This window comes from Paenibacillus ginsengarvi, assembly GCF_003626695.1.
In the GTDB taxonomy this organism is placed as follows: Bacteria; Bacillota; Bacilli; order Paenibacillales; family NBRC-103111; genus Paenibacillus_AB; species Paenibacillus_AB ginsengarvi.
Window position 1 is genome coordinate 170,106 of record NZ_RBAH01000007.1, and the last position, 57,671, is coordinate 227,776.

The following is a 57,671-nucleotide window of genomic DNA, read 5'->3' on the forward strand; positions in this document are numbered from 1 at the left end:
CGGAGATCCGGAAACGATCGTGAACGAGCAATTGATCCGCCACGTCTTCGACATGGAATGCCGGATCGTGCCGGACCCGATATTCGGTACGCCGATGTGCGTGCCTCTCGGTAAAGGACGCAGCGCCGCAGCGCGCTCGAAGGTCGTCGTATCTGCCTAAGCTCGGCCACAGCGCCTGTAGACGACGCAACGCCAAAACGCTCCGATCCCTGACGGGAACCGGAGCGTTTTCTTTATTATGAAAAATAAAGTTCTTTGCCTTGCTCGGCGGACTCGTAAATGCCGCACAGCATCTTCATCATCTCGACGCCGTCGTCGACGGAGCTGATCGGCGTTTTGCCGCTGAGGCAGCAGTCGACGAAATGGTCGATCTGGTTCTGGAACGCTTCCTTGACGTTGAGGCCGAGCGAATTGACCTGCGGCGTCACGTTCAGGATCGTATCGTATTTCTCGGTAATGATCGCCAGCTCCGGCTCGATTTCGCAGCCGCCCTTCGTTCCGTACAGCTTCGCCGATATTTCGTTCTTCTGCGCATGGAGCGTGAAGCTGACATCCACCATGAGCGAGGCGCCGTTTTCAAAGCGGATGACGGCGTTCGCCAAATCTTCTACCGTGTTTTTCGAAGCGTCGTAATCGGCCGCCTTGTAGAAGTTCAGATGCTTCACGTTAGCCCGGTTGCCCAGACGGTTGTACGCGTTGCCGCTGATCGACTTCACCTTCGGGCGGCCCATCAAATACCAGCACACATCGATCATATGAACGCCGAGATCGATCAGCGGGCCACCGCCGGAGCGGGACTTGTCCGCAAACCAGCCGCCCGGGTTGCCAAGCCTGCGCAAGCAGGACGCTTTCGCGTAATAAATTTCGCCCAAGTCGCCGCTGTCGATAAACTGCTTCAAAAGCTGCGTATTGGATGCGTACCGGCGAACAAAGCCGACCTGGACGAGCTTGCCCGTCCGGCGAACAGCCTCCTGTACCCGCAGCGCTTCTTCAACAGTTGTGCTGAGCGGCTTCTCCACGAGAACGTGCTTGCCCGCATTCAGCGCCTGAACGGCGAGATCGGCGTGCGTGTTGTTCCAGGTGCATATGCTTACCGCTTCCAGTCCGGGATCGGCCAGCAATTCGGCGATGCTCGTGTACACCTTGGCAAAGCCATATTTCTCGGCCAAATTTTTGGCCCGCTGCTCGTTCAAATCGCATACCGCATACATCTCGACATTCGGGTTGTTTTGATAGGAGCCCATATGCAGCTCGGATATCGATCCGGCCCCGATGACCCCTACTTTCAGCTTGCTCATCTCTCGCATTCCTCCGATTATGGCGGTTTCTGAATCCATGGGAGCCTGTAAACTCCCTATATAGAATACCCGGAGTTTGGCCGCAGAGACAAGCTTATTCGGACAGAAAATTCGCAGCTTCGGACGTTTTTATACAGCTCTCTTACAAATAACCGAGGATGATGCCCGCCGTCTCCTCGATCGCCTTGTCCGTCACGTCGATGACCGGACAGCCGATCCGTTTCATAATATCGTGAGCATATTCCAGCTCCTCGGAAATGCGCTGCAGCGTCGCGTATTTCGCCCCGTACGGAAGCCCGACGGCACGCAGCCGTTCCGTGCGAATTTTGAGCAGCTGGTCGGCCTCCATCGTCAGCCCGACGACCCGATTGCCGGGAAGCTGAAGCAGCTGCTGCGGAGCTTTTACCTCCGGGACGAGCGGAAAGTTGCCGACCTTGTAACCTTTATGCGCCAAAAAAATGCTGAGAGGCGTCTTCGATGTCCGCGAAACCCCGATCAGCACGATATTCGCCTGCAGCAGCAGGTTCGAGTCGCGGCCGTCGTCGCACTTGACCGCATATTCGATCGCTTCGACCCGCCGGAAGTAAGCGTCGTCCATTTCGTGCAGCAAGCCGGGCTTGCGCTTCGGCGAATCGTTAAACGTGTCGATGAACGCCTGCATCATCGGCCCCATAATGTCCACGGCGCGAACGGCGAGACGGACCGCTTCCTCCTTCATCATCTCCCGCAGCTCCGGCTGGACCAGTGTAAACGCGACAAATCCGCCGCTTTTCGCCGCTTCTTCCACGACCGCTCTGACTTCGTCCTCGCTTTTCATATGACTGATCCGTTTGATCTTCACCTGATGCGCGTCGAACTGGCGAATCGTCGCCTTCACGACCGCCTCCGCCGTCTCGCCGACGGCGTCCGAGCAAATGTATATGAACTGCTGTCGTTCCTCGCTCATTTCCGCTCCCCCTGGTTATACGTCTACGACTCCGCTACCTCCGACAAGCAGCTTCGTCATCGTGGTCTTCGTAATGCGTCCGACAACTTCCCACCTCTCGGGATCGTCCGGATGGCGAACGACCACGGGCAAACCGTCCACCTGATGATGAATCATTTTCCGCCCGGCATCCAGCACCGTATCGTCGGGAGATGCGGTCACTACATTCGGATGGCGCGTCATGACGAGGCTTACCGGCATCGCCGAAGCCGCAGGATTGCCTAGTGTGACCTTCAGCAAATCTTTGCGAGAGATAACGCCTACAAGCGCTCCCGATTCGTCCGTGACGATAAGGCTTCCGACGTTTTCCATAAACAAGGTGACGACCGCATCGTTCACTGTCGCCGATTCGCGAATATTAACCGGCAGCGATAATACGTCCTTCACCTTCATGGACGTAATGACCGCGGCGGTCCGTTCCTGTTCGGCGGAAACTTGTCCCGGAAAATAACCGACCTTCGGCTTCGCGTCCAAATGCCCGAGCATGACAAGCAGCGCCAGGTCGGATCGAATCGTGGGACGGCTGAGCTGAAACATTTCCGCAATTTGTTCGCCGGTAATCGGCGCGTGCAGCTTGACGAGCCGGACGATTTCCAACTGACGTGGCGATAACTGCATGACATCCCCCTTCTCTCGAACGGAAGCCGAAAGCATCGTTTGCTTTCGGCTCGTTCGACATCGATATTATAATGTTAGCGCGAATTCGGCGCAATTGCCACTACAAAACAGCGTTTTTTGCCTTCGGGGTCCCCGCAAAGTAACTTACGCGTTCCGACCCGCAAGCTCGGGCTCCCGCTGCGCCGTCTCTGCTCCGGGGGCGGCGCCAAGCGCGATTCTCGCCTGTGCCGCCGCGATCCGGGCGAGAGGAATGCGGTACGGCGAGCAGCTCACATAGTCGAGACCGGCCGCATGGCAGAAAAAGATCGACTGCGGATCGCCGCCATGCTCGCCGCAAACGCCGGTTTTCAGATCGCTGCGGGTCGCTTTCCCCTGGCGCAGCGCCCATTCGATCAACTGTCCGACCCCTTCGCGGTCCAGCGTCTGGAACGGATTGTGCGGCAGCAGCTTGTGATCGACATAATGGCTCAAAAACTTGCCTTCGGCATCGTCGCGGCTGCAGCCGTACGTCATCTGCGTCAAATCGTTCGTGCCGAAGGAGAAAAAGTCGGCGCATTCGGCGATTTGTCCGGCTGTCAGCGCGGCGCGCGGCACTTCGATCATCGTGCCGACCTTATAGGAGCAGCGGCTCGCCTGATCGCCCAGCACCCGCTCCGCCATGCGCTCGATCCGCTCCCGCAAAAAGCGCAGCTCGTTCACATGCCCGACAAGCGGAATCATGACTTCCGGAACGACGGCGACACCCTCGTTCAAGCATATAAGCGCCGCGCGGAACACCGCCTCCGCCTGCATATCGTAAATTTCCGGGAACAACACCCCGAGCCGGCAGCCGCGCTGGCCGAGCATCGGATTGGCCTCGTGAAGGGAGCGCACTTTGCGCAGCATCGTTTCCAGATCCTGAAGCTGGGCTTTGCGCTCTTTCGAAGCGTCTGCGCCGCTCGCGATGCCGGCCGACAGATCGGCTACCCGCTGGCGAAGCTCCTCGGCATTCGGCAAAAACTCGTGCAGCGGCGGGTCGAGCAGCCGGATCGTCACCGGCAGCCCGTCCATCGCCCGGAACAACCCTTCGAAATCGCCCTGCTGCATCGGCAGCAGCTTCATTAGCGCCAGCTCCCGCTCCGCCGTCGTCTCCGCCAGGATCATCTCGCGGACCGCCGGAAGCCGGTCCGGCGCAAGAAACATATGCTCCGTACGGCACAGTCCGATGCCTTCCGCGCCGAACTCCCGCGCTTTGGCGGCATCGAGCGGATTGTCGGCATTGGCGGCAACGCGCAGCGTCCGGATGGAATCCGCCCAATCGAGCAGCTTCCGCAGCTCGTCAGACATATCTCCCGCACGCAGCGGAACTTCGCCGCGGATGACGCGCCCCGTCGAGCCGTCGATCGACACGGCGTCCCCTTCGCGGATAACCGCCCCGCCGGCGCGGAACTCGCGAGCTTCCACATCGATACGCGCTTCCTCGCAGCCGCATACGCAAGGCTTGCCCATTCCGCGGGCGACGACCGCCGCATGGCTCGTCATGCCGCCGCGGCTTGTAAGAACACCTTCGGCGGCGAGTACGCCGTGAATGTCCTCCGGCGTCGTTTCCGAACGGATCAGAATGACGCGGCGTCCGGCTCGCGCCCATTCTTCGGCCTTGTCGGCGTCGAACACCGCTTCGCCCGTCGCCGCTCCCGGCGATGCCGGAAGCCCCGTTGCCACGACGTCGAGAACGGCATCGGCCGGTATCGCCGGATGCAGCAGTTGATCCAGATGGCCGATCTCAATGCGCGCTATCGCCTCTTCTCGGGTCAGCAGCCCTTCCTCCACCAGATCGGCGTTAATTTTCATCGCCGCCTGGGCGGAACGTTTGCCGGCTCGGGTCTGAAGCAAGTACAGCTTGCCATGCTCGACTGTAAACTCAATGTCTTGCATATCGCGGTAGTGACGCTCAAGCAGCTCGGCCGTTTGCTTCAGGCTGGCGTAAACGCCCGGCATCTCCCGCTCGAGCGTAGCGATCGGCAGCGGAGTACGGACGCCGGCTACGACATCCTCGCCCTGGGCGTTCGTCAAATATTCGCCGAACAACGCCTTCTCGCCGGTTGACGGATTACGCGTAAATACGACTCCGGTGCCGCAATCGTCGCCCTTGTTGCCGAACACCATCGCCTGGATGTTAACCGCCGTTCCCTGCTCGTCGGGGATGCGGTTTACTTTGCGGTATACTTTCGCCCGATGATTGTTCCACGAGCGGAATACGGCCTCGACGGCCAGCTTCAATTGCTCGCTTACGGACTGAGGGAACGGCTTGCCGCTTGTTTTAACGATCAATTCCTTATACAGCTCGACCAGCCGTTCCCAGCCTTCCCCGCTCACATCGCGGTCTTGCTCCGCGCCTTCTGCCGACTTCAGCTCGTGAAGCAGCTTTTCGAAGCGAATCGGCTCGATGCCGAACACAACGTTGCCGAACATCTGAATCAGCCTGCGGTAGCAGTCGTAAGCGAACCGGCTGTTCCCCGACAAGGCCGCCACGCCGCGCACCGTTTCGTCGTTCAGCCCGACGTTTAATATCGTATCCATCATACCCGGCATGGAGGTGACCGAACCGGAGCGGACGGAAACAAGCAGCGGTTTCGAGGCATCGCCGAACGTTTTCTGCTGCACAGCCTCCAGCTGGCGGAGCGCCGCGTCCACTTCTTCCATCAGTCCGTCCGGCAGCTTGGCGCCGCACGCATAATAGGCGCGGCACGCTTCCGTCGTAATCGTGAAGCCCGGGGGAACCGGGAGCCCGGCATTGATCATTTCGGCCAAATTCGCGCCTTTGCCGCCAAGCTCCGCTTTCATCCCCGCGTTTCCTTGCTCGAACGATTTCACCCAGCCGGCGCCGGCGTTCGTTTCGCGTTCCCCCGTTTGATCCTTGCTTCGATCCGTTCCGCTTTGCTTGCCGTCATTCATTCTCCGTCTCTCCTTGTCGGGTTCCTCTCCGGCATGAATCGTTCGTGCAGCAGCCGTACAGGACGGTCACCTTCTCCGTTTCGACTTCATCAATGTGACGGCCGCAGTGCCCACATACGATAAGACCCAACTTCACGCTTTGATCGATCGATTTCATGCCGGATCGCCTCCATATTTGAATAGGATGTACTGAATCAGTAACACCTTACAAAAACCTTATATAATACATACCATATAAATAATTATGACGCAATATATATTTGCACATTTTCCATCCGCCAGTTACACCAAACTATACGCTCCCTAAGCGAAAATCAGAACTTTCGAGCAAAAAAATACCGGTCGGCTGCTGCCTCCGGCGATGCTCCGTTTTCGTTTATGACGTCATAATGCTTAGCAGCTTCCAGCCGCTTACCTGCACGAACCCTCCGGGACAATAGCACATACAATTAGGATAAGACCACTATATAGGGAGAGATGCTGTTATGGAAACTCAGCGCTCGCGGAACGCTCCGCCGAATGAGGAGCGCGGCTTCGATTGGGGGCAATTCGAAAAGCTGTTCGACGATCTTTTTCCGAACGCGATACCGGGGATGAAGGGCGATTCGATATCGCGCATCGGGCAGTTCGTTCGCGGCATCATGGACCGTTCGGTTGCTCCGAATCAGTCGGCTCCCTCCTCATCGAGAGCGGATAGAGAGGCCCGTTCCGGATTATTCCAGGCGGATGTGAGCGAAACGCTCAAATTCGTGAAGATTCGGGTGCCGATCCCCGAATACGTCGACCCGCGCAAGCTGCAATTGTTCGTAAACGGTATGACCTTCAAAATCGAAGGGCCGCTCGGTAACATGCAGACGTTCCCGCTGCCCGCCGCGGTCGGGCTCAAATCGATGCAAGCCGAATACCGGGATCAGGCGTTGTACATCAAATTGCACAAAAAAAACGGTCCGGGTTATAAGGAACTGTTCGTCCGTTATCCCTGACCGCATCATGTTCGGTTCCGGCGAGGCGCCTATCCGCCCCATCTATCCCGCTAAATTTCCCAGTTGTGCCATTCCCGCTTGCGCTTCTCGTTGTACGTCAGCCACTCCAGCGTTCTGTCGTAAAGCTCCCGCTTGCTCCCGCCGGTCGTGTACGTATGATCCGCCTGAAAGATCAGCTCCATGTCGCATTGCCCGTAAGAGCGCATCCAGAACAGCTTCTGGTACAGCGAGCAATAGTCGGTTGGGATAACGCTATCCGACGTTCCGTGGGCGAGAAAAACGTCTCCGGTAAATTTGCGGATTTGCGCAAACGGCTGGTGCTCCGACAGCGATTCGAAGAAGGATGGACGCAGGGAATACCCCATATAATCGGCAGAACCGTATTGAACCGCATGATCGTACGTCGATTGCCCGACGATGCGCAATATATCGTTGAACGGGTGGGCAACCGCCGACCACAGCAGCAGCGTTTTCACTCGCCGGTCCTGAGCGGCGGTCAGCAGCGCCACCGCACCGCCCAGACTATGCCCGAGCAGCGATACCCGGTTTGGATCGACATAGTCGATTTCCAGCGCATAATCGAGCACAACCCGGGTCTGCTCGATCATCGCATTCAGTCCGCCTTCGCCGTAATCGCCCGTGCTTTCGCCGCATCCGGCATAATCGAAGCGGAGCACCATGTAGCCGGCGGCGGCGAATTGGCGGGCGGCGTTGACGAACAAGCGGTCCACGCCGATCCGGCTGCCGATGAAGCCGTGGCAGATTACGATGAGCGGACAATGTCCCCCCTGGTTCCCCTTGACATCCTTCCCCTCCCCCGTTTGGATCGGGTAGTGCAACGATGCCTTCAGCTCGGTCGAACCGTACATAATCGTAATCGCTCGCTCCATCGTTCATGTCCTCCTTCGCAGCCGCCTCATATGACGGCCTCTCCGCATTCAATTTATTATAATTCCTATGTGTTTACTATGATTTTATACTTTATCATCTCCCTCACACCCTGTCAATGCTCATTCGCGGACGATTTCGCCAATCCTGGCGCGTATCGTCTCTTCAATGCTCTCCTCGAACGTGCTCGGCATATGGAAATAATAGGTCGACAGTACGGGCTCGTAGCCGCCGTATCCGATCTGCTTCTTGGTCGGCACGTACCCGATCATCCCGTTCGAATACGGTACCGGCAGTATTTGGCCGCCCGATCGCTCTTTGAGGAACAGACCGTATTCAACAACAACTTCCGCATTCATGACGAGTAGAGACAGCCCCTCCGCAATGTCCAGCCGGTTCATTTCCAGTACAAGCTGCTGCGGCCTTTCCTCCAGCATGGCCAGCATCGCGACCGCCCATTCGTCGTACGGCGATTCTCCCTTAGCCGCCATCTGCTCCAGCTGCTCTCTGCCGGGCAAACGTTTCAGCGGCAGCGGCTGCTCGCATGCTGTCCCCTTCAAGACGGCAGGCTCAAGCCGCCGCATCTCGGCATCAAGCACGCCGCTTACGGTATCCGCCAGCCGGCTGCCGAAGTAGTCGATGATCGCATATTCGTCCGTTAGTTCCGCGGGTGCGCTGGATTTGAAAATATTGATGTCGCCGCAAGCTCCTTGCAGGAACAGGCACACCGTCTGCCCGCCCAACCTCGTCTCCAGCTTATCCATAGCCGCGCCTGTAAATTCGGACGATACGCGGTTCACATTCGTCGTCACCGGATGGCAAGTGTAATGAACGATAACCGCCTTGGTCGTCCCCCTTTCGGTTCGCGCCCGGATAACGGTGACCTCCGGATCGGCCGGCCCGTCAGGGTTATATCCTCCCGCTACCTTCCCGTTCTTGTACAGACGGCGCTGGATGCCGATGTCGGACGAAGCGACTCCCTTCTCCAGCGCAACCGGCTCCGCACTACGCTCCGCTTGCCCGATCGCCTCGTACAGCCTGTTCTCCAAAAAGTCCACATATCCGGCGTCCGCCTGCCCGAGCAGCCGATGAAAGACGAAGCTCGTTTGCGGCCCGGAATGACTGTGCGTGCCATTCAGCACGATGGCGGCCGGCTCCAGGCCCCACCGTTCATGCAGCTTTTGGCGAATAATCGGGACGCGGTCCGATCCCCACCACAGCAGATCGGCGGAGACGATAACGGCATTGCTTACGGTTCCGTCCTCCTTGCGCTCCCGCAAATATAGCGCCCTGAGGTACAGGCGGCTGTGAACGTCCTCGAAGGGCTTGTTTTGTCTGACGGCGAAGCCGGCTAACGGCACCGCTTGTTCCGGTGTAATATCCACTTTGGCCGATCCGATTTCCAGGCTCATGGAGATTCCTCCTTTGGCTTTATGCTCCATCGTATATGCATACGGGTTTATCATACCGCCTCGGAGGGGGCGGGCATGTGTCAAAATCGAGCCTAACTCCGGACATTTTCGCGGATCAGTCGGCGCTGAACGTAACCTTCCGCCCCAGCGCATTCGTAATTTGCTGCGCATACGTATCGAAGATCGCCCTTCCCTTGTGTTTGCCGAGCAGTTCGTCCAAATACGCCGGCCAATTCGCGGAATCTTTGTCCTCGAACAGCGTTTTCGCCTGAAGGGCGCGCATCTCTTTGCGGTACGTTCCGATATCGACTCCCGGCGGCGGCGCCACATTCGTGCCGAGCTCATACAGCTTGAGCGTTTGGAACAGCCGCAGTATGGATCGGTCGTGTTCCGTTTCGCGCGGGTCGAAAATCGTCAGGCCGATCGCCGCCGGGTCCTTCACCTTGTAGCCGAAGACGCTTCCCCATATTTCCGTAAAATTGCCGTTTGCGCCTATTTCCTTCTGAATCGCGTCGGGAATAAGCGTAATTTTGCTGCCGTAGCGCTTGTAATGCACGTTTTCTTTGCCGATATGGGTCAGCAGCCAGCCTTCCGGACTTGCGAGATAATCCAGTATTTCCACCGTGCGGCGGGCCTTTGCCTCAGTCGTCTTGGCGCCGAGCATGAACGGAATGCCCGGAATCGGCGCGTACGTTACCGGAATATTGCCTGCAATATGAAACGCCTCGAAGGTGGCGTTTTCGTTGCCCGTCATTTCGCGCGTCTTTTTTTGCACGCTGTTCGGGGAATGATCGAAGGCGATATCGCGCACATTGCTGAAAAAAATGCCGGCCTTCCCCTGCTGCACCCGGCTCATATTTTCGCCGGCCTTGTTCTTGAACCAGTCCGGGTCGATAATCTTCATCTCCATCATCGCGCGAATATCGTCCAGCACGAGAGCCGTCCGCGTATTCGTTCCGCTATCGATCAATCGGCCCCCCTCGTCGATATAAAAACCGGGGGTCAAGCCGTACTTGAACCACTGCGGCATATCGTTCGGAATCGCCATGCCCGAGCCGGTGGACGTATAACCGTACGTGTCGTTTTTGCCGTTGCCATCCGGGTCCTCGAAGGTGAAAGCTTTCATGACGGCGATCATTTCGTCATAATTCGTTGGCACCTTGAGCTGCAAGGACGGATTTTTATTGTTCAGCGCATCGATCCAGTCTTTGCGCACGTAATAAGCCCCATAGTAATTTTTGGAAAAAGGCACCGGCGCTCTGCGGAACGTTTGCCCCGCCTGGTATCGCTTCACTTCGTCCGGCGTCACCCATTTGAAGTAATTCGGCATCGCCAGCGGGGTGACGTACGGCGTCAAATCCGCCGCCGCCCCTTCCCTGATATAACCGTACGATTTGGCGCCGTCCGCCTGGAACATGTCGGGCGGATTATCTCCGGCCAGCAGAGCGTTCAGCTTACTCGTATACATATCGCCCATCGGCAAATATTCCAGCCGCAGATCGACTTTGAACTTATCCTCGATCGTTTTCTTTATAAAATCTTTGCCTGCCCCGGGCAAGCTCGGCCCGCTCTCCGGAATCGCGATCATCCAAAACAGGCTCAGCTTGTCGTCCTTTTGTTCCGGCACGGGTTTCGTTCCTTCCGGGACGGCTGCCGGCGGCGCGGGCGGGGCTGCGGTTTGCCCGCAAGAGGCGAGCAAAAGCGCGGAAGCGGCTACGATCGTTATTACAAGCTGCGGCAGCTTGGTCACAGCGTCCCTCCTCTTAAACGTATGCTATGGCCAGAAGTACCATGATGCATGTTTCGACAACCGTTCGGGTTCTCCTGCCTGCCCGTGCTCTATCGCTTAGTTTTGGCCTTATTTGCTCCCCTTCAAACGCCCGGAGCACAGCAAAAGAGCGTGCATCGCCGCACGCTCTTCCCTATTGCCTATCGGCCGATCAGTTTTCCGCTTTGAACTTCACAGTTTGCTTCAGAGCCGTTCCTACCTGCTCGGCATAACCTTCGAACAAACCTTTGCCTTGATATTTCGACATCAGCTCTTCGCGGTATTTCGGCCAGTTCGAAGCATCCTTCTCTTCGAACAAAATTTTGTTCTGGTACGAGTACAGCTGCTTGCGGAACGCGGACAGGTCCATGCCCGGAATCGGCGCCAGATTCGTGCCGAGCAGCGTATATTTATAAGCTTTTACCGTGTTGGCGATTTGACGGTCGCGATCCGTTTCGTTCGGGTTGACGTACTCGAGACCGAGCTTGGACGGCATGATCGCCGGGCTGCTGAACACCGAGCCCCAAATGTCGAGGAAGCTGCCGTTATCTGTAATGTCTTTCTTGAACGCCGCCGGGTCAACGACGATTTTATTGCCGTCCTTCTTGTAATGAACGCCGGCTTGACCGTAGTGCGTAAGCAGGAAGCCTTCCTCGCCGGCAAGCCAGTCGAGAATTTCGATCGAACGCTGCGCCTTCGCGTCCGACGCTTTCGAGCTGATCATCCATGCGTTGCCGGGAAGAGCCTCGTAGCTGATCGGATTGTTCGGCGCGATATTAAACGGAACGAACTCGGCCGGCTGGCCGGTTACGTCTCTTGTTTTCTTCTGAACGCTGTTCGGCGTATTTTCGAATACAGCGTCGCGAGCCGTGCTGAAGAAGATGCCCGCCCGGCCTTGCTGTACTTTCTCCAGATTTTGGCCCGGCTTGTTGAGGAACCAGTCCGGATCGACGACCTTCAGGTTGATCAGCGATTTCAGATCGGTCAGCACGCTGCTCAGACGAATGTCGCTGGCCGTATCGATAAATTGGCCGTTGTCGATTATAAAGCCGGGAGCCATATTGTTTTTGATCCATTCCGGGAAATCGCGCGGAATCGCGTTGCCGTTTGCAGCCGCCGTAATTCCGTACGTATCGTTTTTGCCGTTGCCGTCCGGATCGTTAAATGTGAACGCTTTAACTACAGCGAGATATTCGTCATAATTGGTCGGGACTTTCAGCTTGAGGCTCGGATCTTTTTTGTTCAAGGCATCGATCCAGTCTTTGCGCACATAATGCGTGAAAAATTGCTCGCGGTTGAACGGGATCGGAGCGCGCATAAAAACGTTCTGGATTTGGTAACGCTGCATTTCGGTGTCGTTAATCCAATATTTGAAGTAATTCGGCATTTTGGCCGCGGTAACCCACTTCGTCATATCGGCGGGAATTTTATCGAGAATGAACTTGTTCGAGGCGGTGCCGTCGATCTGGAACATATCCGGAATATCGCCGCCGGCAACCCGGGTATTCAGCTTGGAAACGTAGTCGGTTCCCGGAGCCATATATTCCAGCTTGAGCGAAACGTTAAATTTGTCCTCGATCGTTTTCAGCACGAAGTCTTTGGACTTGTCGGATGGAAGCTGGGCGGTTGTATTGCTGGCCATGACGAGCCAGTTAAGCGCTAGCTTTTCCTTGCCATTGTCGGTTTTGCCGTTACCTGCATCTGCAGCAGGTTTATCATCTTTTGTACCGCAAGCGGACAATACTAAGGTGGATGCGATCGAAAGCGCTGCCAATTGCTTTAGTCTTTTCACGAGTGTGACCTCCCTGAGCTGAAAGCTAGATGGAATCTTAGTGGAGCGGTATATGCAAGCGATTGCAAGTAAGAGACTTCGAAGTTTGATGGCGTTTGCATAACAAACAGCCGATACTCATGTTCACCTCCAATTTGGAGTAAATAGCAAAGTTTAACTGTATAATACATGTATATAAACCTGTATACAACAGTTATACCACGAGTCGTTTAATTAATCTACCCTTTATTTTGAATTTCGATTAAAAAACAGGTTACATACAACTATTCGTTGTACTTTTCCGGTTTTGCCGTTCCCTTGGGCATAAATCCACCTTCCTCAAGGGGCAGGATTGCGCCTTACCCCTTGTTTTCCCGGCCCTACATTTCGCTTGACCCATACCTTCATACTACCGGAATCGGTCCGTCTCGAATAGACCTTATAAATTCCAACTGGACGTCCGCTTACGCAAGAACAGATCGAGCAGCATGATCTGCCTCCTCGAAGGCGCGTTCCACCATCAGGGCCGTATCGATTACCCGGCAGGCATAGCCCCATTCGTTGTCGTACCAGGCGAGCAGCTTCAACTGATTGTCAGCCGCGGCAATCGACAACCCGTCAATAACGGCCGATTTATCCGAGCCGATATAATCGGACGATACGAGGGGTTCCTCGCTCCATTCCACATACGAAGCGAACAGCTCGCTGGCGGCCGCGCGTTTCAGAACTTCGGCTGCCGACTGTTTGCAAACCGGGCTTTTCACCTCTATCGTCATATCCGCGATGGACACATCCGGCACCGGAACGCGCAGGGACACGCCTTCCACGACCGGAGCCAGATGAGGAAGCACACCGGACAAAGCTTTGCCGATTCCGGTTGTCGTAGGAATGATCGACTGCCCGCACGCACGCGCCCGGCGCAAGTCTTTATGCGGATTGTCAAGGTGGTTCTGATCGTTCGTATAAGCGTGAACGGTCGTCACCCACGCTCTGCGAATGCCGAAAATATCGTCCACCATGCGCAGCACCGGAGCCACGCAGTTGGTCGTGCACGACGCCGCCGACAGCAGCCTATGGCGCAGCGGATCGTATTTCCTGTCGTTCGCGCCCATCACGACGGTTAAGTCGAGATCTTTGCCAGGCGCCGTGACGATTACCCATTCGGCCCCTCCGACCTTATGTTTCTCCGCTCCGGCGCGATCGGTAAATTTGCCCGTTGCGTCCAGAACGAGGCGTACGTCGCACGATTTCCAGTCTATCGCTTCCGGATTGCGTTCAGAGATTACTTTGACCCGCTTGCCGTTAATGATAAGATCCCCGCCGTCTATGGAAATATCCGCATTCCACCGTCCATGCACCGAATCGTATTTCAGAAGATGCGCGATCGATTCCGCCGAATGCGATGTATTAATCGCCCGTATATCCATCCGACCTTCGCCGAACCCCCGACGAATCAACAAGCGCCCGATTCTCCCCAGCCCATTAATGCCAACCCCGATTGTCATATGCATATTCCTCCCCATTTCGATTCACATTCCGGAATGTTTATTTTTATAATACACACTATATCACATATTAGTATGTTTTAAATAGGGATTAATGAATTTAAAATGTGTCATATTTAGATCAAACGAAATCTTCTACTCATGCTGCTTCATGTCAACGGAAGCTTCTGCCTCCAATCGGATTTGACCAAGTTGACAATCCGCCACGATCATTGTAAGGTGAGAGGGAACCGAATCGAACGAATCACTAGGGGAGCCCGTGTATCGGGCTGAGATGAAGGAGCGACCTTCGAACTCTTCGAACCTGATCTGGAGTGAGTGCCAGCGTAGGGAAGTGGCGATATGCACAGCGATCTTGACGTTAACCTAGGTCGAGCATCGAAGCGAAACCGCCCTTGCCGGCGGTTTTTTTGTATGTTCATACGCAGGAATGGAGGCACCGGGGGCGTTATGCAAACGGACGAAACGAAAAGCCGGTATTCCCGGCAAATGCTGTTCAAGCCGATCGGACCGGACGGTCAGACGAGACTCGGCGAACGTGCCGTACTGATTGTCGGCATGGGCGCCCTTGGCACCGTGCTGGCGAATCATATGGTTCGCGCCGGCGTCGGCATAGTCCGGTTCGTCGATCGGGACTACGTGGAAGCGAGCAATTTGCAAAGGCAGATGCTGTACGACGAGGATGACGCCGCAGCTTCGCTTCCCAAGGCAGTAGCGGCCCGCCAGCGGCTGTCCCGCATCAACTCCGGCGTCAGGCTGGAAGCGGTAGTAGCCGACGCGACCGTGGACAATATCGGCGAGCTGCTGGAGGGCATCGACCTCGTGCTCGACGGCACCGACAATTTTCAAACACGTTATTTGCTAAACGATGCTTGCTTCCGCTCCGGTATCCCGTTCGTGTACGGCGGCTCCGTCGCCTCGCGCGGGATGAGCGCTATCTTCGTGCCGGGCGAGACCGCCTGCCTTCGCTGTCTGATTCAGCCATCCGACGGCGCCGGCGAAACATGCGACACCATAGGGGTCATCGCCCCTGTTGTCGATATCGTCGCATCATACCAGGCAGCCGAGGCGCTCAAATATTTGGTCGGCGCGTCAGCCGCGAATCGCTGCAGCCTGGTTACGTTAGATATTTGGCACAATCATTATTATGAGATGAAGCTTCCTTCCCCCAGCTCCGAATGCCCGGTGTGCAGCGGCGGCCGTTACCCCGCCCTGGAGCGCGAGGAAGCCGCGGACAGCGCCACTTCGCTATGCGGCCGGGAGACGGTGCAGATCAAAGCGCGAAGCATGTTCGATCTGGACGAGTGGCGCGGCAGGCTGGAGAAAGTGGCTGTCGTCCGGGCCAATCCGTTTCTGCTGAAGGCCGAGCTTCCCGAAGGCGAACGGCTCGTTCTGTTCCCCGACGGACGGGCGCTTGTGCAAGGGACGGAAGACCCGATTCGGGCGAAGACGCTGTACGCCCGTTATATCGGCATGTAGACGACGAACAGGAGGACCGTACTTATGAAAGAGTTTAAGCTGTACGCCATTACCGGCGAACAATTCCATCCCGGACGGACGATGCTGGAAGTTATGGAGGAAGCGATCCGGGGCGGCTGCGACATCATTCAGCTGCGCGACAAAAAAAGCCCGAAACGCGATGTGTTGGCGAAGGCGAAGGCGCTGCGCGAGCTGACAAGCCGTTATGGCGTTACGTTTATCGTCAACGACCATATCGATATTGCCCTCGCCGTTGATGCCGATGGCATCCATCTCGGCCAAGACGATCTGCCGCTGGCCGAAGCGCGCAAAATCGTAGGGAGCAAAATCATCGGCATCTCTACGCACGCCATCGAAGAGGCGCGGCAGGCGGAGCGCGACGGCGCGGATTACATCGGCGTCGGCCCCATATTTGCAACGAAAAGCAAGGAAGACGTCGTCGATCCGGTGACGACAGATTATGTAAAGCAAGTCGCCGCGGAAATCCGCATTCCGTTCGTCGCCATCGGCGGCATCAAGCTGCATAACGTCAATCAAGTGCTGGATGCCGGAGCATCGCGCATATGTGCGATCAGCGAGATCGTCGGCAGCGACGACGTCGCAGGCACTTGCAAGGAGTTTCTCGCCAGAATCGATGCCGCCGCAGGCAGCGGCAGCACCGTTTGACGCGTTACCGATCTTTTTTACCCGGAGGCAACCTAACATGAATCTTATCGTAAACGGACAACCGGCCTCGTTCTCGTTCGAGTCGGGTACGGTACTCGACCTGCTGCACGCCTACAGCCTGGAGCAGAAGATGGTCGTTGTCGAAATCGACGGCTCGATTGTGCCGAAGCCGGACTGGGCGGCCACACAGTTGGAGAACGGTCAACGCATCGAGCTCGTTCATTTTGTCGGAGGTGGCTGAAGCGAATGACGACTGTAACGAACGATCAGCTTATGATCGGCGGAATTACCCTGACCTCCCGCTTTTTCCTCGGAACCGGCCGATATCCGAATCCGTTTGTGCAAAATGCGGCGATCGAAGCGTCGGGCGCTCAGGTGCTCACGTTCGCCATACGCCGCGTCAATCTGGATTCGCCGGAAGACGACGCGATTTTGCAGCATTTTGAAGGAAAATCGTTTACTTACTTGCCGAATACGTCCGGCGCCAGCACGGCCGACGAAGCGGTGCGAATCGCCCGGCTGGCGCGCGCCTCCGGCATCGGCAACTGGATCAAGGTCGAGATCAGCGCGAATGAGAAAACGCTGCTGCCCGACCCGATCGAAACGCTGAAAGCGACGGAACGGCTCGCTTCCGAAGGTTTTGTTGTGCTGCCATATACGTCGGACGACCCGATTTTGTGCAAAAGGCTCGAGGAAGCCGGCGCGGCTGCGGTTATGCCGGGCGGCGCCCCGATCGGCACCGGCCTCGGCATCCTCAATCCGTATAATATCGGGCTTATCGCGGAAGAAGCCGGGGTGCCGGTTATCGTCGACGCAGGCCTCGGCTCCGCTCAGGAAGTCGTGCAGGCGATGGAGCTTGGCGTGGACGGCATCCTGATGAATACGCCGGTGGCCAAGGCGAAAGATCCGGTCAAAATGGCGCTCGCCATGAAGCTTGCGATCGAGGCCGGACGCCTCTCTTACACGGCCGGACGCATTCCGAAGAAGCGGTACGCTTCCGCGAGCAGCGGACTGGAGCAGCTAGTCTCCAAGCCGGGCTTCTAATCGCCCTTTCGCTATCCTAACGAACAGAAAGCTGGTTGTTTCATGACAAAGCATATACTGGTGCTCGGCGGCGGCGTTATCGGCCTCTCTTGCGCTTTCGAACTGAAGCGCCGGGGCTTCGCCGTGACGCTGCTGGAGCCGAGAACATGCGGCGGGCAAGCCTCGGGAGCGGCAGCCGGCATGCTCGCCCCGTTTTCCGAAAACGTCGAGCAGCCCGATCCCTTTTTCAAGCTATGCTTGCGAAGCTTGCAGTTGTACCCGGAGTGGCAGCGAGCGGTCAAGGAAGTGTCCGGGTTCGACTTCGAGTACGCGGAAACGGGCAGTTTGTATACGATCTACCATGGAGCAGACATTCAGGCGATGGAGTCGCGCAAGCTGTGGCAAAATGAACATGGCGCCCGCTGCGAGCTGTTAAGCGCGCACGAGCTGCGCGAGCTGGAGCCGCGCATAACATCGGATGCGATAGGGGCGCTGCACTATCCGGGGGAATCGCATGTTTATGCCCCCGACTATGTCAAGGCGCTAGAAGCGGCCTGCAAACGCATCGGCGTCGTCATTCGCGACGGTCTGGAGCAGATCGACATCGTGCGTTGGAACGGCGGTGCGGAAGTTCGCTCGGCCGCGGGAGAGCGTTTCTGCGGCGACACACTGCTGGTCGCAAACGGCGCCTGGGCCGGGCTGCTCGAAGCGGAATTCGGCATGTCCATCCCCGTCTATCCGATTCGCGGACAAATATGCGCCTATGAAACGCCCGATAAGCCGGTTCGCCATATGGTGTTTTGCAGCCAAGGGTATGTGGTCGGCAAACGCAACGGCACTCTCGTCTGCGGCGCTTCCGAGGACGTGGCCGGGTTTCAAACTGCGGTGACGCGGCGCGGCATTGCCAGACTGGAAAGCTGGAACGGCAAGCTGTTCCCGTTCCTCGGGTCCATGCGGCCGTTCCATGAATGGGCCGGGCTTCGTCCCGCGTCGCAGGACGGCTTCCCTCTGCTCGGCAAGCCGAGCCGCTCGGACAGCCTGCTGATTGCAGCCGGCCATTATCGTAACGGCATTTTGCTCAGCCCGGTCACTGCACACGTCATTGCGGATATCGCGGAAGGGCGCAACCCGGGCGGATCGGCAGTCGCCGCGTTCGATCCCGAACGATTCAGTTAGATCAGGACAGCGGCTTAGAAGGTGGCATATACTTGTTCAGGAGGCGCCCGCATGACTGTATACAAAGCACTTACGATCGCCGGCTCGGATTCGGGCGGCGGCGCAGGCATTCAGGCCGACCTGAAAACGTTTCAGGAGCTCGGCGTATTCGGAACGAGCGCGATCACGGCGCTCACCTCGCAAAATACGCTCGGCGTGCAAGCGGTATTTCCGATTCCGCCGCAAACCGTCGGCAGCCAGATCGATTCGGTTCTATCCGATATCGGCGCGGACGCGATCAAAACCGGGATGCTGTTCTCGGCGGAAATTATAACGCTCGTAGCGGGAAAGCTCAGACAATACGGCCCGCTTCCCCTCGTGGTCGATCCCGTCATGATCGCGAAGGGCGGCGCGGCGCTTCTGCAAGCGGAAGCCGTAGAGGCGCTGCGACGGGAGCTTTTGCCGCTCGCGACCGTATTGACGCCTAACGTGCCGGAAGCAAGTGCGATCCTCGGCGAACCCGAGATACGCAGCGTCGAGGAAGCGGTGGAGGCAGCGAAGCGGCTTTTTGCCTATGGCCCCCGGTATATTTTTCTGAAGGGCGGTCATATGGACGGCGACGAGGCGGTCGACGTGCTCTATGACGGAACGGAAGTGCGGCTTTACCGCTCGCCGCGTTTTCGCACGAAGCATACGCACGGCACGGGCTGCACAACGGCTTCGGCGATCGCCGCCGGACTCGCAAAGCGGCTGCCGGTCCCCGAGGCCGTCGCGGAAGCGAAGCGGTTCATAACGGCCGCGATCGGCTCCGGCCTGGAGATCGGGGGCGGCATCGGCCCGACGAATCATGCCGCTTGGCGGGCGGAGCGCAGCTAGAACGCTGGCGTTTGGACCGGCAGCAGTACGGTGTGAGTGCAGTAGCTGGCGCATAGACCGTTACCCGCTCACGATACCGTTACAACAAAAACGCCTCAAACATCCGGCTACGGATATTGCGGCGTTTTTTGCGTTTCTTACTCGTACCATTCCACAACAATAACGTTTTGCTCTTCGTCGAACCATACGTAACCGCCAAGCTCCTCGGCGATAAACCGGCACGGAACATAGACCAGACCGTTATGCTTGCGGACGGTGCCGTCCATTTCGTACGACTCCCCGTCGATAATTGCATTCGAGCTGCCGATCGTAAGCTCGATCACAGAATCCCAGTATGTCGTTATCGTTGCCGTATCTCCATTGTAGGCGGCGTCGGCATCCATCTTGAGAGCGAGCATGTCAAGCGCGGCGTAAGCCGTGCCGTTCTCGATATAGGCCGTTTTTCCAAGCGCCGTACCCGCTTCGCCGACCGGAATCAAAATCGATTTCGTCTCGTAGGTGAATGGCGGCACCGATTGGCGCTTGATTTCATCTGCCAGCAGTTCCCCGAGCAGGGAGCTCGGCTCTATGGTTTTCATCCATTCGAGGAACGTGCCGTTTTTGCCGAGAATAAACGGTTTCGCTCCGGCTTCGACGACGTCGGCTTTGACCGGCTTGTTCAGTTCCCAGTATTCCGATGCTATCCGCAGCACGATCGCCGAAATACCGGATGTGTCTTCGGACTGCGGACCGACCGACAGCTCGATATCCGACTTGCGCAGAGCGAGATCGCGATCGAAGAACAGCTTCGCCTTCGCATACGTTTTGTCGCCCAGAATGTCCTTGATCGGATTGTTTTCCCCTCTGCCCATACTGTCGACGCCGATATAGGCTATGTACAACACCTGCTTCACGAGCGTATGCAGCATATCGACCGCCAATTCCTTGTCGGCGGCGACGTCCATGAGACTATCCCTGATGCCGCCGAACATCCCGAACGCCTCTACCGGCCCGAGTGCCTCTACCGATCCGAACGGGTCCGCACTTCCGGACATCGGCAACTCCAGAGCCCCTTGCTTGAGATAAGGCTCGACGACCGGCCACACTACATCGTACAGCTGCGAGACGAGTTGTCTCAGCATCTGATCGTCCTTCGTCAAGTTGCGGATAAACGTCTTGAGCAGCGGCAGAAGCTCGCTTCCGCCTATCGTCGTCTCCAGCTTATATCCGTTCACCTGCTCGTTATGTATCGTCTCCGTTCCCGAAGAAACGCCGATCGACTTCGGATTCGGCAGATTGTTCACGATCAGGGACGCGTACGTTTTATCGATTCCTTTTTCTTTATATTTCGCCATAATGCTCTGCAAAGCTTCGGAGAACATCAGGTCTCCGTCGGACATCGGCATTACGCCGCTGAGCCCGAACGGGAACACCATCGTTTCGGGAGCCCCGTCGATCTTCAGAACCATCCGATCGGGAGCGGCAAACAATTGGAACGGAATCGCGCCTTTCGCAAGCGTCAGCTGTCCGGCAATCGACATCCGCTCGCGGCTTTCCATCTTAAGCTGCTTCAGTTCCACCTTCATCCCGTTTAGCAGTTCGACCATCGCTTTCGTTTTGTCGTCCGGCTGCTTCTTCGGATCGAGCTTAAGCTCAAGCGATATGGTGGAGTTTCCCTGCATGGAGGTCGTATCGAACCCGGACAGCAGCGCTTTGTTCAAGTCCAGTCCTCCGAGCGAAGAACAGCCTACAACCGCAACCAATAACACCAGCACGAACCATTTGCCAAGCATCCCTATTTTGTTTTTGCGAATCACGTTCATCCCCTAACCGAATAAATTGGTGCCACATAGACGCACCTTCACATACATTCGCTGAACGGCTGGTTTTTCCTGCTAGATTTCCCTCCGAATTGTTGGATTCGGCGCAAGGATTCGACTTTTCGCAACAATCGGCGTAAAAAAGATGAAGGCCGCCGGGCAAAGGCGGCCTTCATTTTCGTGAGCGGCTTTTAGGAAATCGCGCGGTGCAAACGCAGCGAATTGCAAACTACGGAAACGGAGCTGAGCGTCATCGCCGTACCGGCCATCCAGGGCTCGAGTATGCCCGAGGCGGCGAACGGGATCGCAACGATATTGTAAATGAGCGCAAACAACAGGTTTTGGCGGATATTGCCGATCGTTTTGCGCCCGATGCGGATGGCTGTCGGCACCCCGGTCAAGCTGCGCTTCAGCAGCGTCACATCGGCGGCCTCAATCGCCATATCCGTCCCCGTGCCGACCGCAATGCCGATATCGGCCGCGCCGAGCGCAGCGGCGTCGTTCAAGCCGTCCCCGACCATCGCCACCTTCCGGCCGGACTGCTGAAGCTTGCGCACATGCGCCACCTTTTCCTCGGGCAGCACGTTGGCGTACACTTGGCGGATGCCAAGCTCGGAGGCGATCGCCTTCGCGGTTCTTTCATTGTCCCCCGTCATCATAATGACGTCCAGCCCCATCCGGCCGAGCTTCTTGACCGCTTCTCTCGATGCGGGCGGGATTGTATCCTGAAGCGCGAGAAATCCGGCATACTTGCCGTTCACAGCCACATACAGCACGGATGCCCGCTGCGCCTCCAGTCTGCCGATCCGCTCGGGATCCTCGAGCGGCGTAACCCCTTGCTGGAGCAGCAGTTGTCTCGTGCCCACGTATACCTCGCGATCGTCCACCATCGCGCCGATCCCGTATCCGGGTATCGCTTCGAATCGCGTCGTCCTCGGCACGTCCAGCCCTTCGCGAACGGCGCTCAGCACGATCGCCTGCGCCAGCGGATGTTCGGAGCTGAACTCGGCGGCCGCCGCCAGGCGCAGCAGCTCCTCCTTCGTACCGCCGCCGGACGCCGATATCTCGATCAGCTTCGGCTTTCCTTCCGTAATCGTCCCGGTTTTGTCGAGCACGACCGTATCGATCAGGTGCATCTGCTCCAGATGCCGGCCTTCCTTGAACAAAATGCCGAATTGGGCCGCTCGGCCGGTACCGACGAGAATCGAGGTCGGAGTCGCCAGACCGATCGCACAAGGGCAGGCGATGACAAGCACCGATATCGCTCGGATCATGGCGTTGCCGAGTTCCCCCGCTTCGGGCGCATACAGCCAGTAGGCGAACGTCGCGGCGGCCAGAGTGACGATGACGGGTACGAATACGGAGGCGATCCGGTCTGCGATACGCTGAATCGACGGCTTGGAGCTCTGCGCCTCTTCGAGCAGACGGACCATTTTGGCTACGGTCGACTGATCGCCCGCCGCCATGGCGAAGACGCGAAGCGCTCCCGTTTTGTTAATCGTCCCGGCCAAAACGCTGTCGCCGTCCCGCTTATCCGCCGGAGCGACTTCGCCCGTCACCGCCGATTCATCCACGGCGGAGCTGCCGGATAAGACCCGGCCGTCCACCGGAATTTTCTCGCCCGGCCGAATCAGCACCGTATCGCCCGCCTTCACCTGCTCGATCGGCACCTCCTCTTCGCCGGACCGCGTCAGCAGCGTCACCGTTCGCACCTGCAGCTCGTGCAGCCGGCGAATCGCCGTGAGCGTGCGCTTTTTTGCAAGCGACTCCAACCATTTGCCGAGATGCACGATCGTAATAATCATCGCGCTCGTCTCGTAATAAAGCGGTACATGTCCCTCGTGCATGCCGCCGTGCATCGTTCCGTGCGGCGAGGCGCCCGTGACAGTCAAATAGTGACTGTACAGAAACGCCGCAGAAGTGGAAAGCACGATCAGCACATCCATATTCGCCGTTCGGCCGCGCAAAGCCCGGTAAGCGCCGATGTAAAACTGGAGTCCGAACACGAACTGGACCGGCAGCGCCATCGCGAATTGAAACCATGGATCCATAAACAGCGCAGGCACCCATACGCCAGACGTAAACGACCAGTGACCGAACATCGTCCACAGCAGCGGCAGCGTAAACAGAGCCGACCAGAGGAACCGATTGCGAAGCCGTTTCCGTTCCTCGTCGCCGCTTACTTCTCCGCCTTCACCGTCCCGCGTGAGCGGCAGCATGCCGTAGCCGAGCTGGGTTACCTTTTCGCCGATCTGCGCAGCGCCGATCTTCCGCCCGTCAAAGGCGATGGACATCCGCTCCATCGCCAGATTAACGGCGACCTGATCGATGCCGTCCATTCGCGATAGCGATTTTTCGATTCTGGCGGCGCAGGCGGCGCAGGTCATGCCTGTTACTTTGAATGTAGAGCGCTCCAAATGAAACAACGGGGTAATGCTCATCGTTTTCACCTCGATAAACAAGCGTTACACCCCATGTATATGGATGCGCTGCCGGTTTCATGCTGGCCCGATCGGGCTAGTTTTGCGCGAGTAGCGGAAACTTCCGCATTCGCGAAAACGGCAGCAAAAAAGAGCCCGCTGCGTATAGCAGCAAGGCTCCATTTCACAAACACTCGCACTGTATCTTCTTTCAGCTTATCGCTTGAAAAGCGGCAAATAAGCGCCGTAGCCTTCTTCCTCGAGCTTGTTCACCGGCACGAACCGGAGCGCAGCCGAGTTGATGCAGTACCGCAGTCCCGTCGGCTGCGGACCGTCCTCGAACACATGCCCGAGATGCGAGTCCGCGTCCTTGCTGCGTACTTCCGTGCGGATCATGTTATGCGCAAGATCGATATGCTCCGTCACTTCCTCTTCGTCGACCGGCTTCGTAAACGAAGGCCAGCCGCAGCCCGAATCGAATTTGTCCAGCGAGCTGAACAGCGGCTTGCCGGAGACGATATCGACATACAACCCGTCTTCCTTATGATCCCAAAATTCGTTGCGAAACGGGGGTTCGGTGCCGCTATTTTGCGTCACTTCGAATTGCATCGGCGTCAGGCGCGCCTTGAGCTGCTCCGCCTGGGATTTGTCTTTCCAGGCATCCTTCAAAAACTTCGCCCGTCCGGACCCGACGTAGTACGCCTCGTAGCGGACCGGATTCGTCTTGTAATAGTCCTGGTGGTACCCTTCGGCCGGATAAAACGGCTGAGCCGGCAAAATCGGCGTGACGATCGGCTTCTGGAAGATGCCGCTTTGCGTTAGCCTAAGCTTCGACTGCTCCGCCGCGGCCCGCTGCTCCTCCGAATGGGTGAAAATCGCCGTCGTGTACGAGTGGCCGCGATCGTTGAACTGACCGCCCGGGTCGGTCGGATCGATCGTTTTCCAGAACAGATCGACAAGATCCTCGTATGGAAAAATGGCGGGATCGAACGTAATCTGTACCGCCTCGACATGCCCGGTCGCTCCCGAGCATACTTGTTCGTACGTCGGATTTTCCACATGACCGCCCGTATAACCGGAAACGACGCGTATGATTCCCGGCTGTTTATCGAACGGCTTCACCATGCACCAGAAACAGCCGCCGGCAAATGTCGCCACTTCATATTGTTGCTGCGTTTGATCGCTCATAGTCCCTATCTCCCTTCCTCCCGAAAAGCGAAACGGGGCTTACCTTCCGTTTGCACCGGACTTTTCGGAGCCGCCGACACGCATTATCTCCTTGTTACAATCGGGGCTTTGTACCATTATACCATGTCGGCGAACCAAAGAAAGTTCACCGACGCGAGCCCTCCGCATCGCAATCTATGATAAAATGATAGAGTCAATCTACATACAGGAGAGAGATACCGTGACCACCATTCTGAACAACGACTGGGCGCCGCTGCTCGAAAGCGAATTCGCCAAACCCTATTATCAAGAGCTTCGCAACTTTCTCGCCCAGGAATACCGCAGCCGGACGGTTTTTCCGGACATGTACGATATATACACCGCTCTGCATTTGACCGGCTACAAGGATACGAAGGTTGTCATTTTGGGACAAGATCCGTATCACGGCCCCGGACAAGCGCATGGCCTCAGCTTCTCGGTTAAGCCTGGCGTTCCTGCGCCGCCGTCGCTGCAAAACATTTTCAAGGAGCTTGTGGACGATCTGGGCTGCTACATCCCGAATAACGGCCATCTCGTCAAATGGGCCGAGCAGGGCGTGCTGCTGCTGAACACCGTGCTGACGGTACAGGCGCACACGGCCAATTCCCATCGCGGCAAAGGCTGGGAGTCGTTCACGGACCGCATCATCGCACTGCTGAACGAACGCGAGGAACCGGTTGTTTTCATGCTGTGGGGCAGTCCCGCGCAGCAAAAAATGCAGCTTATCGATACGTCGAAGCATTTTATTATTCGTTCGCCCCATCCGAGCCCCTTGTCTGCATACCGGGGATTTTTCGGAAGCAAGCCGTTTTCGCGGGCAAACGTTTTTTTGCGCGAGCGCGGCCTCGCGGAGATCGACTGGCAAATCCCGAATATCTGATTAAAACGATATAATCCGTACCATTCCCAGTCCCGGTATGCTATCGTGTTCGTACGCTGCGCCTTGCTCCCGACGCCCGTCCCCTCTTCGCCGCGATTCAAAATCGTGAGGCGGTCCCGTCGATCGACGGAGGCGGATGATTAGCTTGGCACGTCTTCGGCACTAGGAGGGACTTTCAATTGAACCGAATTGTCATTCTCGGGTGCGCCGGTTCCGGCAAATCCACCCTGTCGCAGCGGATCGGCGAACGGACCGGTCTGCCGGTTCACCATCTCGATTCCTACTTCTGGAAGTCCGGCTGGATCGCCGCCGAGCCTGAGGCATTTGATGCGGAAGTGGTCCGGCTGGCCGCCGGGGAACGGTGGATTATTGACGGCAACTACTCCCGTACGCTCGACCTCCGTTTGCAGCGGTCCGATACCGTTATTTTTTTCGACTATCCGCGTTACTTGTGTCTGTACCGGGTATGGAAGCGACGGTTTCAGTACGCCGGTCGCTCCCGCGCCGATATGGGCGAAGGCTGCCCGGAGAAGATCGACCTCTCCTTTCTGAAATGGATCTGGTTTTTCCGCAAACGCAATCGCCCGAAGCTGCTGAACAAGCTGCGTGAAGCTCAAAAACACCAGACCGTTTACATCTTCCGCCATCCGCGGGAAGCCAACGATTTTTTAAAACGGCTGGCTCACACTGGCGCTTTTGCCGAAGGAGGATCGCATTGAGACATTTCAAACGTTGTCTGCTTCTCTTGCTGCCTCAGGAACCGAAAAAAACCTCCCTATAATCCGCAACTATGATTAGGGAGGTTTCAAATGAAACAAGAAATACGAGCGCTGCTGGATGACAAGCTGCTGAATGAAGCCGCCGAACGATTCGGCCTTCGCAGAGACTCGCTCATCAACTTGCACGGTTTTCAAAACTTTGTATTCGGCGCAATGGACGACCGCCGACAGGCACGCATCCTAAGACTGACACACACTTCCCATCGGACTGCGTCTATGATTCAAGCGGAGCTGGATTGGATATGGGATTTGGCCGATCATGAAGTACCGGCCGCCAGGCCCATACGAACAAGAGACCATAAGCCGCTCGCCGAGATCGGCTCTGGAAACGCCAGCTTTATCGTCACGGCATTCGAAAAAGCTCCCGGCGCGAAACCGGATTACCGCACTTATGCCGAGGATGAACGGTTCATCCGGCAGCTCGGGCGTTTCACCGGGAAAATACACGCACGCACGAAGATGTATATCCCAAAACCATCTGCGCCTATAAGAAGCGATTGGTCGCAGAATCAATATTTGCGCGAATTCGCGAGCTACGTAACGGAAGCGTACAGCGAGGTCGTTGACAAAAAGGAACGGTTTATGGAGCAGTTGTCAGCGCTTCCGAAAGATCCGGACAGCTTCGGCCTCATTCATGGCGATATTCATCAGAACAACGTGCACGCAGACGGCGATCGGCTGACGCTGTTCGATTTCGACGAATGCGAATACGGCTGGTTTGCCGCCGACATCGCCAACTCGTTATTTTATGCAACTCCGCTGCCAAGTGACGGCAAGGATCGCCGGGAGCAAGCCGCCAGACGTTTTTATGACTCGTTTATGGAAGGGTATTGCCGGGAGAACAGCTTGTCCGCCGAGTGGCAGCGCCGCATTCCTCTTTTTTTGCGGCTTCGGGAGCTGTTGGTGTATGCGGGGGCGTTTCGCAGCTTGGACTTGAACCGTTTGCATCCTTGGAGCAAGGAAATGCTCGAGTTCACGACGAACAATATGCTGCACGATTTGCCGTTTCTCGATATCGATTTTGCATAACGAAAGAGATGCAAAGAAGGCCGCCAGCGATGGCAGCCTTTTTTGCGCTCTGTGTCGATTGATTATCCTTAAGCGTAAATATGCGGGTTTTGACGACGGCACTCTTCCATAACCGCCATTTGCTGACGCACTTGCTGAGGCGTAATTTCAAGCGGCGCCCCGGTTGTGAGCGAGTTGTGCAGCATGTTGTACAGCGACTTCGTGTTTTGGTCGAACATCGAAAACCCTTCGGCAGCTTCAAACTGCCAGTCGCCTTCGTACCAGGTGAGCTTTTCGCTGCAATAAGCAGGCTCTCCGTTCGCGTTAAACAGCGGCGTGCGGGTAAGCTCTTGAGCCGGCGCTTCCTCCGGCTTAAAATATTTCCATTGCAGCTTGTTCGTATTGCCGGTCAAGCCGCCGTTTGTGCCTTGCACCGTAAATTGCGGTCTCGAATAAACCGAGCAGGACGAAATTTCCAGGTCGATCGTCGGGCGTCCTTGTCCGCGCAAAATGATTTTGACATAATCTTCGGCGTCGCCAAACGTGTTGGCGCGGTCCATAATACAGGTGACTTGCGGCATAAGATCCGTTCCGAACAATTGCAGCGCCTGGTCGACCGGATGCGGTCCCGTGTTCAGCAGGTTGCCGCCGTTATTCGCTTGCAGCGTTTGCCAGTCCCAGCGGCGGGCAAAGCCGTTATTCGTGAAATCTACTTGCACAACGCGACCAAGCACGCCGGATTCGATAATTTCGCGAATTTTCAAAAAGGCCGGCATATAGCGCGACTGTTGGAATACGGCGAGCACTTTGCCGGATTTTTCCGAAGCGGCGATCAATTGATCGACTTCCGCCGGGGATTTGGCCAGCGGCTTTTCGCACAGCACGTTGAAGCCTTTATTAAGCAGGTCCAGCGAGATCGGGAAGTGCAGATCGCTCGGGGACGCGTTTACGACGAGATCGAGTTGTTCGTTCGCTACCATTTCCTCATAGGTGGCGTAAGCTTTGCAGCCGTACTCCTGCTCGGCGCGAACGCGGCGGTCTTCCAGGCCGTCGGCGACGGCTACGATTTTATACTTGTCCGCAAGCTTAACGAGCAAATTCCCGTGAATATTGCGGCCGCTGCGGCCTTGTCCGATAATACCGACCTTCAAAATACTCATAGTTTGTCTCGACTCCTTTGAGTTTGCAAGGTATGGCTCTTTCTATGGCATCCAAATACAAAAAAAAGCCCGTTACACGTAACTAACTATACCGTGTAACGGCTTTCGCCGCTTGCACTATTTTATTAATGGCATTGCTCTTTTTTTAGTTGTTGTTTCAAAACCATCCTTGCTAGTTTATGTTGAGCGCCGCCTTCTTGTATTCCGTCGGCGTCATGCCGGTCCGTTTCTTGAACGTGCGGATAAAATGGCTGAGATGGCGGAAGCCGACCTGGAAGCAAATTTGCGTCATCGTATGGACGCCGATCCGGATTAGCTCTTTCGCCCTTTCGATGCGCACCTCGTGCAAATATTCGACGAACGTTTGGCCGGTCGCCTTTTTGAACAGATGACTGAAATAGGCCGGGGTCATCCCTGCGATGTACGCGCCCTGCTCAAGCGGGATATCTTGCCCGTAGTTTTCCTGAATGTAGCGGATGACGTCCTGGAACACCTTGTGCTGCTTCTGGCACGCTGCCGACTGGCGCAGCCGCTCCGTCCGGCGAAACTCCCTGTCGATCAGAATGAGCAGCTTGACGACGTTGATCTGAATGGAAAACTCGTAACCTTCCTCGCGGTTCTCGACTTCCTCCTGAATGTCCTGAAGCAATTGCTCGACAAGCAGCTGCTTGTCCTGGGAAATATGCAGCCACGGCTGCAACCATTCGGATGTCGTTCCGGACTTGCCGCACTGGACTACATGCTGGAACAGCGATCTTGAAAACGGCTTCAGATGATCGCCAAGAAAGGTCGGCATAAAATCAAGCAGCACGAACTCGCATTCCTTGCCGTCGATCGTGTTGATGCTATGCGCCTGTCCTTGCGGAATAATGAACAGATCGCCCTTGCCGACCGTAAGCGTCTTGTCGTAAAAGTGGTGGTTTCCGACCCCGCCGACGACATAGGCGATCTGGATATAGTCATGCATATGGAGCCTTTGGCGGTGATTGCTCCCCCTGTGCCGGTTAAATTTGAACTGGAAATCGTCCGACAGTTGATCTTTAAACTGCATTAAAAGGGCGTTCATGACGTTCCTCCCGTGATCCGGCCGCCGCCGCGGTACCGAAGCGAGCCGTTTCTATCCCTAGTCTATTACAAATTGGCACACCAGACAACCGAAGCGATTAATGTATCATGTCTATAATTCGTCTCAAATAGGAAGGCTATTCGGCAGGCTTACAGCAGCCGCTCCGAATAGTGCGGCATCGCTCCGGAACGCAGCCAATCGGCTATGCATCCGTATAAAACGGGATAAATCGTCGGGTAGGTCAGTAACTCCGGAAGCTCCGCCACGAGGCGCGTTTCGGCCATTTCGAATGCCGGCAGCCTGCCGATCTCGCGGATGTCGGCGTAGAACAGCATACCGAAGCTTTCATCCTCCCCTTCTCGGCTGACGGAGTAAACGGCCACGGCGTGCAGCTCGCAGCTCCGTGTTCCCGTCTCTTCGTACAGCTCGCGTCTCGCCGCTTCTTCCGGGGTTTCGCCGGGCTCGATATGGCCCCCCGCAAACTCCCATGTGCGGCGTTCGGCATGCCGGCATACGAGCCATTTCCCATTCATTCGCGGCATAACAACTACGTAATGCAGTTGTTCGGCGCTTACATCTTTTAAATCGTATATCTTAGCCTGAACCTGCATGGAAAACCTCCACCCGGAGCGGATGACGCAAACCGCACGGCCCGCTCTTGATCCGATTACTAGAATTCACTTACAATAAGAAATGACTACGAAACGAAGGACGGTCTTATGGTAACGATATACGATATCGCCAAACGAGCGAACGTATCCGCAATGACCGTGTCGCGGGTCATTAACGATTCCGGACGGATCAGCGCCAAAACCCGGGAAAAAGTGAAACGGATCATGGACGAGCTGAACTATGTCCCGAACTCGACGGCGCGCAGTCTCGTCAAACAGGAAACGAAGATGCTTTCGCTGCTAATCACCGATATTACGAACCCGTTCTTCACCACGCTCGCCAGAGGCGCCGAGGACGCCGCGCTCGAGCTTGGCTACAAGCTGCTGTTCGGCAATAGCGACGAGAAGTTGGCGAAGGAGCGGGAGTATGTCGATATGGTGTTATCCACCCGCGTTGACGGGCTGCTATTCGCCCCCGCATCCGATGCTTCGATCGAGCATCTGAATATGCTGGATCGGCATCGCATCCCTTACGTCCTCGTGGACCGTGACGTGCCCGGCACGGAGGCGGACGTCGTGCTCGGCGAAAACCGGCTAGGCGCTGATCAGCTTACGGACTATTTGATCGGGCTCGGCCACCGGCGAATCGCGCTCGTCAACGGCTACGGCACCGTTTCGACCGCGCGGGAAAGATATGGCGGCTATTGCGACGCGCTTGCCCGTCACGGTATCCACTATGACGAGTCGCTCGTTGTGGAATACGGCTACAACCGATTCGACGACCCGGACAAGCTGGAAAGGCTGCTTGCGCTGCCCAACCCGCCAACGGCGCTGTTTGCGGCGAACAACGTGCTAGCCGTCAGCGTCATCTCTTTTTTGCGCGACAAGGGAATCGGAGTCCCCGAGCAAATATCCGTCGTGTGCTTCGAAGACGTCGGTCTCGCTTCAAAGCTCGACCCGTTCCTGACCGTGGCAGTTCAGCCGGCCTACGACTTCGGCTACAAGGGCATTCATCTGCTCGCCGAGCGAATCCGCCTGAAGGACGAGATGGAACGGCGCATCATCCGGCTGCCTTCGGCCATGATCGTCCGCAAGTCGGCCGCCGCGCCGCCGAAAACGTCAACCCCCGACTTCTGAAGGAGTGAAACTATGAATCTTGTCAACATTTCCGGCCTCTCGGCCAGCTTTTTTATTACCGTCGCCTTATTCATTTTGTTTATCCTTTCCATGTTCGGCATGGGCGTACTCCGCCTGTTCCAGCAAATGGCCCGCTCCGGCATCGGCTTCATCGTCGCCGGCGTCGTCGGCGTAATCGCTTTTGTCGTCGTGCTGAACGTCTGGTTCGTGTGAAAGGAGCCGCATCAGCCCTTAAGGCTGCTCGGCCACAGGACGAACGCGTCGCGGTCCGACTCCGCCCCGATACGCCGGAACAGCTCGGCCGCTTCGGTGCCGGGGACGGCGGCGCCGTTCCAGCTGTCGACCACGATTTTGCGCAGTCCCGACTGCCTCAGCATGACGCGTACCGCTTCGAGCACGACTTCCGCCTCCCCGCGTTCCGCCTTCAGCCATTCCGGATCGATCGTGACAAATCGTTTGCCGTTATTTTCGATCCAAAGCACCCAGCGTCCCCGCCGAAACACGAGAAAATTCCCTGGCTTGCGGGCAAAGGCGACCTTCTGCCGCTCCGGCCATTTGAGCAGCGCTCCGTACGGATTCGCCGGATCGACCGAAGACAGCACGACCGTTTGTCCCTCCGCCTGTACGTTTAGCTGCCGCAAACGCTCGACCGTATCGGGAGCGGCCACCTGCATGTACGGCAAGCCACGAATCCAAAATCCTCTCGCCAGCATGCCCCAATCCTCCAGCTTCCGGATCGTATCCTGCAGCCTGTCCGTCTCGCCCGGCACATGCTTCGCAATGACGTCGCGGGTGATGATGCCGAAGCTTTGCAGCAAGTGATGCACCCAGGCGACGACCATTTTCTCGGGCGAGATCTCCTCCGTCGCGGCAGCCGCGCTCCCAAACGCCGCCATCCCCGCTCCCGGTTCCGCGTCTGTAGCCGCCACCGCATACCATCTGCCCAAGCCGGACTGGAAGCCCTTGCGCGACGTTTTCGCGCCGGAGCCTGTCCCGTGCAGCCGGATCGGGGCGAACTGGTCGTTCGACACCCGTCCCTCCCAGACGAGCCGCATGAGCCGTTCCATCAGCTCGGACGGCGCGTATCCCGTATCCCGGCTGAGCCCGGTGAGAAAGCTCGCCCCCTTGCGCCCCAGCAGGTCGAGCAATTCCGGCTCGGACGACGGCCCGGCGACGCGTCCTTCAGCGGCCAGCAGCTCCTTCGACTCGGTCAAATAAAACGCGATCCGCCCATCCTTCTCTCCCTCCTCCTTGCGCCCGAACCAAACCGCTTCGCCCGAGGCGCACAGCAGGTCGAGCATATCTTTCTTGTAATCGGTCACGCGGGCGGGGAATACGAACGATTCCCAGTGCGAGATCGGCAAATACATCCCTTGCAGCCGCGCGATCGCTTGACGCAAGCCGTCCATGCCGCTCAGGCGGCTCTCCGGCAGCACATATTGGAGTGCGAGCAGCATTTGAAAATAACGGTCCGGCTCGACCGGCTCCGCGCGTTTGCGCATTTGCCCGACGCTGAAGCGCAGCAGCCGGGAGGAGGCGCTGCGGCTCGTCCATAGCGGCTCCTCGGGCGACTTCGCAAAAGGCGAGCGCTCGATCGTAGAATCGTCGATCCAATGCCGAATCCAACGCTCCGCCAGTTCGATCGAAAGTCCGAACCGCTCCGCCAGCTGTTCCGCCGTGAACGCAATTTGCCGGTCCGCGTAACGCCTGAGCACGAAGGAGGAGGAGGCTTCATCGGCCGGAAACGCGGCGTAAGTGTCCTTCTCGTCGGCGCATATCCATCTCCGCTCGCCAGCCATCGAGATTTCCGCGACCTGCCTGTTTCCCCGCAGCCCCGCAAGCGCTTCATCGGCTGAGACTCCTTCCCCCAGCCTACTGCGGATTTCGCCGAACGACAGATCGCCCTGCCGCTTCAGCAGCCGAAGCAGACGTTCGGCCGGAGGAATCCGGCTGAGCCATTCGCCGCCGCGGTCCTCCGTCTCTCCCGCTTCCTTCTCCGTTCCGCCGCTCACGGCAGCAGGGGAAAACCTCCCGTCGATCCACGCCTGCGCCTCCTCCGCATCCATCGCCTGCTGAAACGCCGCCGGCTCGAAAAATTGCCCGGCCAGCTGCTTGTTCACCGAGAGCAGCCGGTACTGGATATCCTCAGACACCGCGTCCGACTCGTACATGAGCGTATTGACATTTTCCCATACGAACTGGGCGGCGAACGGCGACGGGTAACCGACGTTCCGGACGTCGATAAGCACCCTGCCCTCCCCGATATCCCGGAACAGCTCCTTGACGCGCTCCGGGTCGAGCGATTCGTACATCGAGATGCGCATCGCCTCGCGAATGAACGGGAACCTTCCGGCGTACGGCAGCGATTCCTCGAGCAGCCTCTCGCTCCGCATCCGCTGCTTCCAGAGCGGGACGCGCGAGAACCCGCGTGCGAGCAGCAGCGACGTTCCGGCCAGATGGCGAAACGTTATGCCGAACAACGGCGAGGACGGAAGCGCCTCCGCAAGCAGCTCCTCCAGATTATACTCCTGGACGCTTCTCCACAAATCGGCGTATTCCGGGCTCCATTCCGGAAAAATGAACTCGATTCCGTTATCCCGCACGTAGGCGTACAGCTTGCCGGCAACTCTCGTCTCGTACAACCTTTGCAGGGCAAGCATCCACGTCCGATTCGTCCGCCGTCCGAATATCGTATGCAGCACGAGATGATGCCGCTTGACGTCGTCCAAGTAATGCTCGACGACGATGCGCCTGCGGTTCGGAACCGAGCTGGCTGCCTTCTGGGCGTCGACCAGTCCGACCAGGGAGCTGGCGGCATGCTCATCCAGCATATACGTCCTCTGAAGCCAGGTTACCGTGACCGACTCGGACTCCGTATCCGCCCGCTCGTCCAGTTCCTCAAGCAGCTCGCCCACTTTGCACGACAGCTCGTGCGAGCGTCCGGGCCCGTCGCCGCGCCAGAACGGGATTTCGCTATAAGCGTTCGCTTCCACCTCGGAGGCATAGATGCGGTCGCCCTTGATCGACACGATCCGGTAAGATGCCGTTCCGAGCTGGAACACATCTCCCGGCCTGCTCTCGTGGATGTACTCTTCGTCCAGTTCGCCGATATGAACGCGCGCATCGGCGAGATAAACCGGGTAAGCGGAGCTTTGCGGTATCGTTCCGGCCCCGGTCAGTACCGCCGCATTCGTATGGCGCATTCCCTGCAGCAAGCCGGCATCGCGATCCCAAGTAAGCAGCGGACGGCAGTGCGGGTAAAACCCTGCCAGCACGTTCAGCGCCTCCAGCAGCCGCTCCCGCGACACTTCATGGAAGCTGTCGCTTCGCCTGTACAGGGCGAGCAGATCGTCCAGCTTCCATTCGAACGAGGCGACCATGGCCGCCGTCTGCTGACAAAATACGTCGATGGAACCCTCGGGAATGCAGATTCGCTCAATTCTGCGATCCGTAATTTCCCTCGCCAGCACGGCGCACTCCGCAAGCTGCCCGCGATGTCTGGCCATAATGATGCCCCGGCTCACATCGCCGACGGAATGGCCGGCACGGCCGATCCGCTGAATGCCCGAAGCGGCCGATTGCGGCGAATCGATCTGGATGACGAGGTCGACATGCCCGACGTCGATGCCGAGCTCGAGCGACGAAGTCGCAACGAGACAGCGGAGCGAGCCGTCTTTCAGCGCTTTTTCGGTCATCAGCCGCTTCTCCCGGGAAACGCTGCCGTGGTGGGACCTTGCCATTTCATGCCCGGCCATCTCGTTCAGATGAAGCGTCACCCGCTCGCACAACCTCCGGTTATTGACGAACACGAGGACGGAACGGCAGCCTTCCATCAGCTCCGTCAGCCGGGCGGCGATGACCGTCCAGATCTCGGAGCGTTTTCCTTTCGATGCGCGGATTTCCGGCATCGTCACGGAAATGTCGAACGTTTTGTCCATAGCGCTTTGCACAATCGTAACCGGGCGTGCCTGCATGCGATCCTTCTCCTCGCCGCCGCTGGCTTCGTCATGCCCGGTCGCTTCCGTCCAGCCTCCGAGATAACGGGCGACCCGTTCCATCGGGTTAATCGTCGCCGAGACGCCGATGCGCTGCAGCGGGCGGCCGCACCAGCTCTCGAGCCGCTCGAGCGTTACCGACAAATGCATGCCGCGCTTATCCTCCGCCAAGTCGTGGATTTCGTCGACTATGACCTTCTCCACCGTTCGCAGCGTCTGGCGCGCCTTCTCGGATGCCAGCAAAATGTACAGCGATTCCGGCGTCGTCACGAGCACGTCCGGCGGATGGCGCAGCATGGATGCCCTCGTGCTCTGCGTCGTATCTCCGGTTCGGACGCCCGCCGTAATGCTCGTCCACGGATTTCCGGTTTGCTCCTCGTAAAGCCGCCCGTACGGCTCCAGCTCCTTGATGAAGCCGAGCAGATGGTCGTGGATGTCGTTATTGAGCGCCTTCAGCGGAGTGACGTAGATCAGGCGCACTCCCCGCTCCGTATAAGTGTTTCTCGCAGCGGCTATTCCGTTCAGGCACGGAAGCAGCGCCGCCAGCGTTTTGCCCGAGCCGGTAGGAGCAGCGAGCAGCACATGCCGCCCCGATACAATCGGCTCCCACGTTCTCGTCTGGATATCGGTCGGATTTCCGAACTTGTCGCGGAACCATGCCCCCAGTACGGGATGGCAGCCCGGTCCGGGTCCGCCGCCTTGCCAAGCCTCGTTGTCCATCCTTTGTTCGCCTCCTCGGGTCGGAACGAATATATGTTCGATCATATCACAAAACGGCGAAATAGTAAGTTTGCTTTTAATCGTTTACAAGGCAGAAATAGGCTCGTCTTCGCCAGTCATAGTACCAGTATGGACAATTTTCCCATTCGTCAATGTTGCTGCGTAGCGGTAGCTTGTTTCGGGTACAAGCCCTTAGGAGAATACGAACACCACTACTTCGGGCTACGGACCCGGAACAACGCTATGTTCTCGTCCGGAACCGGGTTCGCTTCCAACCGCCGTGCCGGCTTAACGGAACAAAAGCTTCCGTTATTAACTAAAGCTCCACCCTTACCTGTCACTTAGCGGAACCAAATCATCCGCTATGCCCTCGGCAAAAGCCGGATTCGGCCCCCTCCGCAGGACTTAACGGAAAAAATGCTTCCGTTATCGCTCGGTTCCACCCTTCCCGGTACGGTTAACGGAACAAATGCTTCCGCTATGCCATACCGCTGGTTGTTCCACCAAGATAGCTCCCTTCCTTCCGTTCGCCCATGTTCGTTCATCAATGGTGCCGCAAGGCGCAGAATGCCTCTGTCGCCAAAAATGAACGACAGAACAAATTTTGCGAATAATGGTACAAAGAAAACGGCCGCCCGGTTTGTTATGATGGGGCTGTAGTTCCACTTGAGAACGGAAAGGAGCGCTGCCGCTTGGACCGACGAACCAATCAGGATGCGGCGAAACGCCCATCCCCGGAATCGGGATTGTCCGGCAAACGTCTTACCCGGAGAACGCTGCTGGCTTCGCTCGGAGTAGCTGGCGCTGCCGCCATGCTAGGTACCGCCGGCGCGGCAATTCGGCATTCGACGATTCAAAGTGCCCCCGGCGGCTCCGCCTACTCCGGAAACGCATCTCTTGCTTCTCCCGCAGCGGCTGCGGGCCTGCAATCGGAAATGGCTACGGCGTACCCGCAGGTCGATTTCGTCCGTCTGCTTCGGGATCATAATGAAACCGCTTCCGATTTATATGCCAAGGTGACCGGCAATCGCTCGCTCGAGGTGCTCGTTCCATTTAAAGGCAAACGGTGCGCCCACTACGCCTTCGCCAAAGATCCGAACGACGATTTTATCAAAATGCTTGGCGGCTCCGTCTCCCTGGTGGAGCCCGTGTTCGAGCGCACCGTGGCTATCGATTACGCGGCGCAAACGGGCACTTGGGTGACCGGATTCCCGCCGAACGAATATACGACCGAGATCGGGGCTACTTTCTCTTTCACGTTTGACGGAACCGGCTTCGATTTCCGGCATTACACCGATAATCGCGGCGGCGTATGGGAATTCGGCGTGGACGGTCAGCCGCTCGCAACCGTCAGCACCCATATCGACGCCGTTCCCGCCGGGCAAGTGACGGCCGGTATAGCGACGAGGCCGGTCGCGCGCGGCCTCTCCGCCGGAACGCATACCGTGATCGCCACGTTCCGGGGCGCGGACCCGGACCACGCTCCTTCGGGCGGTACGGCGCGGGGCTGGGTGCGGAGCGCGGTTCATCAAACGGCCAAGGACGACATATACCGGACAGCCTACGTGTATGGAAGCGGCGTTTCGCTGAATCCGGTCAAGCTGTTCGACGTCCTGCACTCGTGGAGCAACAAGGAATTCGCGCTGAGCATAACTCCTGCGGGATCCTCGCTGCCGAGCCAATTTTTGCCCGAGCATAGCAATATCGGCACTGTATTCGCCGTAGCGCAGCGCATCTATTTCGATCAAACGGAAATTACGAGCTGGACGGCCGAGCCGTCGCTGCGGCCCGTCAAGTCCGTCACAATCGTGCAGCAGCTTGTAGGCAGGCATCCTGCCGATCCGGCGAACCCACTCGCGGACATCAGCTGCGTGCATACTATAACGGCCCGAGGCGTATCGGTCAAAGCGAAAATCACCTGGCTGCGCGATGTCCTCATCAGTACCGGCTACGGCATGATGTTCCCCGTCTTCGGTTCGTTTGCGCGCACGCTTGTGACCGGATGCGGCAATAGCTATAACGCTACCGCGACCGACGGAAGCACGACCGACCTGACGGAAGGCGATCAGGCGGAAAGCTATGCCTTCATTCCGCGGGACGGCGGAACGAACGGAGCGCCCGATACGGTCGTCGCCATGACGATTCACGATAGCGCCAGAACGCTGCGCATGGGGCAGCCGGGACGAAGGCGCTCCGGCTCGATCCTGTGGCTCCAGCACCGCGATACGGAGATGCAGAAGCTGTATCCCCATGTATTTGACAACTACACGGCGGCAGCGGGAGAAACGTACGAAGCCGGGGGAACGTTTTTTATCGGCGAGCTGCCGCTTGCGGGTCGTTTTTACGGATAAACCGGGCATTCCCCGCGATTTAGTATGGAATTTTTTGTCTGGCGGCGTTATGATGAAGACGAGGAGTGATGTTAACGTGAACAATTCACATACCGCCTCTTCGTCAACAAGTGGCGAAGTGCACATTCCGGACGTTTCCGGGCAAACGGATTACGTTCGGCTTCTGCGGGAACATAGCATCGATACGGAAACGCTGTATGCGAGAGTAGGCGGGGACCGCCTGATCGAGGTGCTGCTGCCGATCGACGGAGCGCGAACCGCCCATTACGTCTTCGGTAAAGATCAGCACGACGACTTCATCCTGTTTCGCGACGGGGCAGTATCGGAGTGGAGCCGGACGATTGGTCCGGATGGCGCAGAATCGGTGACCGCGAACAAGAAGTTCGACGTGCTGAAGCCGTGGAGCAACAAGGAGTACGCCCTGAGCGTCTCTCCGGCGGGCAGCGGCTTCAAGGCGCAGTGGCTGCCCGAGCATAACCGGACGGGGACGGTGTTCGCCGTATCCCAGCAGCTTTATATCGACGATGCGGAGAAAGCGGAATGGAGCGAGGAGCAGGCGTTCAAGCCGGTACGGACCGTAAGAATCGAACAGCGCATGCTCGGGATTCATCCGGACGAGCCGACGGCTCCCGTCGCAGAAATCGATTGCACACATCTCGTGGACCATAACGGGGTTCATGTCCGCTCCGTCGTCCGCTGGCTGCGCCCCGTAACGATCGGAGCCGGATACGGCGTAATGGTTCCAGTGGACGGCGCGTTCGCGGGCGAGCTATACACCGGCCTTGGGCATCGATACGACGCTACCGCCACTGACGGAAGCAGAACGAATCTGCGCGATAACGACGAGGCCGTCAGCTATGCGTTCGTATCTCGGCCGGAGAAAACTGGAGAGGCCGCAGACTTCGCCGCCGCGATGACCGTTCGCAACATCGCCGCCACATTCCGTTACGACCAGCCGGGACGGCGGACCGAAGAGTCCGTTGTTTGGCTGCAGCACCGCAATGCGGGGATTCAGAAGCTGTATCCCCATGTATTCGCCCATCACACGGCCGAAGCGGGCGACGTGTACGAGGCTTCGGGCACTTATTATGTCGGTATGTGGCCGGCCGGGGCCAGGACCTTAACGGAATAAACGGCCCCGATACGCACAAAGGGGCGGGATTCGCACCGTTTCATGCGGTGCCTCCCGCCCCTGCTTTATGCCTAAATTCCAGCCGTACGAGCCCGTTCCGTTCGGAAACCGTCGGCTTCGCGGCGATCTCCCTTTATTCCCTTCCCCGTTCAGCGAATTTCCCCGTTCGAAGCAAAGCGGACCGCACGGCTCACCAGCGGCGGCAGCACCGATACGTGACCTTCATCCGGAAACTCATGGAAACGGAGCTTCAGCCCTTTCCCCTCCAGCGGCGCGAGACGTTCGGCAAGCTCCCTGGCGTTATCGACCATCCGGCTCTTATGGCTGCCTTCCAGTCCCCCTACGCCTATAAACAGCGAAGCCTCCACTCCCTGCGCGTTACATCTGCGGACGAAATCGCGCTCCTCCTCGTCGAACAGACGCCTGCTCCAATGAATCGACGGACTGCCGGCGATATACGTCCGGAAAGCGGACGGCTTCGTAAACAGCGTGTGCAGCACGAAAAGCCCTCCGAGCGAATGGCCGAACAATGCCGTCTTCGACCGGTCTACCGGATATTCGCGCTCGATGACCGGCTTCAACTCCTGCTCGATAAACCGCAGAAACGCATCCGCTCCGCCGTGCTTCGGCCAAGGCGAGCCGTCCGGCCTCGCGGGCAGCTCGGACACGTCCGCCGGCAGCGTGTAATCATAATAGCGGCCCGGCGCAAAAGGCACCTCCGCGTTGTAGCCGATGCCGACAATCAGCATCGGGATGACCCCGCTTTTCTCCGGACGGTTCCCTTGCACCCGCACCGCTTCCGTCAGCGTACCGAATACGGAGTTCGGATCAAGCGTATACAGAACGGGGTAACCTCCCTCGGGCGGCGGCGACGCCGGCACCGACACGAATATCCGATACTCGCGTTTTTCCTCCTGCGACACCATATCCCACTGCGCGGTACGGGGAATCGTAACCCCGCGCTTGGACACGCCCCCGGCAGCTTGATGCCTATTTTCCTGATTCGTTAAACTCACCGTAGCTCATTCCTCCATTTCCGTACGGTTCGATTCGAACCGCTACCGTCAGCTTTTTCTTTTTTGCCGATACAACAAATAAATGAAATACGGAACGCCGAGAATGGCGACAACGATGCCGACCGGAATCTCCGAAGGAGCTACGAGCGTCCTGCCGATTAAGTCGGATACCATGACGAGCAAGGCACCCACGATGGCGCAAACCGGCAGCAAACGAAGGTGCGAATGCCCTACGAGACGCCTCGCGATATGGGGAGCCATCAGGCCGATGAAGCCGACGCCGCCGGAAACGGACACGCAGGCGCCGACAATGCCGATGCTGCTGACCAGAAGCCATGTTTTTTCTTTGCCGGAGCTTACGCCCACGCTTCTCGCGCTGTTCTCATCCAGCTGAAACAAGTCGAGGATATAGCTTTTTCGGATCATGACCGGGAGAAACATGACAAACCAGGGCAGCATCGACACGATGTATTTCCAGTTTGCGTTGTAGATGCTCCCGGATGTCCATACCGTGGCCATCTCGAAATCTTTCGCGTTCATCTTAAGCGTCAAGAACAGCGAAACGGCCCCGAGACCCGAACCGATGGCGATCCCCGTCAGCAGCAGCCGCTGCGAATCCAGCTTGCCATTTTTCCACGCGAACAAAAAAATGAGCAGCGCGGCGAGCAGGCCGCCCGTCAGCCCAAACAGCGGCATAGCGAGAACGGCCGCCCAGCCTTTCGCCTTAACACTGCCTTGAAAGAAAAACAAAAAGATGACCATAGCCGCGCCGGCTCCGGCGTTAATACCTAGGATGCCCGGATCGGCCAGCCCGTTGCGCGTCACGCCCTGGATAACCGCGCCCGCCATGCCGAGCCCGGCTCCGACGAGAATGGCGATCACGATACGCGGTAGGCGGAATTCGAATATGACCAGATCGAGATCCTTTTGCGGTGCGATACGAAGCAGGGTGCCGAACACGTCGCGAACAGACATGTCGAACGCGCCGTTTGACATGCTGATGTACAGTGTCGCAACAATCAGCCCGAGCCCGGCAAATAAAACGGTGTACAAACGCCTCCTCGACTTGTTAGGCATGTTTGCCGCCCCCTCTCGTCCTGATCAAATAAAGGAAGAAAGGAACGCCGAGAATCGCCGTCACGACTCCGACCGGCATTTCGTAAGGGTAGTTCAGGAAACGCGCCAGCACGTCGCACAGCGCCAGGAACAGTCCGCCGAGTACGCCGGCGAGCGGAATAATGCGGGTGTAATTGACTCCGGTCAAAAAACGCGCAATATGAGGAACGATCAGGCCGACAAAGCCGATTTTGCCCGCGAGAGCGACGGCGATGCCGGTAAGGATAACGACGCTCCCGGTCGCCGCGAATTTGATCATCGTCGTTTTTTGTCCCAGGCCGGTCGCCAATTCGTCGCCCAGCGACAAAATCGTAATCGACTTCGATAGCCAGATGGCGACGGCGATCCCCACTATCGCGAAAGGTATGGCCAGCTTGATGAGACCGGGGTCCATCTGATGCAGCCTGGCGTTATACCAGAAACTGATATTTTGCGATACCTGGAAATAAATCGAGATCGCCGAGGATATGCTGCTCAGGAACGTGCCGATAATGGTGCCTAGTATCGCCATCCTGACCGGCGACATTCCTCCCGGCAGCAGGCTCGCCATCGAGAGGACGAGCACGATGCTGAACGCCGAACCTACGAACGAATACAGGATCATTTCCAGCGAAGTAGAGTTCGGCAAAAACACCATGCACAGCGTAATCGCAAACGCCGACCCGTCGGAAACGCCCATAATGGAAGGGGACGCGAGATCGTTTCTCGTCATCCCCTGCATCAGCGCCCCCGATATGGCCAGGAACGCTCCGATCAGCAGCGCCCCCACGACCCGGGGCAATCTCGAATGCATAATGATCTGATGATTGACGTTGCCCGGATCGAAGTGCAGCAGCGCGTCGCGGACGACGCCCGCATCGATCTGCTTCGCCCCGTACAGGATCGACAGCAGCATCGTGAGGGCGATCAGAACCGGCGAGCACCACATCACCAGGGCGAAGAAGGAAACCTTGGATCGCATATCGCGTTAGCTCATTTCGTTGGAATGATATTGCTCTTCTTGACGCCTTCCAGGAATGCCGCTTTGCTGTACAAGGTGCCGCCTTGCGCCAGCGGATCGACGATATTTACATATACATGGTCGTTTTTGACGGCATTGATGCTTTTCCAGATCGGATTGTTCTTGAGATCGTCGAGCGCCTTCGGCGTATCCTTATTTTCGTCTTCGGCGAATTGAACGAACACGTAGTCCGGGTTCATCTCGGAAAACTTCTCGAGCGAAATAAGCTGCTGCGCTTTCGCCTGCTTTACTTCTTCCGGAACGGCAGCGCCCAATTCCTCATAAACCGACGGGTTGAAGAACACATCCGCCGGATAAATGTACAGGCTGCCCGTACGAATGCGGACGGTTACGACTTTTTTGTCCTTGAACACGGGGGCTACTTTCTCCCGCAGCGTTTTGACGTCACTGTTGTAGGCTTGCAGCGCCTGCTTCGCCTGCTCCTGCTTGCCCGTCAATTCCCCAAGCAAATTCAAGTTCGCCTGCCAGTCGGTCGATATATGCGACACCGGAATCGTAGTCGAAACCTTCTCGAGCTTTTCTCCCGTTTCCGCAGGAAACTTCGTGCTGCTTAGGATAACGTCCGGCTTCAGCTTCAAAATCGTCTCGATGCTGGGCTGCGTTTTTTCACCGATCCCTTGCGTGGTATCCGTAATTTTGGCGAACATGGCGGGAAATTTGCCGCCGACCGTAATTGCGCCGACTGGTTTGACGCCGAGTACAAGCGCGTCCTCCATCGATTCCAGCGCTCCCGTGATGACGATTTTGTCCGACTTGGCCGGAACTGTATATTCTTTACCCAGATAAGTTACTTTTTTCGTGGTTGCCGCTGTGGAACCGGTTATGGCTGCTGGGGCGGACGCTCCCGTTGTTTTGCCTGCATCTCCCGCAGCGCCTGCGTTTGTTTTCGTCTCTTCCTTGGCGCCGCATGCCGCGATTCCCAGCATCAGTACCGATGTTACCCCCAACAAGCTTATCTTCTTGAACAACATGAATGTTTCCCTCTCCCTATGTTTAGTTTCGAAACAGATGGTGCAGCGCCTCTGGAAACCGCTCCGTAAACGCCGATAAGTCATGATCCGCTCCTTGCCCGAAGGCGAACATCACGTCTTCCGGACGGAAGCCCTTCTCCAGCAGCAATTGAAACGCTTGCTCGTTTCGCCTAACCATGTCTTTCTGAATGTTCGTTTTCTTCGCGCCTTCTTCGCTTCCCACGTACAAATAGTACCGGCTGTCCGTCATCGGCAGCGGCGCCTTGCGCAAATAGTCGATGAAGTCCTCGTACCAGAACGAGCCCGAAATCGAGCCGATCCGGCCAAAAACGTCGGGACGCAAACCCGCTGCAAAGACCGATACGAGCCCTCCTAACGATGTGCCGATCATACCGGTATGTCCGCGATCCGCTTTCGTCCGGTACACCCGGTCGATGTACGGCTTTACCCGTTCGGCGACAAACGTGACATAAACCGCTCCGTTTCCCCCCGAAATCGGGGAAGCGCTCGGCCAGCCTGGCGGCCGGCCACGGCGTATATTCATGCCGCCGCTCCTTCGGCTCGATGCCGACGAGAATTAGCGGCTCCAATTCGCCTGCCGCGAACATGATCTCCAGCACGTTCAGAGCGTCGCCCTCCTGCGGATTAAAAAGCTCGGCTCCGTCCTGTACGTAAACGACAGGATAGCTACCGGACGCCGCTTCATAACCCGGCGGGGTATATACGGTGATCTCCCGATCCTCGAACGTTATGGAAGCAAGCGTTCCGTTCGCCGTCCACCGGCGAGGTTCATTTTGTATCTCCTCCGACATGCCATGCCCCCTTCCCGACTTCCCATTGCCCTTCAGCCCGTAATTGAATTGATAACGATTCTCATTATCGATTATAATCGACACTGCCCCCGGCGAACATGGACAATATCCGGAATCGATCTGGACGATTTCCTTAACCGAACTTGTTCACCATATCGTCCACCATCCGCTCGCATGCGCTCGCGGAGTACTCCCGCCAAGGATCGGAGGCGATCAGCGTAACGGCGCCGCTGCGGACGGCCTTTATCCCGAGCCATTCCGGCAATTGCTGCAGCCGCTCCCACTCAGCCAGCGATTCGGGCTCCTGACAAATGTTCAGCATAATCCGGTCCGCGTCGTATGCCGCCAGACCGTCCAGCGTGATCGCCTCTCCCTTTCGCCCCGGATCGATACCGGCCGGCGGGAGCAGCGCCAGATCGCCGTATAACACGTCGCGCATCCCCGCCGTCGGGGATAGGCGGATGGTTTGCTGAAACAGGCTCATGGCGACAACGCGCTGCCCGCCAAGCTGTCTTTCCAGCCGCCGCTTCGCTGCCGTTACCTTCGATTCGTAGCGCTGCATCCACATCTCGGCTTCCCGCGTCGCATCCACCGCTTCCGCCGTAATCCGCAGCTGTTCCCTCCAGCCGCGCTCCTTGTACGGGACGTATACGACGGGCGCTATCGTCTCGAGCTGATCCTTCTCTCCGCCGGTCAGCGTATCGCAGCCCAGAATCAGATCGGGAGCGGCGGCCGCGAGCTTCGCCAGATTCGATTCCCAGTGCATATTGTACCGGTAGGCGCTCAAGTGCAGCGGAATATCCGATTTGAATAATTTATAGTAGTGGGCCGTCCATTTCGGATGAAGCGGTGCTGCATAAGGGATGATGTCCAAAGCGAGAAGATGCCCGAGAATCGGCGACGAATAAACGGCGATTTTGCGGCGGCGGTTTTTCATATAAACGGTAGGCGATACGCCGGTCTCCTGCTTGAATTTGCGGCTAAAATAAAACTCGTCGCCGTAGCCGACCTGCTGGGCGATATTGCGGAGCAAGGCGCCCGATCGGGCCATAAGCCGTTTCGCGGCCGTCACCCTTACTTCGGTCAAATAATCGATCGCGCTCAGGCCGTACGTTCGTTTGAACAAATCTACATAATATTTCGAACTGATCTCCGCCATACGGGCGAGCTGGTCGATCGTGATGCTCTCGCCGTAATGGCTGTCTATGTACGCTTTCGTCCGATCGATCGCGGCTCGCGAGTCCGTCGTCCGGCGGCGCGTTTGCTTCGCGATCCAGTACAGCAGCTCTTGAAATGCCGATTGGCCGCGAAACCGCTCCAGGCTGTTATCGTGGCGGGACGAGCCATAAACTAACTCGCACAGCGCTCCGATCTGCTGCTCGGGATAGATCGGCACTTCGCCAGCGTATGGAAAAGCGTGATCCGCTTCCCCGTCTCGAAACACGTCGTATTGAAAGGCGAACAGCTCCGGACCATCCTTGTCGTGAACGGCCACACCGATCGTCTGACCCGGACAAATGAAATAGGCCGTATCCGGCCTCAGCGTATATTCGGTTACATCTATCGTCAAACGTCCGCCTCCGGTTCTCGAAAGCAGCAGCATGTGCGAGCTTACGAGCCGATGCTCCAGTTCCCCGCTCAGCAGATCGGTGCTGCGGAGCTTGATCCATATATCGTCCGGCATTGTATCTGCCTGCAAAATTTCTCGTTCTCGGTGCATAACCGATGCACCTCCATTTTTTGAAAATGAGAATCATTATCACAAATAGAGGGTAGCACAACGGTTCTTTTCCGGTCAATAGGATGGAAACAATTTCAGTGCGATGCTCCTGTCCGGTGCAAACACAAACAGACCGCTCCGTTCGCTGCCCGCGTCCGGTCGGTCTGTTTGTATAAGCTCACGAATTATGTGGCATCCCTCAAAGAATAGTACGTTCGATTGCTTTCTTCATGAATATAACGCAGCAGCTCGACCAGCTCCTTTACCCGTCTGGCCTCGGAATCGTAACAGCGGTCCGGCTTCCTTCTTCGGATCGCAAGCGCCTCCCGCACGAGTCCGTGGAAATGCTCCGGCAGCCGGTTCAAGCCGTATTCGCCAGCGCCCTGCTTGCTCGTCACGTCCCGCTCCCGAAGCGTGTACAGCTGCCGCAGCATGCCGAGCACGCACCATTCCACCGCGAAGTCGACAGTCTCGGCGGCAACGGCTCGTTCCTCGCGGTTCACTTCCCCGGACAAGCTCTCGAGCTTCGCCACCCAACCGGCCCAGTAGCCGTTCATATTGCCGATCACGTAGTCCAGCAGCGTCGAAACCGGCACCTCGAAATCGAACGGCACCTTCTCGCCGTAAACGCATATGCCGTGCTTTTTCAAGATCCACCAGGTGACCGGGTTCAGATCGGCGCCTTTGCCGTCCAAATGCAGCGCTCCGTTAAAATAAACCGGGACGGAGCCGATCTCGCCGTCGGGTTTGCCAAGCTGCTCCCGCAGCAGGTAAGCTCCCATAATATCGGTGCCGGGCAGCGTCTTTGCCAGCTCCTCGTGGGCGGCCTCGATGGCCAGCAGCTGGCCGGGGCCAGGCGGACGCCGAAAAACGGCGATAAAGTCGATGTCGCTAGCCCCTTCCACGTACGCGCCCAGCGCCGTAGAGCCATACAAGTAAACGGCCTCGATCAGCCCGGGACAGTTTATTTCCAGAGCGGCGCAAAGCCGGCTCATCGTTTTTCCTACAATTGCGGGTACCAATTACAACCCCTCCTCTGCCGATTCGGTCGAACGATTCCATTGTAAACCGTTTCGGGCCGGCGGAAAATGGGCGGAGCCTGATAGATCGGTCATCGAACCCCGATAAATGGCCGTGTCTTACTCCTGCAAATATGTATTCACTTTCGCCTGTACCGTCTTCGCGGTATCTTCGGCCGTTTTTTGCCCCGAGAAGAACGGGCCGCTCTCCTGCTCGATTATCGCTCTCACCTTCGGATCGATTTCGGCATACAGCTGAAGCCCCGACAGCGCGGCTTCGATCATGTCGATATCTTTCTGCTCGGGAGCGCGCGGCTTGAACTCCTTGCCGTCCTTGCCCATAATTCGGATCTGGTTTTTGCCGTCGCTCTGGCCGATCTCCTTGAGCTGCGCCTGACGCTCCAGACTTGCCTTCCGGTTAACGGCAAAGCCCGACATCTCCTTCATTTTCTGCATGTCCTCGGAGAGCAGCAGCTTCACGAACTCCCAAGCTTCCTTCTTATGGCCCGATTTCGCGTTGATCGACAGCAGCATGTCGGACGTAAACGAGAGACCTTTCGCTTCGTTAAACGAAGGCACTTTGTAAAAAGCTCCCTTGCCGTCGAACTGCATCTGGCTGAGCAGAATCATGTCCTCGTACTGGTTCGGATTGAAGCTTTGGAACATAGTATCCGCCCGCTCCGGCCGCTCCGGTGTAATCAGCTTGCTGTCCGCCATCGACTTGCTGAGCTTGAGCATGTTTGCAAACAGCTCGCTATCGAATTTTTTATTCGTGTAATCGACGAGTTTGGCGAAGCTGGAGTCGACCATTTTGGACAGCAGCTGCTCTCCGCTTGTCGCTATCATCGCATAACTCGACGTATTGCCGTTTTTCGCCGCCTCCCGCGTTATCGATTCGGCCGTCGCCTTGAAGTCGTCCCAAGTCCACTTGCCGTCGTCGAATTTGGCGCCGCCGAGCACCGCCTGGTTGCCTAGCAGCCAGTTGATCGAAAGCTTGGCGGGAAGCGCATAGATCGCTTTCTTATACAACATCGCGTCGAACACATTCGCATAGTAGTCGTCCCGCTTGAACGAGCCGTCGTTTTTCATCAGCTCGTTGATCGGCTCCAGCAGCTTTTTGTCGGCGTATTTCTTATAAGGAAAGCTTCCGTCGGTAATGATGATGTCCGACGCCTTGCCGCTCATCAGTTCGGTGTTGACCGTGCTTACGAACTTCTCCAAATCTTTCGGATCGGTTTTCGCTCCCATCGTGCGGATCACCGTTTTGCCGTCCGAAACCGGAGCGGCGATGCTTTCCTTAATTTCAACCTTTGCATTCGGATGGCTTTCCTCAAACTTCATCTTCGCCATTTCGAGGACGCGGTTTGAAGTCATCACCGATACCGTCAAAGTAAACGGCCCGGCTGTGCCCGCCTCCTTCCCCTTCTCTCCGGATGAGGCTGTACCGTCGGCTCCTCCTGCTTGCGAACCGGAAGTTCCTCCGCAAGCGGTAACCAGTGTCAGCGATAACAGGGCGCTTCCGGCAGCCCAAGTACGCAGCGATTTGTAAGTGTTCATGTGTATTCATTCCTTTCCCGAATTTGTTGGTGTTCACGGTGCGGCGCCAGTGCCGCAAGTATTGGCAAAACGACGAATACGAGCAGCTCCTGCGGACGAAGCGTATAGCCGGTCCCCGCCAAAGACGCAGCCGCTGCCGTTAAAGCGACCGCGACGCAGGTATAAATAGCAAGACGGGTCAGAATTCCGTCAAGCGCCCGTCCGGTTAGCGCCCAATAGCGCAAGCCGATACCGAGCAGGGGCAACCCGATCAGCATACCTGCAAACGTAAACCCACCAACCAGCTCATGCACCCGCTTGTACAAAAGCTCGGAAGCGGAAGCCACATATCCCATATCCGCCACCTGTCGCTGCCAGCCTTCGATCCACCGGTCCCGATAGAAGGTCCAGTCGATGAGGACATCGGGAATCAGCTTCGGCGGGATGTAGAACCGGTGGCGAATCGTGAGCCATAGTGCGACCATGCAGACGGACAAAACGAAGCATGCCGCCGTGCCCGCGGCTATCGGCCTGCGGTAGCGGCGCAGCACGTCCGCCCAATCCTCGGTCGCCAGCCCGCGGCGGAGCTGATTCGCCATATGCCTAATTCGAGCGGCCGCCAGCACAGCGCACAGGACGATGCCGAGCGATCCTGCCGCCCCGAGCAGCAGCTTCGGCATTTGGCCGATCCAGTTCCGCTCCGCGGCCAGGTTGACGATCTTGTATCGGGAAGGCGACTTGCCAATCGCCGCCAGCGCACGACTCGCATCGGCTTCGCCGGTTATGGATCCGCCCGGTCCCGCCGCCAGCTCGAGCGTCATAATCCGCAGCTGCGGGTTCAAGTCGGCAAGCGTCGTCATCGGCACGAGCAGATCCGGCCTGCCGTTATCGGTCATCCGGTGCAGCAGCGACGGGGCTTCCTCGTATACACCGACGATTTTGAACGTGATTCCCATCATTTGCAGCGGCATGCCCACGACATCGCGGGTACGATACAGCTTGTCGGCCAAGCTGGAGCTGATCAGCACGGCGGCGGCATGCTCTTCGACCGAGCGCAAGGTAAGCGGACTGCCCCGGTACATGGCAAACGTGATGAAGTCGTCATAACGGCCGCCGACCCCGAATACGTCCGCCTCCGTTTTGTTGTCGCCTCCCGATACGCTTGCGACCGTTCGGGCCGAATAATACCCCGATCGTCCCCACTTTTGCAGCAGCTTGTCGGCCTCTGGCAGCGTCAAGCCGGCACGGCCCGCCGGGTCGACGGACAAATCGACGTTTACGACAAGCTTGCCGAGCGACTCCGCGCCGCTTCTATCGCTCCACTCGGTCAAAAACGACTCGGACAAGCCGACGCCGGCGACAAGCAGCCATATACCGGCGAATACAAGCAACGAGGCTACGCGGGTTCGTTTCATAGCCCACCTCCTTACTCGGCCAGCATGACCCGATCGCCTTCGCGAATCGGCTTGCTGCCTGAGACGATAATTTGATCGAGCGGGCTTACGCCGCTTTCGATGGACGTTTTCTCGTCATCGGCATCGACGATCGTGACGGCGGAACGCTGTGCGTACGATTCGTTGCCGAGCGGCCCTTTCGTCTGCTTGAGCACGAGTACGTATTTGCCTGCGCTGTCTTCCCGAACCGCCGCGTTCGAGACGAGCATCCGGGATTGCGGCATTTTTTTGGAGGCCAGCAGTTCGCCCGACTCTCCGCCCTTCAGCCGGCTGTCCGTCAATTCGACAACCAGTTCCTTGCGGGAATCCGCTCCGGCTCCTGAACTGCCTGTCCCGGCGGCGGGATCCCGGATGACGGACAGCTTCCCCTTCAGTCTGGCGTTGCTCCATGCGGCAATCACCACTTCCACCGGATCGCCTTCGCTTATGTATTTCGCCTTGGACGAATCGACCGTCGTCTTGAACTGATATCCTTTCGACACATCGGTCACCCGTGCGATCGACCGTCCTCCCGTTGGCGCGAGCCCGGCCGTCGCATTCAGCTCGATAACCGTTCCCGTAACGGTGGAGACCAGCTTCGAGCCTTGATTCAACTGCTCTCGCAGCTGCCTGAGCTTGCGCTCCTGAATTTGCATATCGAGCTTTACGCTTTCGAGGTCGCGTTCGAGTGAACGCTCCTGCGCCGCATTGCCGCCTTTTTTCGCCTCGATGATGCTGAGCTGCAGCTTCTCCACGTTCAGCTTCTTCTGTTCGTAGCGCGCCTCCTCGTCCAGCAGCGTCCCCCGGGCGTCATCCGTCTTGAACGTGACGAGCGTTTGCCCGGCCGTAACGGGGTCGCCGACTTTGACCAGCACCTCCTCTACCGTCCAACGCGTATCGACGTTCAAGTCGACCGTCTCCATGACCTCAACCGTCCCCGTACCGCTGACGTCGTGCGACAGTGCGCCGGGCGCCGCTTTCTCCACCGTCACCTGGGGCAACGAAAATTGCAGCAGCGTGTTGGAAAATAAAGTGAGCGTAATCATTAGCAGAGCAAAAGCGATGATGAGGCTGCGAATCGTACGTTTGCGCGCGGATGCGCCGGTCTGCCGTTCGTACGGCTGCAGCGCCGTTTCCAGCGACTCCATGACGTCGTTCTCCTTTCGGTATTCGTTAATTTAGTCTATAGCGCCGCCTCGTGGCGAAAGGGGAGTACGCTCAGCCTTTGATGCCCGACAGCTGAATGCCTTCGATCAGATGCTGTTCGGCGTACAGCATCATAAGCAGCATCGGCGCCATATAGATGGCACAGGCGGCAAAGGCAAGCCCCCGCTCCCCTTCGCCGATCGCCGACAAATAAACCGACAGCGGCTGCTTGATCGCGTCGCGGAGAAAGATCAGCGGCTGCTCGACCATGTTCCAGTTGTCGACAAACGCCAGTATGGCGAGCGCTGCCAGTCCCGGCTTGCACATCGGCAGCACGATGCCGGTGAAAATGCGGAGATGTCCGGCTCCGTCCGCCCGCGCCGCTTCGATGTAGCTGTAAGGAATGACGAGCATGAACTGCCGCATCAGGAAGACGCCGAACGCCGAGAAAATGCCGGGCAAAATGATCGCCCAATACGAGTTCAGCAGGCCGAGCCGATCGGCCACGATAAAATTCGGCACAAGCGTCACCTGAAACGGCATCAGCATCGTGACGATGTACATGAAAAACAGCGGCTCCCGAAACCGGAACCGGAGCTGCGAGAAGGCGTACCCCGCCAGCGCGGAGACGACCAGTTGTCCGGCTATGATCGGAACGACCATAAGGACGGAGTTCCAGAACATGAACAAGAAAGGCTGCTTTTTAACGAGCACGTTGTAATATTGCCGCAGCGTCACCATCTGCGGAATCCACTTAAGCCGGATGTACGAATCCGCAAGCTTCGGATCGAGCTCCGATTTGTTCGCCGATATCGGCTTGAAGTTGTTCGTAATTTCACTTTCGGTCATCAGCGAATTCGTAAATGTGAGTACGATCGGAAAGACGAAACCGGCCGCGAGTCCTAGCAGCAGAGAGGTCAGGAGCGTCTTGCGCAGCCCGGCGAAGCGGCGTTTCCGGGTCCCCGGCTTCCGGACGGCGAAGATCCGCCCCCTCGCGGCTACGATGCCGCCCTCACTTTGTCGAGACATAGTCCCATCCTTTCTGGTCGGCGCTTATCCGAGTGTCTTGGCCATCCGGCGCTCGATCGCAAACAGGAGCAGCACAAGCGACACGATGACGACCGCCATCAGGAACGCCGCGCTGGTCAGCTTCTGGTAATCGAGCGACTTGAACATATTGTTCATGTAGTGCTGGAGCATGTAGATGCGCTCCTGCGGATATTCGCCGGCGATCATGTACGTTTCACGGAACACCTTGAACGAGTTGATGATCGACATGATGAAGACGAAGAATGATGTCGGCGTCAAGTAGACGAGCGTAATCGTCCTCCACTGGCGAAATTTGCCGGCGCCGTCGATCGAGGCGGCCTCGTAATAATCGGCCGGAATGTTCTGTAAGCCGGCGAGAAACAGCACCATGTTATAGCCGACGTTTTTCCATAAATACACGACGACGACGACCCAAAACGCCATCCCGCTCTCCATCCAGTCCTGCGGCTTTAGCCCCCACGACAGAAGCAGCCCGTTGATGCTGCCGTTCATATCGAACAGCGACTGCCACACGAGCACGACGGAAGCTACCGGGATCACGAGCGGCGCGAGAAAGCCGATCCGCAGCCAGACTCGTCCGTACACGCTCCGGTTCAGCAGCATCGCGAGCAGCAGCGACAGCCCCATCCCCAGCGGCACGCTGATCAGCGTAAACCGGAGGGTATTCGACGCCGCCCGGCGAAAAACGGGATTGCCTATCAGCTCCGCATAGTTATCCAGCCCGACAAACTTGCCGCCGATCGGCGTATCGATGAGCGAGTAGTAAAAGCCGACGCCGAACGGAAGGAGAAAAAACACCGCGAAGCCGGCGAGGCTCGGCGCCAGAAACAGGCTCGCCGTCCAGCCGTCGCTAAAGCGGAGGCGCTGTTGCAGCCTTTTCCAGCTTATTTTCATACGATGCATCTGCACCGCCTTTCGCTCCGAATTTGGCCTTAGAAGGGTACAAACGTATCGTAATCTGTCAATGTGACAACCGTGTGAACTGGTGCTACAATGGGGGCGGGAGCGTGGGGAATATGGGCAAAACGATTCTGATCGTCGAGGACGAGGCGAAAATGCGCAGGCTGCTTGCCGATTATTTGCGGCATGAGGGCTACATGACGATCGAGGCGGCGAACGGCCAAGAGGCGCTGGAGAGATTTGATCCGGAGCGCATCGATCTCGTCCTTCTCGATATTATGATGCCGTTCATGGACGGCTTCGCCGCCTGCAAAGCGATCCGCAGGCAGTCGGGCGTGCTGATCGTGCTGCTTACGGCCAAATCGGAGGAATATGACAAGCTGCAAGGCTACGATCTCGGCGCCGACGATTATGTGACCAAGCCGTTCAGCCCGAAAGTGCTGATCGCCAAAATCAGGGCGCTGTTCAAGCGGCTGGACGACAGCCGGGCAAGCGGCGGTGGCTCTGTCAAGGCGTCCAATTCGATTCAGGGGCTTGAGCTGGACCCAGACGCCCATGAGGTCCGCGTCGACGGCCGAGCGATTCCGTTCACCCGCAAAGAGTACGAACTGCTCCTGTACTTGTACCAAAATCCGAACATTACGCTGTCGCGCGATCAAATTTTGAATCAGGTATGGGGCTATGATTATGACGGGGATATGCGCACCGTCGATACGCATATTAAACGGCTGAGGCAGAAGCTGGAGCACAAGGCGGAACTGATCGCCACGATCAAAGGATACGGCTATAAATTCGAGGTGAAACGATGATCGGACGATTCCGCAAAATATCGACGAAGTTGTTCGTGCTGACGTCGCTCCTGCTTATTTTCTTTTTGACGCTGCTTGTGCTCGTGCAGTCGAGCTTTTTCGAATCGTATTATCGCAGCAAAAAAATTAACGAGCTGAAGCTCGCTCTGGATACGTTCCGCAGCACGTATTATAAGTCGCAGGACGATCTGTCCCGGCTTCCCGAGCAGTTTCCTGAGTTCGAGAAGCGCTACTCCGCGACGATGGCGATCGGGCAGATGAAGGACGGCTCGCTCATGCTGGGCAGCCAGCCGCGCGTTGCGATGGTGCGCGTCGTCGACAAGGACGGCAATGCGATACAGAGGGAGCAGCAGATTTTCCGCTCTCCCCTTCCCGATAACTCGCTGACAGCGGCGGTTACCGCCATGAACGGCTGGAAGGAAAACGCCTCGCTCGTCCGCCGGGTAATCAATCTGGGCGAGACGGTTACGTTCGCGAGCGGCAGCGGCGGCGTTAGCTCCGGCACGAGCACGATAGCCGCAGTCGCCCCGCTCAAAAGCGGCGACGTTACCGACAACGTGCTGCTGGCAGTCGCATCGCTTCAGCCTGTCGGCGAAGCGGCAGGCATCTTCCGCGACTTTTACGTTTACTTCCTGCTTCTCGCCATCGTGCTTATTGTGCTGCTTACGTACGTGTTCAGCCGAATGATCTCGAGACCGCTCGTTAAGCTGAACGAAGCGGCCGGACGAATGGCCGCACTCGATTTTTCAGCCAAATGCGACGACGGCTCGCGGGACGAAATCGGCAGCCTGGGCGGCACGCTGAACTTTTTGTCGCAAAACTTGAACGAGACGCTCGGCCAGCTTCATGCCGCCAACGAGCAGCTTAAGGCGGATATCGAAAACGAGAAACGGCTGGAGCGGCTGCGCCGGGAGTTCGTGGCCAGCGTATCCCACGAGCTGAAAACGCCGATCAGCCTGATCGGCGGTTATGCGGAGGGACTGAAGGACGGTATCGTGCAGGGAGAGGCTCGGGAGGAATATTTGGACGTCATCGTGCAGGAAACCGAGCGGATGGGCAATATCGTAAGCGACATGCTCGATTTGTCGCAGCTCGAAGCCGGCAAGTTCAGCCTGCGCAAGGAGCCGTTCCGCATCGGCACACTGGCCGAATCGCTGACGGACAACATGTTCGCGCTGCTGAACAAGAAGAAGATCGTCTGCGCCGTCGAGCTGGAGGATGCGAACGCGCTCGTTTTCGGCGACGAGTTCCGGATCGGCCAGGTTTTTACGAATTTGCTTGGCAACGCGATCCGGCATACGCCGGAATACGGTAAAATCCGGATCTCCGCCGTTGAAGGTCCCGGCTCCGGAGTGCCGGGGGCGGTCGGGACGATCGAGATTCAGCTGTTTAACGAAGGCGAGCCGATACCGGATGCCGACTTGCCGCATATTTGGGACACGTTCTACACGGTCGACAAATCGGGCAGCCGCGAGTTTGGCGGCTCCGGCATCGGTCTTGCCATCGTCCGGAACATCCTGACTTTGCACGGAAGCGCATATGGCGTCCGCAATGCGGCCAGCGGCGTCGTCTTTCATTTTACACTGCCGCTTGTCGACGAATCGTGAGGCGCCGAACGGACTGCGTATCGTTCGCATGTGCGTTTTAGCGTGAGTCATTTGGGGCAAGGACGTTTCGCTGTAACGTTTATAGCGGCAGTTTCACTTCCTCTTCGCCCGGTCAGCGGCGTTCCGTCAGCGATAACGGAACTTCCGCTTCCGTTCCCACTGTCTCAGCAGAGCCGCCAGTTCCGTTATCGCCGCTTGGCGAGCCTACTAGGCCTGCATAGCGGAAGCCGCACTTCCTTTATTGCCCCGTTTGCCCGGCTCCACTCGAGCTATTGGTGGCTTTAACGGAACTTTTGCTTCCGTTAAAGCCCGGTTCATCGGCGATCCGCCAACTATAGCGGAACTTTCACTTCCGCTTCCCTGCCCCTGGACAGCTCCGATCAGAGGTTATAAAAAAAGCTCGCCTTCATCAGGCAGGGAGCGGCAGCTATAGCAAATATAAGGTTCGGCAGCCTGAAGCATGTTACGGCTTACGAAGCCAGACCTCATTCAACATCATTTCAGAGCCGAAATGTTCGACTTGTCGCCATACTCTTCGCCTTATTGGAGTCACTGCCGCATATATATGTGTAGATGGTTAACTCCGAATTCCAAAGGAGGCACACTCATGAACCGACAATTCCCGATGCCGGGGCCGCAGCAGGGACCGCCGCTGGTGCTCAAAGCGAGAAGCTTCCTCGGCCTACCGGTCGGCATCTCGCTGAAGAGCGGCCAAGGCGTCGCCGGTATTTTGTGCCAAGTCCAGTCTGGTGAAATATTCGTACTGCAATATTTGTACCATGCGCAGTTTGCAACATTCCACTACCCGTTCCAGGACATTCAAGACATTCACGCTTTTCCAAAGTGCCGGCAAAGTCCGATGTATTAGGCGAAATGAGCGTCGTTAGATATGACAACCACAACTCGTTGACTTTATTATTGATAGCGGCAATTGGCGAGTTATAATGGATACAAGAACAGTCGTCGGAAGCTCTTTAATCGTTAATGATAGGTGAAAACGATCGCATCAGCCGTATTGTTATACTTGATCTGTGAAAAGGATGTCTGCTGATGAATACCACAATGTATAAAGAACTTATTGCGTATCAGGACAATATGCTCAACATAAACATTTTTCAGCAGATCAGGCATTTTCACACGCCGTTTCCGGAAACTAAGTATCACTACCATAAAGAGATTGAAATGTTGTACGTTCAAGAAGGCTGCCTGGAGATCGGCATACAAGACGAACTTCACCGACTTGAGCCCGGAGATGTAGTGCTGATCGGCACGTCCCAACCGCATCTTACCTATGCTGTACCTTCGGAAAAAGCGATTTACTTGACCTTGCATTTCGATCTTCAATCTTACTACGATCCCAGCATGTTGGTACATTACAGGTATTTCGCCGAAATAGATAACCCTTTAAGTCGCGTCAATGAATTGTTTCGACAAAATGCGAAATTGCGAAACGATATCGGACGAACTGTTCTGGACATTCATCAGGAGATGGAACGCCGTTCGAGTGGCTACAAAATGGCCGTCAGTCTCCTTGTGAAACAGATGCTTCTGGCTATTTTGCGGAGCGATCTGGATGAAGCGGCTCGTAGTCAGGAACAGATCCCCGCTTATCCGCTTCATTTGGTGTTTGAATATGTTGAACGCCACCTGGCGGATAAAATCGAAATGGAAACGATCAGCAAGATGATGAACTTGAGCTATTCTTATTTTTCCAAATACTTCAAAAGGGTTATGGGGCTTTCCTTTATCGAATATGTCAATATCCGGAGAATCAAACAAGCCGAGCGGCTCCTTCTGACCAAGGACGGCAGTATTGCCACCATAGCCGAGCAGGTCGGAATTACGAATATAGCTCACTTCTATGAATTGTTTAAACGTTACAATCGTTGT

48 protein-coding genes, 1 pseudogene and 1 riboswitch (2 of these 50 cut by a window edge) are annotated in these 57,671 nt (G+C 57.2%); of the genes and pseudogenes, 19 read left to right on the forward strand and 30 right to left on the reverse strand.

All coding sequences use genetic code 11. The features are described 5' to 3' along the window. Positions 1-160 carry the 3' end of an ABC transporter ATP-binding protein gene (locus tag D7M11_RS12110; RefSeq protein ID WP_120747473.1) on the forward strand. 662 nt of this gene lie to the left of the window's left edge, so 160 of the gene's 822 nt are visible here — the last part of the coding sequence; the start codon falls outside the window, past its left edge; the stop codon is at positions 158-160. A gap of 76 nt (positions 161-236) precedes the next feature. On the opposite strand, the gene D7M11_RS12115 is transcribed toward D7M11_RS12110, so the two are convergent. The 5 genes from D7M11_RS12115 to D7M11_RS12135 form a co-directional block, all read right to left on the reverse strand. Next, a complete protein-coding gene (locus D7M11_RS12115; RefSeq protein WP_120747474.1) occupies positions 237-1,298 on the reverse strand; it encodes a Gfo/Idh/MocA family protein in 1,062 nt (353 codons plus the stop codon). 142 nt (positions 1,299-1,440) lie between these two features. Next, a complete protein-coding gene (locus D7M11_RS12120) occupies positions 1,441-2,244 on the reverse strand; it encodes a pyruvate, water dikinase regulatory protein (RefSeq protein WP_120747475.1) in 804 nt (267 codons plus the stop codon). A 15-nt stretch (positions 2,245-2,259) separates the two neighbouring features. Continuing rightward, on the reverse strand, positions 2,260-2,901 hold the full coding sequence (locus D7M11_RS12125) for a helix-turn-helix transcriptional regulator (RefSeq protein WP_240041066.1): 642 nt from the start codon (positions 2,899-2,901) through the stop codon (positions 2,260-2,262). A gap of 144 nt (positions 2,902-3,045) precedes the next feature. After that, positions 3,046-5,835, reverse strand: a complete 2,790-nt coding sequence (ppdK, locus tag D7M11_RS12130; protein ID WP_120747476.1) for a pyruvate, phosphate dikinase — start codon at positions 5,833-5,835, stop codon at positions 3,046-3,048. Continuing rightward, entirely contained in the window at positions 5,828-5,992 is a 165-nt protein-coding gene (locus D7M11_RS12135) for a GapA-binding peptide SR1P (protein ID WP_240041067.1), read from the reverse strand. The genes ppdK and D7M11_RS12135 overlap by 8 nt, the downstream gene beginning before the upstream one ends. 328 nt (positions 5,993-6,320) lie before the next feature. On the opposite strand from D7M11_RS12135, the gene D7M11_RS12140 reads away from it, so the two are divergent. Next, entirely contained in the window at positions 6,321-6,818 is a 498-nt protein-coding gene (locus D7M11_RS12140; RefSeq protein WP_120747477.1) for an Hsp20/alpha crystallin family protein, read from the forward strand. Positions 6,819-6,868: 50 nt separating this feature from the next. Here D7M11_RS12140 and D7M11_RS12145 read toward each other — a convergent pair whose 3' ends face one another. The 5 genes from D7M11_RS12145 to gap form a co-directional block, all read right to left on the reverse strand. Then, a complete protein-coding gene (locus D7M11_RS12145) occupies positions 6,869-7,708 on the reverse strand; it encodes an alpha/beta hydrolase family protein (protein ID WP_120747478.1) in 840 nt (279 codons plus the stop codon). A 120-nt stretch (positions 7,709-7,828) separates the two neighbouring features. Then, positions 7,829-9,118, reverse strand: coding sequence for a neutral/alkaline non-lysosomal ceramidase N-terminal domain-containing protein (locus D7M11_RS12150; RefSeq protein WP_158606566.1), 1,290 nt, complete (start codon positions 9,116-9,118; stop codon positions 7,829-7,831). A 115-nt stretch (positions 9,119-9,233) separates the two neighbouring features. Continuing rightward, on the reverse strand, positions 9,234-10,868 hold the full coding sequence (locus D7M11_RS12155; RefSeq protein ID WP_120747480.1) for an extracellular solute-binding protein: 1,635 nt from the start codon (positions 10,866-10,868) through the stop codon (positions 9,234-9,236). Positions 10,869-11,058: 190 nt separating this feature from the next. Next, complete coding sequence (locus tag D7M11_RS12160) at positions 11,059-12,678, reverse strand: type 2 periplasmic-binding domain-containing protein (RefSeq protein ID WP_120747481.1); 1,620 nt, start codon at positions 12,676-12,678, stop codon at positions 11,059-11,061. 443 nt (positions 12,679-13,121) lie between these two features. Next, positions 13,122-14,162 carry a type I glyceraldehyde-3-phosphate dehydrogenase gene (gene gap / locus D7M11_RS12165; protein WP_193556174.1) on the reverse strand — a complete coding sequence of 347 codons (1,041 nt, stop codon included), beginning with the start codon at positions 14,160-14,162 and terminating at the stop codon, positions 13,122-13,124. Positions 14,163-14,401: 239 nt separating this feature from the next. After that, positions 14,402-14,512: riboswitch (TPP riboswitch) on the forward strand. Positions 14,513-14,576: 64 nt separating this feature from the next. Between gap and D7M11_RS12170 the strand changes: the two genes are divergently transcribed. From D7M11_RS12170 to thiD, 6 genes are read left to right on the forward strand one after another with little or no spacing between them, the layout of a single operon-like run. After that, positions 14,577-15,641, forward strand: coding sequence for a ThiF family adenylyltransferase (locus tag D7M11_RS12170; protein ID WP_240041068.1), 1,065 nt, complete (start codon positions 14,577-14,579; stop codon positions 15,639-15,641). A gap of 24 nt (positions 15,642-15,665) precedes the next feature. Next, positions 15,666-16,307 carry a thiamine phosphate synthase gene (thiE, locus tag D7M11_RS12175; protein WP_120747484.1) on the forward strand — a complete coding sequence of 214 codons (642 nt, stop codon included), beginning with the start codon at positions 15,666-15,668 and terminating at the stop codon, positions 16,305-16,307. A 37-nt stretch (positions 16,308-16,344) separates the two neighbouring features. Then, entirely contained in the window at positions 16,345-16,548 is a 204-nt protein-coding gene (gene thiS, locus D7M11_RS12180; protein ID WP_120747485.1) for a sulfur carrier protein ThiS, read from the forward strand. A gap of 5 nt (positions 16,549-16,553) precedes the next feature. Beyond that, the gene (locus D7M11_RS12185; RefSeq protein WP_120747486.1) at positions 16,554-17,351 is read left to right on the forward strand and encodes a thiazole synthase; all 798 of its coding nucleotides are present in this window, start codon (positions 16,554-16,556) and stop codon (positions 17,349-17,351) included. 42 nt (positions 17,352-17,393) lie between these two features. Further along, a complete protein-coding gene (thiO, locus tag D7M11_RS12190; RefSeq protein WP_120747487.1) occupies positions 17,394-18,506 on the forward strand; it encodes a glycine oxidase ThiO in 1,113 nt (370 codons plus the stop codon). A 51-nt stretch (positions 18,507-18,557) separates the two neighbouring features. Beyond that, entirely contained in the window at positions 18,558-19,361 is an 804-nt protein-coding gene (thiD, locus tag D7M11_RS12195; RefSeq protein ID WP_120747488.1) for a bifunctional hydroxymethylpyrimidine kinase/phosphomethylpyrimidine kinase, read from the forward strand. A 137-nt stretch (positions 19,362-19,498) separates the two neighbouring features. Here thiD and D7M11_RS12200 read toward each other — a convergent pair whose 3' ends face one another. The 3 genes from D7M11_RS12200 to msrB form a co-directional block, all read right to left on the reverse strand. Next, complete coding sequence (locus D7M11_RS12200; RefSeq protein ID WP_158606567.1) at positions 19,499-21,157, reverse strand: copper amine oxidase N-terminal domain-containing protein; 1,659 nt, start codon at positions 21,155-21,157, stop codon at positions 19,499-19,501. 194 nt (positions 21,158-21,351) lie between these two features. Continuing rightward, complete coding sequence (locus D7M11_RS12205) at positions 21,352-23,622, reverse strand: heavy metal translocating P-type ATPase (RefSeq protein ID WP_240041069.1); 2,271 nt, start codon at positions 23,620-23,622, stop codon at positions 21,352-21,354. A 174-nt stretch (positions 23,623-23,796) separates the two neighbouring features. After that, positions 23,797-24,768, reverse strand: coding sequence for a peptide-methionine (R)-S-oxide reductase MsrB (msrB, locus tag D7M11_RS12210; protein WP_120747490.1), 972 nt, complete (start codon positions 24,766-24,768; stop codon positions 23,797-23,799). A 220-nt stretch (positions 24,769-24,988) separates the two neighbouring features. Here msrB and D7M11_RS12215 point away from each other — a divergent pair, with 220 nt between their 5' ends. The 3 genes from D7M11_RS12215 to D7M11_RS12225 all read left to right on the forward strand — a co-directional run bounded on the left by D7M11_RS12215 (position 24,989) and on the right by D7M11_RS12225 (position 27,474). Next, a complete protein-coding gene (locus tag D7M11_RS12215) occupies positions 24,989-25,666 on the forward strand; it encodes a uracil-DNA glycosylase (RefSeq protein WP_240041070.1) in 678 nt (225 codons plus the stop codon). Positions 25,667-25,845: 179 nt separating this feature from the next. Then, positions 25,846-26,385 carry a DNA topology modulation protein gene (locus D7M11_RS12220; RefSeq protein ID WP_120747492.1) on the forward strand — a complete coding sequence of 180 codons (540 nt, stop codon included), beginning with the start codon at positions 25,846-25,848 and terminating at the stop codon, positions 26,383-26,385. A 90-nt stretch (positions 26,386-26,475) separates the two neighbouring features. Beyond that, positions 26,476-27,474 (forward strand): phosphotransferase enzyme family protein, encoded by a 999-nt coding sequence (locus D7M11_RS12225; RefSeq protein WP_120747493.1) that lies wholly within the window; start codon positions 26,476-26,478, stop codon positions 27,472-27,474. 68 nt (positions 27,475-27,542) lie between these two features. On the opposite strand, the gene D7M11_RS12230 is transcribed toward D7M11_RS12225, so the two are convergent. From D7M11_RS12230 to D7M11_RS12240, 3 genes are all read right to left on the reverse strand, one after another. Beyond that, positions 27,543-28,613, reverse strand: a complete 1,071-nt coding sequence (locus D7M11_RS12230; protein ID WP_120747494.1) for a Gfo/Idh/MocA family protein — start codon at positions 28,611-28,613, stop codon at positions 27,543-27,545. Positions 28,614-28,785: 172 nt separating this feature from the next. Beyond that, positions 28,786-29,679, reverse strand: a complete 894-nt coding sequence (locus tag D7M11_RS12235) for an AraC family transcriptional regulator (RefSeq protein ID WP_120747495.1) — start codon at positions 29,677-29,679, stop codon at positions 28,786-28,788. 149 nt (positions 29,680-29,828) lie between these two features. Continuing rightward, entirely contained in the window at positions 29,829-30,290 is a 462-nt protein-coding gene (locus D7M11_RS12240) for an NUDIX hydrolase (RefSeq protein WP_120747496.1), read from the reverse strand. A gap of 108 nt (positions 30,291-30,398) precedes the next feature. Between D7M11_RS12240 and D7M11_RS12245 the strand changes: the two genes are divergently transcribed. Both D7M11_RS12245 and D7M11_RS12250 read left to right on the forward strand, forming a co-directional pair. Then, positions 30,399-31,427: a LacI family DNA-binding transcriptional regulator gene (locus D7M11_RS12245; RefSeq protein WP_120747497.1), complete on the forward strand. Its 1,029-nt coding sequence runs from the start codon at positions 30,399-30,401 to the stop codon at positions 31,425-31,427. Between the two features lie 12 nt (positions 31,428-31,439). Then, on the forward strand, positions 31,440-31,640 hold the full coding sequence (locus D7M11_RS12250; protein ID WP_120747498.1) for a hypothetical protein: 201 nt from the start codon (positions 31,440-31,442) through the stop codon (positions 31,638-31,640). An 11-nt stretch (positions 31,641-31,651) separates the two neighbouring features. Here the strand turns inward: D7M11_RS12250 and D7M11_RS12255 are convergent, their stop codons facing one another. After that, positions 31,652-36,142 (reverse strand): DEAD/DEAH box helicase, encoded by a 4,491-nt coding sequence (locus D7M11_RS12255; protein ID WP_120747499.1) that lies wholly within the window; start codon positions 36,140-36,142, stop codon positions 31,652-31,654. A 692-nt stretch (positions 36,143-36,834) separates the two neighbouring features. Here D7M11_RS12255 and D7M11_RS12260 point away from each other — a divergent pair. Together D7M11_RS12260 and D7M11_RS12265 are read left to right on the forward strand one after the other, a co-directional pair. Continuing rightward, a complete protein-coding gene (locus tag D7M11_RS12260; protein WP_120747500.1) occupies positions 36,835-38,493 on the forward strand; it encodes a hypothetical protein in 1,659 nt (552 codons plus the stop codon). Between the two features lie 76 nt (positions 38,494-38,569). Next, positions 38,570-39,625 carry a hypothetical protein gene (locus tag D7M11_RS12265; RefSeq protein WP_120747501.1) on the forward strand — a complete coding sequence of 352 codons (1,056 nt, stop codon included), beginning with the start codon at positions 38,570-38,572 and terminating at the stop codon, positions 39,623-39,625. 149 nt (positions 39,626-39,774) lie between these two features. Here D7M11_RS12265 and D7M11_RS12270 read toward each other — a convergent pair whose 3' ends face one another. The 13 genes and pseudogenes from D7M11_RS12270 to D7M11_RS12330 form a co-directional block, all read right to left on the reverse strand. Then, positions 39,775-40,641 carry an alpha/beta hydrolase gene (locus D7M11_RS12270; protein WP_240041071.1) on the reverse strand — a complete coding sequence of 289 codons (867 nt, stop codon included), beginning with the start codon at positions 40,639-40,641 and terminating at the stop codon, positions 39,775-39,777. A 48-nt stretch (positions 40,642-40,689) separates the two neighbouring features. Beyond that, the gene (locus tag D7M11_RS12275; protein WP_120747502.1) at positions 40,690-41,718 is read right to left on the reverse strand and encodes a FecCD family ABC transporter permease; all 1,029 of its coding nucleotides are present in this window, start codon (positions 41,716-41,718) and stop codon (positions 40,690-40,692) included. Continuing rightward, positions 41,711-42,718: a FecCD family ABC transporter permease gene (locus D7M11_RS12280; protein ID WP_120747503.1), complete on the reverse strand. Its 1,008-nt coding sequence runs from the start codon at positions 42,716-42,718 to the stop codon at positions 41,711-41,713. The genes D7M11_RS12275 and D7M11_RS12280 overlap by 8 nt, the downstream gene beginning before the upstream one ends. An 11-nt stretch (positions 42,719-42,729) precedes the next feature. Continuing rightward, positions 42,730-43,749: an iron-hydroxamate ABC transporter substrate-binding protein gene (locus D7M11_RS12285; protein ID WP_120747504.1), complete on the reverse strand. Its 1,020-nt coding sequence runs from the start codon at positions 43,747-43,749 to the stop codon at positions 42,730-42,732. Positions 43,750-43,771: 22 nt separating this feature from the next. Next, positions 43,772-44,293 carry an alpha/beta hydrolase gene (locus tag D7M11_RS12290; RefSeq protein ID WP_120747505.1) on the reverse strand — a complete coding sequence of 174 codons (522 nt, stop codon included), beginning with the start codon at positions 44,291-44,293 and terminating at the stop codon, positions 43,772-43,774. Positions 44,294-44,312: 19 nt separating this feature from the next. Then, positions 44,313-44,561, reverse strand: a pseudogene (locus D7M11_RS38040) (alpha/beta hydrolase-fold protein); the annotation flags it as partial. A gap of 133 nt (positions 44,562-44,694) precedes the next feature. Then, a complete protein-coding gene (locus D7M11_RS12300; protein WP_120747506.1) occupies positions 44,695-46,281 on the reverse strand; it encodes an AraC family transcriptional regulator in 1,587 nt (528 codons plus the stop codon). Positions 46,282-46,466: 185 nt separating this feature from the next. Further along, entirely contained in the window at positions 46,467-47,303 is an 837-nt protein-coding gene (locus D7M11_RS12305) for a nucleotidyltransferase domain-containing protein (protein WP_120747507.1), read from the reverse strand. 117 nt (positions 47,304-47,420) lie between these two features. Beyond that, positions 47,421-48,857 carry an ABC transporter substrate-binding protein gene (locus tag D7M11_RS12310; protein ID WP_120747508.1) on the reverse strand — a complete coding sequence of 479 codons (1,437 nt, stop codon included), beginning with the start codon at positions 48,855-48,857 and terminating at the stop codon, positions 47,421-47,423. Beyond that, positions 48,854-50,251, reverse strand: coding sequence for an ABC transporter permease (locus D7M11_RS12315; RefSeq protein ID WP_120747509.1), 1,398 nt, complete (start codon positions 50,249-50,251; stop codon positions 48,854-48,856). The genes D7M11_RS12310 and D7M11_RS12315 overlap by 4 nt, the downstream gene beginning before the upstream one ends. Before the next feature lie 11 nt (positions 50,252-50,262). Further along, the gene (locus tag D7M11_RS12320) at positions 50,263-51,417 is read right to left on the reverse strand and encodes an efflux RND transporter periplasmic adaptor subunit (RefSeq protein ID WP_120747510.1); all 1,155 of its coding nucleotides are present in this window, start codon (positions 51,415-51,417) and stop codon (positions 50,263-50,265) included. A 70-nt stretch (positions 51,418-51,487) separates the two neighbouring features. Then, positions 51,488-52,444: a carbohydrate ABC transporter permease gene (locus D7M11_RS12325; RefSeq protein WP_120747511.1), complete on the reverse strand. Its 957-nt coding sequence runs from the start codon at positions 52,442-52,444 to the stop codon at positions 51,488-51,490. A 24-nt stretch (positions 52,445-52,468) separates the two neighbouring features. Then, positions 52,469-53,359 (reverse strand): carbohydrate ABC transporter permease, encoded by an 891-nt coding sequence (locus D7M11_RS12330; protein ID WP_240041072.1) that lies wholly within the window; start codon positions 53,357-53,359, stop codon positions 52,469-52,471. 122 nt (positions 53,360-53,481) lie between these two features. Here D7M11_RS12330 and D7M11_RS12335 point away from each other — a divergent pair, with 122 nt between their 5' ends. The 4 genes from D7M11_RS12335 to D7M11_RS12350 all read left to right on the forward strand — a co-directional run. Next, positions 53,482-54,174, forward strand: a complete 693-nt coding sequence (locus tag D7M11_RS12335; protein ID WP_120747513.1) for a response regulator transcription factor — start codon at positions 53,482-53,484, stop codon at positions 54,172-54,174. Then, positions 54,171-55,781 (forward strand): sensor histidine kinase, encoded by a 1,611-nt coding sequence (locus tag D7M11_RS12340; protein ID WP_120747514.1) that lies wholly within the window; start codon positions 54,171-54,173, stop codon positions 55,779-55,781. The genes D7M11_RS12335 and D7M11_RS12340 overlap by 4 nt, the downstream gene beginning before the upstream one ends. Before the next feature lie 607 nt (positions 55,782-56,388). Further along, positions 56,389-56,649: a hypothetical protein gene (locus D7M11_RS12345; RefSeq protein ID WP_420818131.1), complete on the forward strand. Its 261-nt coding sequence runs from the start codon at positions 56,389-56,391 to the stop codon at positions 56,647-56,649. A gap of 182 nt (positions 56,650-56,831) precedes the next feature. Next, positions 56,832-57,671, forward strand: partial view of a helix-turn-helix domain-containing protein gene (locus tag D7M11_RS12350; RefSeq protein WP_120747515.1) — the 5' portion only. Its footprint extends 54 nt past the window's final position; 840 of the gene's 894 nt are visible here — the first part of the coding sequence; it begins with the start codon at positions 56,832-56,834; its stop codon lies off the right edge, out of view.

Coding starts and splice junctions, on each gene's coding strand:
- D7M11_RS12250 (WP_120747498.1), top strand. CDS start 31,440: ATGAATCTTGTCAACATTTCCGGCCTCTCGGCCAGCTTTTTTATTACC.
- thiD (WP_120747488.1), top strand. CDS start 18,558: ATGACTGTATACAAAGCACTTACGATCGCCGGCTCGGATTCGGGCGGC.
- D7M11_RS12245 (WP_120747497.1), top strand. CDS start 30,399: ATGGTAACGATATACGATATCGCCAAACGAGCGAACGTATCCGCAATG.
- thiS (WP_120747485.1), top strand. CDS start 16,345: ATGAATCTTATCGTAAACGGACAACCGGCCTCGTTCTCGTTCGAGTCG.
- D7M11_RS12135 (WP_240041067.1), bottom strand. CDS start 5,992: ATGAAATCGATCGATCAAAGCGTGAAGTTGGGTCTTATCGTATGTGGG.
- thiE (WP_120747484.1), top strand. CDS start 15,666: ATGAAAGAGTTTAAGCTGTACGCCATTACCGGCGAACAATTCCATCCC.
- D7M11_RS12315 (WP_120747509.1), bottom strand. CDS start 50,251: ATGAAACGAACCCGCGTAGCCTCGTTGCTTGTATTCGCCGGTATATGG.
- D7M11_RS12115 (WP_120747474.1), bottom strand. CDS start 1,298: ATGAGCAAGCTGAAAGTAGGGGTCATCGGGGCCGGATCGATATCCGAG.
- D7M11_RS12300 (WP_120747506.1), bottom strand. CDS start 46,281: ATGCACCGAGAACGAGAAATTTTGCAGGCAGATACAATGCCGGACGAT.
- D7M11_RS12325 (WP_120747511.1), bottom strand. CDS start 52,444: ATGTCTCGACAAAGTGAGGGCGGCATCGTAGCCGCGAGGGGGCGGATC.
- D7M11_RS12120 (WP_120747475.1), bottom strand. CDS start 2,244: ATGAGCGAGGAACGACAGCAGTTCATATACATTTGCTCGGACGCCGTC.
- D7M11_RS12330 (WP_240041072.1), bottom strand. CDS start 53,359: ATGAAAATAAGCTGGAAAAGGCTGCAACAGCGCCTCCGCTTTAGCGAC.
- D7M11_RS12125 (WP_240041066.1), bottom strand. CDS start 2,901: ATGCAGTTATCGCCACGTCAGTTGGAAATCGTCCGGCTCGTCAAGCTG.
- D7M11_RS12290 (WP_120747505.1), bottom strand. CDS start 44,293: ATGAATATACGCCGTGGCCGGCCGCCAGGCTGGCCGAGCGCTTCCCCG.
- D7M11_RS12225 (WP_120747493.1), top strand. CDS start 26,476: ATGAAACAAGAAATACGAGCGCTGCTGGATGACAAGCTGCTGAATGAA.
- D7M11_RS12320 (WP_120747510.1), bottom strand. CDS start 51,417: ATGGAGTCGCTGGAAACGGCGCTGCAGCCGTACGAACGGCAGACCGGC.
- thiO (WP_120747487.1), top strand. CDS start 17,394: ATGACAAAGCATATACTGGTGCTCGGCGGCGGCGTTATCGGCCTCTCT.
- D7M11_RS12345 (WP_420818131.1), top strand. CDS start 56,389: ATGAACCGACAATTCCCGATGCCGGGGCCGCAGCAGGGACCGCCGCTG.
- D7M11_RS12280 (WP_120747503.1), bottom strand. CDS start 42,718: ATGCGATCCAAGGTTTCCTTCTTCGCCCTGGTGATGTGGTGCTCGCCG.
- D7M11_RS12335 (WP_120747513.1), top strand. CDS start 53,482: ATGGGCAAAACGATTCTGATCGTCGAGGACGAGGCGAAAATGCGCAGG.
- D7M11_RS12170 (WP_240041068.1), top strand. CDS start 14,577: ATGTTCATACGCAGGAATGGAGGCACCGGGGGCGTTATGCAAACGGAC.
- D7M11_RS12240 (WP_120747496.1), bottom strand. CDS start 30,290: ATGCAGGTTCAGGCTAAGATATACGATTTAAAAGATGTAAGCGCCGAA.
- D7M11_RS12145 (WP_120747478.1), bottom strand. CDS start 7,708: ATGGAGCGAGCGATTACGATTATGTACGGTTCGACCGAGCTGAAGGCA.
- D7M11_RS12185 (WP_120747486.1), top strand. CDS start 16,554: ATGACGACTGTAACGAACGATCAGCTTATGATCGGCGGAATTACCCTG.
- D7M11_RS12140 (WP_120747477.1), top strand. CDS start 6,321: ATGGAAACTCAGCGCTCGCGGAACGCTCCGCCGAATGAGGAGCGCGGC.
- D7M11_RS12235 (WP_120747495.1), bottom strand. CDS start 29,679: ATGAACGCCCTTTTAATGCAGTTTAAAGATCAACTGTCGGACGATTTC.
- D7M11_RS12150 (WP_158606566.1), bottom strand. CDS start 9,118: ATGAGCCTGGAAATCGGATCGGCCAAAGTGGATATTACACCGGAACAA.
- D7M11_RS12310 (WP_120747508.1), bottom strand. CDS start 48,857: ATGAACACTTACAAATCGCTGCGTACTTGGGCTGCCGGAAGCGCCCTG.
- D7M11_RS12230 (WP_120747494.1), bottom strand. CDS start 28,613: ATGAGTATTTTGAAGGTCGGTATTATCGGACAAGGCCGCAGCGGCCGC.
- D7M11_RS12255 (WP_120747499.1), bottom strand. CDS start 36,142: ATGGACAACGAGGCTTGGCAAGGCGGCGGACCCGGACCGGGCTGCCAT.
- D7M11_RS12275 (WP_120747502.1), bottom strand. CDS start 41,718: ATGCCTAACAAGTCGAGGAGGCGTTTGTACACCGTTTTATTTGCCGGG.
- D7M11_RS12340 (WP_120747514.1), top strand. CDS start 54,171: ATGATCGGACGATTCCGCAAAATATCGACGAAGTTGTTCGTGCTGACG.
- D7M11_RS12285 (WP_120747504.1), bottom strand. CDS start 43,749: ATGTTGTTCAAGAAGATAAGCTTGTTGGGGGTAACATCGGTACTGATG.
- ppdK (WP_120747476.1), bottom strand. CDS start 5,835: ATGAATGACGGCAAGCAAAGCGGAACGGATCGAAGCAAGGATCAAACG.
- msrB (WP_120747490.1), bottom strand. CDS start 24,768: ATGAGCGATCAAACGCAGCAACAATATGAAGTGGCGACATTTGCCGGC.
- gap (WP_193556174.1), bottom strand. CDS start 14,162: ATGACAATCGGGGTTGGCATTAATGGGCTGGGGAGAATCGGGCGCTTG.